This is a genomic window from Amycolatopsis thailandensis (genome assembly GCF_002234405.1).
GTDB lineage: Bacteria > Actinomycetota > Actinomycetes > Mycobacteriales > Pseudonocardiaceae > Amycolatopsis > Amycolatopsis thailandensis.
On sequence record NZ_NMQT01000014.1, the window covers coordinates 1 to 57,671 of the forward strand.

Annotated in this window: 43 protein-coding genes (1 of these 43 running past the window's edge); 19 read left to right on the plus strand and 24 right to left on the minus strand. The window is 69.0% G+C overall.

Annotated elements, in window-relative coordinates; genetic code table 11:
* The first annotated feature begins 200 nt into the window (after positions 1–200).
* On the plus strand, positions 201–1,073 hold the full coding sequence (locus CFP71_RS03465; protein WP_093932367.1) for an NAD(P)-dependent oxidoreductase: 873 nt from the start codon (positions 201–203) through the stop codon (positions 1,071–1,073).
* An 80-nt stretch (positions 1,074–1,153) separates the two neighbouring features.
* Here the strand turns inward: CFP71_RS03465 and CFP71_RS03470 are convergent, their stop codons facing one another.
* From CFP71_RS03470 to CFP71_RS03510, 9 genes are all read right to left on the minus strand, one after another.
* Complete coding sequence (locus CFP71_RS03470) at positions 1,154–2,116, minus strand: LLM class flavin-dependent oxidoreductase (protein ID WP_093932368.1); 963 nt, start codon at positions 2,114–2,116, stop codon at positions 1,154–1,156.
* A 16-nt stretch (positions 2,117–2,132) separates the two neighbouring features.
* Entirely contained in the window at positions 2,133–4,046 is a 1,914-nt protein-coding gene (locus CFP71_RS03475) for an elongation factor G (protein WP_093932369.1), read from the minus strand.
* A gap of 202 nt (positions 4,047–4,248) precedes the next feature.
* The gene (locus CFP71_RS03480; RefSeq protein WP_093932370.1) at positions 4,249–5,691 is read right to left on the minus strand and encodes a glycoside hydrolase family 3 protein; all 1,443 of its coding nucleotides are present in this window, start codon (positions 5,689–5,691) and stop codon (positions 4,249–4,251) included.
* 3 nt (positions 5,692–5,694) lie between these two features.
* Positions 5,695–6,525, minus strand: a complete 831-nt coding sequence (locus tag CFP71_RS03485) for a carbohydrate ABC transporter permease (RefSeq protein ID WP_093932371.1) — start codon at positions 6,523–6,525, stop codon at positions 5,695–5,697.
* Positions 6,522–7,508 carry a carbohydrate ABC transporter permease gene (locus CFP71_RS03490; protein ID WP_093932372.1) on the minus strand — a complete coding sequence of 329 codons (987 nt, stop codon included), beginning with the start codon at positions 7,506–7,508 and terminating at the stop codon, positions 6,522–6,524. Before CFP71_RS03490 ends, CFP71_RS03485 begins: the two co-directional genes overlap by 4 nt.
* Entirely contained in the window at positions 7,505–8,797 is a 1,293-nt protein-coding gene (locus CFP71_RS03495) for an extracellular solute-binding protein (RefSeq protein ID WP_093932373.1), read from the minus strand. The genes CFP71_RS03490 and CFP71_RS03495 overlap by 4 nt, the downstream gene beginning before the upstream one ends.
* Before the next feature lie 288 nt (positions 8,798–9,085).
* The gene (locus CFP71_RS03500) at positions 9,086–9,508 is read right to left on the minus strand and encodes a DoxX family protein (protein ID WP_093932374.1); all 423 of its coding nucleotides are present in this window, start codon (positions 9,506–9,508) and stop codon (positions 9,086–9,088) included.
* A gap of 114 nt (positions 9,509–9,622) precedes the next feature.
* Positions 9,623–11,677 carry a hypothetical protein gene (locus CFP71_RS03505; RefSeq protein WP_093932375.1) on the minus strand — a complete coding sequence of 685 codons (2,055 nt, stop codon included), beginning with the start codon at positions 11,675–11,677 and terminating at the stop codon, positions 9,623–9,625.
* Positions 11,678–11,755: 78 nt separating this feature from the next.
* Complete coding sequence (locus tag CFP71_RS03510) at positions 11,756–12,553, minus strand: thioesterase family protein (protein ID WP_093932376.1); 798 nt, start codon at positions 12,551–12,553, stop codon at positions 11,756–11,758.
* A 58-nt stretch (positions 12,554–12,611) separates the two neighbouring features.
* On the opposite strand from CFP71_RS03510, the gene CFP71_RS03515 reads away from it, so the two are divergent.
* Both CFP71_RS03515 and CFP71_RS03520 read left to right on the plus strand, forming a co-directional pair.
* On the plus strand, positions 12,612–13,307 hold the full coding sequence (locus CFP71_RS03515; RefSeq protein ID WP_093932377.1) for a TetR/AcrR family transcriptional regulator: 696 nt from the start codon (positions 12,612–12,614) through the stop codon (positions 13,305–13,307).
* Between the two features lie 9 nt (positions 13,308–13,316).
* Positions 13,317–14,522 (plus strand): PP2C family protein-serine/threonine phosphatase, encoded by a 1,206-nt coding sequence (locus CFP71_RS03520; protein WP_093932378.1) that lies wholly within the window; start codon positions 13,317–13,319, stop codon positions 14,520–14,522.
* A gap of 1 nt (position 14,523) precedes the next feature.
* On the opposite strand, the gene CFP71_RS03525 is transcribed toward CFP71_RS03520, so the two are convergent.
* A complete protein-coding gene (locus CFP71_RS03525) occupies positions 14,524–14,886 on the minus strand; it encodes a YdeI/OmpD-associated family protein (RefSeq protein ID WP_093932379.1) in 363 nt (120 codons plus the stop codon).
* Positions 14,887–14,976: 90 nt separating this feature from the next.
* On the opposite strand from CFP71_RS03525, the gene CFP71_RS03530 reads away from it, so the two are divergent.
* Positions 14,977–15,336 carry an arsenate reductase family protein gene (locus CFP71_RS03530; protein WP_093932380.1) on the plus strand — a complete coding sequence of 120 codons (360 nt, stop codon included), beginning with the start codon at positions 14,977–14,979 and terminating at the stop codon, positions 15,334–15,336.
* A 352-nt stretch (positions 15,337–15,688) separates the two neighbouring features.
* Here the strand turns inward: CFP71_RS03530 and CFP71_RS03535 are convergent, their stop codons facing one another.
* Complete coding sequence (locus tag CFP71_RS03535; protein WP_093932381.1) at positions 15,689–18,739, minus strand: AfsR/SARP family transcriptional regulator; 3,051 nt, start codon at positions 18,737–18,739, stop codon at positions 15,689–15,691.
* Between the two features lie 86 nt (positions 18,740–18,825).
* The gene (gene pdxR, locus CFP71_RS03540) at positions 18,826–20,187 is read right to left on the minus strand and encodes a MocR-like pyridoxine biosynthesis transcription factor PdxR (RefSeq protein ID WP_093932382.1); all 1,362 of its coding nucleotides are present in this window, start codon (positions 20,185–20,187) and stop codon (positions 18,826–18,828) included.
* Between the two features lie 47 nt (positions 20,188–20,234).
* Here pdxR and CFP71_RS03545 point away from each other — a divergent pair, with 47 nt between their 5' ends.
* Positions 20,235–21,239, plus strand: coding sequence for an aldo/keto reductase (locus CFP71_RS03545; protein WP_093932419.1), 1,005 nt, complete (start codon positions 20,235–20,237; stop codon positions 21,237–21,239).
* A 118-nt stretch (positions 21,240–21,357) separates the two neighbouring features.
* On the opposite strand, the gene CFP71_RS03550 is transcribed toward CFP71_RS03545, so the two are convergent.
* Positions 21,358–22,515, minus strand: a complete 1,158-nt coding sequence (locus CFP71_RS03550; protein WP_093932383.1) for an epoxide hydrolase family protein — start codon at positions 22,513–22,515, stop codon at positions 21,358–21,360.
* A 61-nt stretch (positions 22,516–22,576) separates the two neighbouring features.
* Between CFP71_RS03550 and CFP71_RS03555 the strand changes: the two genes are divergently transcribed.
* Entirely contained in the window at positions 22,577–23,536 is a 960-nt protein-coding gene (locus CFP71_RS03555; protein WP_093932384.1) for a helix-turn-helix transcriptional regulator, read from the plus strand.
* Positions 23,537–23,722: 186 nt separating this feature from the next.
* Here the strand turns inward: CFP71_RS03555 and CFP71_RS03560 are convergent, their stop codons facing one another.
* Positions 23,723–25,381, minus strand: a complete 1,659-nt coding sequence (locus CFP71_RS03560; protein ID WP_093932385.1) for a sulfatase-like hydrolase/transferase — start codon at positions 25,379–25,381, stop codon at positions 23,723–23,725.
* 84 nt (positions 25,382–25,465) lie between these two features.
* On the opposite strand from CFP71_RS03560, the gene CFP71_RS03565 reads away from it, so the two are divergent.
* From CFP71_RS03565 to htpG, 3 genes are read left to right on the plus strand one after another with little or no spacing between them, the layout of a single operon-like run.
* The gene (locus CFP71_RS03565) at positions 25,466–26,083 is read left to right on the plus strand and encodes a hypothetical protein (RefSeq protein ID WP_093932386.1); all 618 of its coding nucleotides are present in this window, start codon (positions 25,466–25,468) and stop codon (positions 26,081–26,083) included.
* Between the two features lie 49 nt (positions 26,084–26,132).
* A complete protein-coding gene (locus CFP71_RS03570; protein WP_093932387.1) occupies positions 26,133–27,719 on the plus strand; it encodes an alkaline phosphatase D family protein in 1,587 nt (528 codons plus the stop codon).
* 29 nt (positions 27,720–27,748) lie between these two features.
* Positions 27,749–29,614, plus strand: a complete 1,866-nt coding sequence (gene htpG, locus CFP71_RS03575) for a molecular chaperone HtpG (RefSeq protein ID WP_093932388.1) — start codon at positions 27,749–27,751, stop codon at positions 29,612–29,614.
* Positions 29,615–29,702: 88 nt separating this feature from the next.
* Here the strand turns inward: htpG and CFP71_RS03580 are convergent, their stop codons facing one another.
* The 8 genes from CFP71_RS03580 to CFP71_RS03615 form a co-directional block, all read right to left on the minus strand.
* On the minus strand, positions 29,703–31,781 hold the full coding sequence (locus CFP71_RS03580; RefSeq protein WP_167405984.1) for an iron ABC transporter permease: 2,079 nt from the start codon (positions 31,779–31,781) through the stop codon (positions 29,703–29,705).
* Positions 31,781–32,758 carry an ABC transporter substrate-binding protein gene (locus tag CFP71_RS03585; protein ID WP_093932390.1) on the minus strand — a complete coding sequence of 326 codons (978 nt, stop codon included), beginning with the start codon at positions 32,756–32,758 and terminating at the stop codon, positions 31,781–31,783. Before CFP71_RS03585 ends, CFP71_RS03580 begins: the two co-directional genes overlap by 1 nt.
* An 18-nt stretch (positions 32,759–32,776) precedes the next feature.
* Positions 32,777–33,592 carry an ABC transporter ATP-binding protein gene (locus tag CFP71_RS03590; RefSeq protein ID WP_093932391.1) on the minus strand — a complete coding sequence of 272 codons (816 nt, stop codon included), beginning with the start codon at positions 33,590–33,592 and terminating at the stop codon, positions 32,777–32,779.
* A 72-nt stretch (positions 33,593–33,664) separates the two neighbouring features.
* Positions 33,665–34,534 carry a metal ABC transporter permease gene (locus CFP71_RS03595; RefSeq protein WP_208635874.1) on the minus strand — a complete coding sequence of 290 codons (870 nt, stop codon included), beginning with the start codon at positions 34,532–34,534 and terminating at the stop codon, positions 33,665–33,667.
* The gene (locus tag CFP71_RS03600) at positions 34,531–35,274 is read right to left on the minus strand and encodes a metal ABC transporter ATP-binding protein (RefSeq protein WP_093932392.1); all 744 of its coding nucleotides are present in this window, start codon (positions 35,272–35,274) and stop codon (positions 34,531–34,533) included. The genes CFP71_RS03595 and CFP71_RS03600 overlap by 4 nt, the downstream gene beginning before the upstream one ends.
* Positions 35,271–36,185 carry a metal ABC transporter substrate-binding protein gene (locus CFP71_RS03605; RefSeq protein WP_093932393.1) on the minus strand — a complete coding sequence of 305 codons (915 nt, stop codon included), beginning with the start codon at positions 36,183–36,185 and terminating at the stop codon, positions 35,271–35,273. Before CFP71_RS03605 ends, CFP71_RS03600 begins: the two co-directional genes overlap by 4 nt.
* A 48-nt stretch (positions 36,186–36,233) precedes the next feature.
* Positions 36,234–38,333, minus strand: a complete 2,100-nt coding sequence (locus CFP71_RS03610; RefSeq protein ID WP_093932394.1) for a (Fe-S)-binding protein — start codon at positions 38,331–38,333, stop codon at positions 36,234–36,236.
* A gap of 23 nt (positions 38,334–38,356) precedes the next feature.
* Entirely contained in the window at positions 38,357–38,794 is a 438-nt protein-coding gene (locus CFP71_RS03615; protein WP_093932395.1) for a hypothetical protein, read from the minus strand.
* Positions 38,795–39,459: 665 nt separating this feature from the next.
* Here CFP71_RS03615 and CFP71_RS03625 point away from each other — a divergent pair.
* The 4 genes from CFP71_RS03625 (at position 39,460) to CFP71_RS03640 (ending at position 48,479) form a co-directional block, all read left to right on the plus strand.
* A complete protein-coding gene (locus CFP71_RS03625) occupies positions 39,460–40,065 on the plus strand; it encodes a hypothetical protein (RefSeq protein WP_244199545.1) in 606 nt (201 codons plus the stop codon).
* A gap of 18 nt (positions 40,066–40,083) precedes the next feature.
* A complete protein-coding gene (locus CFP71_RS03630; protein WP_093932398.1) occupies positions 40,084–42,093 on the plus strand; it encodes a flotillin family protein in 2,010 nt (669 codons plus the stop codon).
* Positions 42,090–46,973: a DNA repair ATPase gene (locus CFP71_RS03635; protein WP_093932399.1), complete on the plus strand. Its 4,884-nt coding sequence runs from the start codon at positions 42,090–42,092 to the stop codon at positions 46,971–46,973. The genes CFP71_RS03630 and CFP71_RS03635 overlap by 4 nt, the downstream gene beginning before the upstream one ends.
* A 255-nt stretch (positions 46,974–47,228) precedes the next feature.
* Complete coding sequence (locus CFP71_RS03640; RefSeq protein WP_093932400.1) at positions 47,229–48,479, plus strand: HNH endonuclease signature motif containing protein; 1,251 nt, start codon at positions 47,229–47,231, stop codon at positions 48,477–48,479.
* Positions 48,480–49,311: 832 nt separating this feature from the next.
* On the opposite strand, the gene CFP71_RS03645 is transcribed toward CFP71_RS03640, so the two are convergent.
* The gene (locus CFP71_RS03645; protein WP_093932401.1) at positions 49,312–50,250 is read right to left on the minus strand and encodes a GbsR/MarR family transcriptional regulator; all 939 of its coding nucleotides are present in this window, start codon (positions 50,248–50,250) and stop codon (positions 49,312–49,314) included.
* A 183-nt stretch (positions 50,251–50,433) separates the two neighbouring features.
* Between CFP71_RS03645 and CFP71_RS03650 the strand changes: the two genes are divergently transcribed.
* Positions 50,434–51,636 (plus strand): cytochrome P450, encoded by a 1,203-nt coding sequence (locus tag CFP71_RS03650; protein WP_093932402.1) that lies wholly within the window; start codon positions 50,434–50,436, stop codon positions 51,634–51,636.
* 5 nt (positions 51,637–51,641) lie between these two features.
* Entirely contained in the window at positions 51,642–51,821 is a 180-nt protein-coding gene (locus CFP71_RS03655) for a ferredoxin (protein WP_093932421.1), read from the plus strand.
* A 49-nt stretch (positions 51,822–51,870) separates the two neighbouring features.
* Here the strand turns inward: CFP71_RS03655 and CFP71_RS03660 are convergent, their stop codons facing one another.
* The gene (locus CFP71_RS03660) at positions 51,871–52,422 is read right to left on the minus strand and encodes a snapalysin family zinc-dependent metalloprotease (RefSeq protein ID WP_093932403.1); all 552 of its coding nucleotides are present in this window, start codon (positions 52,420–52,422) and stop codon (positions 51,871–51,873) included.
* A gap of 193 nt (positions 52,423–52,615) precedes the next feature.
* On the opposite strand from CFP71_RS03660, the gene CFP71_RS03665 reads away from it, so the two are divergent.
* The 4 genes in view from CFP71_RS03665 to CFP71_RS03680 are tightly spaced (at most 50 nt apart) and all read left to right on the plus strand, a layout consistent with a single transcriptional unit that may run on beyond the window.
* Positions 52,616–55,246 (plus strand): P-loop NTPase fold protein, encoded by a 2,631-nt coding sequence (locus CFP71_RS03665; RefSeq protein ID WP_093932404.1) that lies wholly within the window; start codon positions 52,616–52,618, stop codon positions 55,244–55,246.
* Positions 55,247–55,281: 35 nt separating this feature from the next.
* Entirely contained in the window at positions 55,282–57,033 is a 1,752-nt protein-coding gene (locus CFP71_RS03670; protein ID WP_093932405.1) for a substrate-binding and VWA domain-containing protein, read from the plus strand.
* A gap of 1 nt (position 57,034) precedes the next feature.
* Positions 57,035–57,544 carry a hypothetical protein gene (locus tag CFP71_RS03675; RefSeq protein ID WP_093932406.1) on the plus strand — a complete coding sequence of 170 codons (510 nt, stop codon included), beginning with the start codon at positions 57,035–57,037 and terminating at the stop codon, positions 57,542–57,544.
* A 50-nt stretch (positions 57,545–57,594) separates the two neighbouring features.
* On the plus strand, positions 57,595–57,671 hold the beginning of the coding sequence (locus CFP71_RS03680) for a hypothetical protein (protein WP_093932407.1). The gene runs 289 nt beyond the window's last position; only the first 77 of its 366 coding nucleotides appear in the window; the start codon lies at positions 57,595–57,597; its stop codon lies beyond the right edge, outside the window.

A 57,671-nucleotide genomic window follows, 5' to 3' on the forward strand; every position in this document is an offset into this window, starting at 1 on the left:
CCCGGCGGGATCGCGCCGGTGCACGCGAACGTGGAGCGGGACTGCGGGGTCTACGTGGAGGCGAACGTGTGGATGGAACACCCGTTCTGAGCGGGATCGCGCAGAGCCACTGACCCGGCCGCCGGGGCATTCCTCGCGATTTCCGGCGGGATCGTCGCAAGGTAGGCACTGCCGCCCGGCCGTGCCGCACAGTGGACGCCATGGACATCTCGCGAGTCGGCTTCGCCGGGCTGGGCAGTATGGGTGAGCCGATGGCACTGAACCTGGCGCGTGCCGGGATCCCGTTGCTCGTGTGGAATCGCACCCCGGGTAAAGCGGACGGGGTGGCCGAGGCTGCCGAAGACGTGGCCGGCCTCTTCGCACGGTGCGAAGTCGTGATCCTGATGCTCAAGGACGCGGCCGCCGTCGACGCCGTCCTCGGCCGCGGCGGTCCCGCGTTCGCCGGGCGGGTGGAAGGCCGCACGATCGTCCACATGGGAACGACGGCGCCGGATCATTCCCGCGCGCTGGAGACCGAGCTCCTCGCGGCCGGGGCCAAGTACGTGGAGGCGCCGGTCTCCGGTTCGCGGGTCCCCGCGGAGGCGGGGGAACTGGTCGCCATGCTCGCCGGTGACCCCGGCACGATCGACGAGGTCCGGGAGCTGTTCGAGCCGCTGTGCCGGGAAACCGTGGACTGCGGGCCGGTGCCCAACGGGCTCCTGATGAAGCTCGCGGTCAACGTGCACCTGACCGGGGTCGTGACGAGCCTGGCCGAGACCGTGCACTTCGCCCGCGGTCACGGGCTCGACCTCGGCCTGCTCGCCGGGGTGCTCGGTGCGGGGCAGCTGGCCAGCCCGATCTTGCGGGTCAAGGCTCCGAAGCTGGCCGAGGAGGATTTCGCGCCGCAGGCGTCGATCGCGAACGTCCTGGCCAACGTCGAGCTGATCGCGGCCGCGGCGGACGAATCCGGACTCACCTTGCCGCTGCTCCGGGCGGCCCACGCCCTCTACGCCGAGACCGAGCAGCTCGGTCTCGGCGCGGAGGACATGGTCGCCGTCGTCAAAGCCCTCGAAGCCCGCGCGGAACTCGCGTGATCAGAGCCGTGACTCGCGTGTCTGAACCCGTGACTCGCGTGATTGGAGCCGTGACTCGCGCCCCGCCACTCACGAGGCCGCTAGCGCAGGGCGGCGGCGATCCGGCCGGCGGCCGCGAAAGACTCTTCCTCCGGCTCCCCGAGCAAGGGGAGCAGGATGACGGATTCGGTCCCGGCCGCGTACAGCGCGCGGATCTGCTCGACGCAGCGGTCGAGCGGGCCGCTGACGCTCAGCCTGTCGATCCAGTCCGGTCGCAGGCGCCGTGCCAGCTCGGCCCGGTCGTCACCCGCGGCGGCGACCTCGGCCAGCAGTTCGGCGCCGAAGTCCAGTGGCTCCAGCGCCGGGCCCGAGTTCGGTCCGATCGCGGACGCGACGTCGGACCGGGCGCGCTCGCGGGCCCGCTCGGGATCGTCGTCGAGGGCCAGCCAGTTGTAGGTGGCGATCGAGTGGGCCTCGACGCCGATGAGGTCCCGTGTCGCGCGGACGTACTCGGGCGTCGCCGGTTCCGCCAGCAGCGTCCCGTCGGCCACCCGGCCCGCCGCCGCGAGGGACTTCGGACCGCGGACCCCGGCGATGAGCTTCGGGGGTACCGCGGGCGGGAACTCCAGCTCGACCTCGTCGAGCCGGACGTGCTTGCCCTCGAAGGAAACCCGCTCACCCGCCAGCAGCCGCCGGATGACCGTCAGTGTCTCCTCGAACGCGGCCAGCGCCGAGCGCGGCCACGCGTCGATCTGCCGCATCCAGCTCGGCACGCCGTGCCCGAATCCGACGATCAGGCGCCCCGGGTGCAGTTCCGCCAGCGCCGCGATCTCCATCGCCGCGATGGCCGGGTTCCTGGCCACGGCGGGCATGATGCCGATGCCGAGAGTGATCTTTTCGGTCGCCGCCAGCACCGTCGCCGCCGTGGCGATCCCGCCCGCGTAGAAGCAGTCCTCGACGATCCAGACCTCGTCGAGGCCTTCCTGTTCCGCGCGGCGGGCCAGACCGGTCAGCCGCGCGGCCGGCAGTTCGCGCGGGATCCTGACCCCGAGTCGTGAAACCATGAAGTTCTCCGTTCCTTCAAACGCGCCGAAGCACGCGTAACAGGTATTCCTTGCGATCCAACGGGTTGTGATCGGTCCTCGATCGCGACGGCACCGGGCCCCGGACGGGCCGGTAGCCGTGGAAGACCGTCTCCATCGCTCCTTCCCCTCGCGTCGCCGACGGCAGGAGCCGGTGCACCTCATGGGTTTTCGCCGCAGGGATCTCGCCTTCGAGCTCCGCCGTCCCGTCTTTCGTGAACGTCGTGCGCGGGACGGCGCGAGCTTGCGCCAGCAGCGCGGTGACCGGGCCGAGCGTGTCGGCCGGAGCCTGCAGGGTGAACCGGTGCAGCGGTTCGTGCACGGTCGTCCCGGCCTCGCGCAACGCGGCCATCAGCACCAGCGGCGTCAGGTCGCGGAAGTCGCCCGCGGTGCTGGACATGCTCTTGTCGAAGGTGCCGTGGGCATGGCTTTGCCTGGCGTAGTAACCGGAATGCGTCATCGTCACCACGCAGTCGAGCACCTCCCAGCCGTGGACGCCCTCGCGCAGCGTCTCCTTCACCGTGTCCTCGACGGCTTTGACGAAGGAGTACGGCATCGAGCCGAGTTCGACCTCCAGCCGGAACGAGATCCCGCTCCCCGCCTCGCCCGGCTCGACACGCAGTCCCACGGTCGCCAGGAAGGGATTGGGTTCCTTGTCGATGAGTTCGGCGGCGGACCCGGTTCCGGCGACATGCTCGACGCAGATCGTGGTCGTCTCGCTGAACGTGACGTCGACGCCGTACTCGTCCGCGAGCGTCGCCTGAATGACCTCCTTCTGCACCTCGCCGTACAGCGAAAGCGAAGTCTCCCGCCGGACCTCGTCGTGCCGCAGACCGATCAGCGGGTCCTGTTCGGTGAGCCAGGTGAGCGCCTGGTGCAGTGGCCCGCGATCGGCCGGGCGTACGGGGGTGACGACGGTTTCCAGCGTCGGCGGCGAGAACAGCGCCCGCGGCGCGTGGTCGGGCCGGATCCCGAGCACGTCACCGATCCGGACGTCGAGCCCCGACAGCTTCGCGATCCGCCCGGCTCCGGCCGATCCCGACGGCACGGCCGAGCCGTTGTCGAAGACGCTGATCGCGGTGATCTTGCCTTCGCCGTCGCCGAGCGGGACCTTGTCGCGGACGGCGACGCTGCCGGAGAACAGTCGTACGTAGGCGATCTTCTCACCGCCCGGTGCGCGTTCGACCTTGAACACGGTGCCGGAAAGCGGTCCGCCGACGTCGTTTTCCTTGGCGGGCAACAGGTTCTCGATACCCTCGCGGAGGGCGTCGATACCGGCGCCGGTGATCGCCGAGCCGAAGTAGACCGGATGGACGAGCCCCTCGGCCACTTTGGCGGCGAGCTCGGTGTGGAGGCGCAACGGCGTGAACCCGCCGGGGTCGGTGAGGTATCCGGTCAGGAAGTCCTCGTCGAGTGCCGACAGCACGTCGATCACCCGATCGGGTTCCATCGTGACGGCCGACGGCGTGAGTTTCTCGGCTATTTCCCGAAATACGCGGCCCGGGTCGGCGCCTCGACGGTCCAGTTTGTTCACGAACAGCAGGGTCGGGATTTCCAGCCGTCGCAGCGTCCGCATCAGCACACGGGTCTGTGCCTGGACGCCTTCGACCGCCGACAGCACCAGGACGGCGCCGTCGAGCACGCCGAGCGCGCGCTCGACCTCGGCGATGAAATCGGGGTGGCCGGGGGTGTCGATCAGGTTCACGGTGACGTCGCCGACGGCGAACGACACCACGGCCGCCTTGATGGTGATCCCGCGGGCGCGTTCCAGCGCCAGCGAGTCGGTCTGCGTGCTGCCGTCGTCGACGCTGCCCAGCTCGCCGATGATCCCGGCGGTGTGCAACAGCCGCTCGGTCAGGCTCGTCTTCCCGGCGTCAACATGCGCCAGAATCCCCAGATTGAGGGTCTTCACGAGGTGTCTTGTCCTTGAGGTAGACGGAAATTACCCATGGGAAGGACGCAGACACCGGCAAGACGATCATCTCCTAGGTCCAGTCGACTACAGCACTCTCGCGTCGGTGCCGCAACCGAATTACCCTTGAACGCAATTCGTCCTCTGGATGCGGTAGTTGCGTGTGCAAGAACCGCATCCAGAGGACGAAATGCGAAAGGGATCAGGCCAGGTATTCAGCCGCGGCGCGGAGGCTGACGTAGGACCCGCTGAACGTGTCGATCCGCGGGCCTTCGGTGGCGGGGCCGGGGGCGCCGGTCTCGACCCGGATGTAGTCCGCGCCCGACTCCCGCAGCCAGCTCAGGAACTCGCGGACCTCGGGGTGCCGGTGCGCCTCACGCGTCACGACGACGAGGTCGCGCGCGCCCTGGGCGGCTTCGATCGCGGTCGCGATCCCGTCCGCGCCGACCTTGACCGCGCGGGTGCCGGGCACGAGCCCGGTCAGATGCGAGCCGAGCCCCCACGGCATCGGACCGGCCGCGATGATCGGCTCGGTCTCGATGTCGATCACCAGCGGCGGGCCGTCCAGCTTCGGCGTGCCCTGGATCCGCAGGGCCTTGCGCGCCGCTTCCAGACCGAGCCGGTGATCCACCGGCGAGATCGTCGCCGGCACCGGCGGAGTGCCCAGCGCGGCGACCCGTTCGGACGCCTCCACCAGCCGCTCCAGCGGCAGTTCGCCGGACTCGACCGCGGCGGCGATGACCGCCGCGATCCGGTTCAGCTCGTCCTCTTCGAACGACACGCCGCCCAGGCACAGCGCGTCGGCGCCGGCGATCAGCGCCCGCACCGAGGCCCGGCCGACGCCCTCGGTCTTGCCGAGTTCGCCCGCGACGGCGCCCATGTCGAGCGCGTCGGTGATCACCGCGCCGGTGAAGCCGAGTTCACCGCGCAGGACGTCGGTGAGCGCCTTCGGGTTGAGCGTGGCGGGCAGGTCGCCCCACGCGGGCACTACGAGGTGCCCGGTCATCACCGCGCGGACGCCCGCCGCGATCGCCGCCTTGAACGGGACGAGTTCGATCTCGTGCAGCTCCGCCTCGGTCCGGGGCAGCACCGGCAGCGCGTGGTGCGAATCGTCGGTCGCCGCCCCGTGCCCGGGGAAGTGCTTGGCCGACGCGGCCACGCCGTACTTCTGCATCCCGGTGATGTACGCCGCGACATGCGGCGACGCCTTCACCGGATCCGACCCGAACGCCCGGACCCCGATGGAGGGATCCTCCGCCGCCAGGGTCAGGTCCGCGCACGGGGCGAAGTTGATCGTCACCCCGCAGGCGGCCAGCCGTTCGCCGAGTGCCGCGGCGACCGAGGCCGTCAGCTCGACGTCGTCCGCCGCGCCGAGTGCGAGTGGCCCCGGGATGAACGATCCGGTGGCGACGTCGAGCCGGGTGACGTCACCGCCCTCTTCGTCGATGCCGATGAGCACGCCGGGCCGTTCCGCCCGCAGCTGCGCGCTGAGCGCGGCCACCTGCTCGTCGTCGACCACGTTGCGGCCGAACAGGATCACGCCGCCGAGGCCGTCGTCCACCTTGCGGCGCAGCCAATCCGGAGCGGTGGTGCCGTCGAAGCCCGATACGAGAACGGATGCGGCGAGCTTTTCCGGTGAAGACAAGGATTACCCCTTCACTGCGCCTGCGGTCAGGTTGGACACGAGCTTGCGCTGAACGATGATGAAGAACACCAGCGCGGGCACGGCGTAGATGACCGACGCCGCCATGATCCCGCCCCAGTCCACGGAGAACGCCGTGCGGAACGAGGAAAGCCACACCGGCAGCGTCTGCCTGTTCTGGTCGCGCATGAACACGAACGCGAACAGGAACTCGTTCCACGCGGTGATGAAGCTGAACACCGAGGTGGTCACCAGGCCCGGCGCGAGCAGCGGAAGCGTCACCCGGCGGAAGGCACCCGCCCGGCTGCAGCCGTCGATCATCGCGGCCTCTTCGAGGTCGTACGGGATGCCGTTGACGAAGCCGTAGAGCATCCAGCACGTGAAGGGCAGCGTCGCCGCGAAGTACACCAGCAGCAGCGAAGGCAGCTGGTTGAGCAGCCCGGCGTCGCGCATGAGCAGGTACATCGGGATCAGCAGCGCCTCGAACGGCGCGAGCTGGGCGACCAGCACCAGCATCAGGAAGCCCTTGCGCCCGCGGAACCGCATCCGGGACAGGGGGACCGCCGCCAGCACACCCGCGACGAGCGAGCACAGCACCGCGCCGAGCGTGACGATCAGGCTGTTCATGAGGTACGTGGTGAATCCGGGCTTCGTCAGCGCGGTGACGAAGTTGTCGAGCGTCGCCGCGGACGGGATCAGGTCGTAGTCCGGGGACAGGACCTGGCCCGGCGTCTTCAGCGAGGACGTGACCATCCAGTACGTCGGGAAGACGAACAGGAGAGCCACGATCACGCCGAACGCGCCGAGGCCGATCCGCTGGGTCAGGGACTTCTTCATGACAGGTCGGCCTCCTTCGAGCGCACCAGCAGCTGGACGTACCGGGCGGTGAGCAGGATCAGCACGAGCATCATCAGCAGGGCGGCGGTCGCCGCCAGGCCGAAGTGGTTGCCCGCGAGGCCCTTGAGGTACATGTAGACCGGCAGCGTCGTGCTGGTGCCGTCCGGCCCGCCCTGGCGGATCGCCCACACCTGGGCGAACAACTTGAAGTCCCACAGCACCGACAGGAACGTCACCATGGTCAGGATCGGCCGGATCGCCGGCCAGCTGACCGCCCAGAACGCCTGCCAGGCGTTCGCGCCGTCGATGCCCGCGGCCTCGTACTGCTCCTTCGGAACGCCGAGGAGCCCGGCGTAGAGCGTGAACGCCACGAACGGCACGGCCTGCCAGACGACCAGCAGGCCGATCACGGTCAGCGTGCTCGGGCCGGTGGCGAACCACGAGTGTCCGATGAAGCTCTCGAAACCGAGCTTCGCGAGCGTCTTGTTCAGGATCCCGTACTGCTGGTCGAAGATCCACTGGAAGACCGTGGTCGTCGCGAGCACCGGGGTCGCCCACGCGAGGATCAGCGCGACCTGCAGGACCACCCGGACCACCGGGTTCAGGTGCCGCATCAGGAGCGCCATGAACAGCGCGAGCAGCAGGGTGGTGATCACGACCGCGGCCGTGAACACCAGCGTGCGGACCGTGATCTCCCAGAATTCGGAGTCGGACAGGATCTCGGAGAAGTTCTGGAACCCGACCCACACCATCTCCCCGGAGACCAGCTCACGCAGGTCGAGCTTCCGGAGACTGATCCCGATCAGCTGCATCGTCGGCCAGCCCAGCAGGACCAGGATCGCGACCAGCGCGGGAAGGATCAACAGGTACGGCGCCGTCCGCTCGCCGATGCGGAGGCGCCGATTGGACTTCGGGGGTTTGATGCGCGGCGATGCCGGCGGGGTGGCCCCCGCCGGCATCGTCACATCTTTGGTCGTGGTCATCCGCCGATGAGCTTGTCGAGCGCTGCGTTGGCGTCGGCGGTCGCCTGGTCGAGCGTCTTCGTTCCGGTCAGGTAAGCGGTCAGCATGTCCTTGATCGGGTTCTGACCGGACTCGACGTCACCCCACTTGGGGCTGGTCGGGACGGCACGGCCGTTCTTGGAAGCCTCGGCCATGACCTTGGTGAGCGGGTTCGCGTCGAGCGCGGACACGTCGGTCGAGGTACCGGGGACGTAACCGGCCTTGGCCAGCTCGGTCTGGTACTTCGGGGTGGAGAACAGCTTGACGTAGTCCTTGGCCGCGGCCGCGTTCTTGCTGTTGGCCGGGATGACCAGGTTCGAGCCGCCGAGGAAGACCGGGGCCGACTTGTCGGCGGACTTGCCCGGGATCGGGAACGCGCCCGACTTCTCCTTGATCGACGGGTCGGTCTTCGCGGCGGTGTCGGCCTCACCCGGGACGCCGATCATCATCGCGACCTTGCCCGCGCCGTAGATGCCGGCCTGCTGCGGGGTGGCCTCGTCGGCGTCCTTCGGGGCCTTGGTGCCCGAGGCGTCGGTGAGCTGCTTGTAGAACTCGAGCCCGGCCTTCGCCTGCGCGGAGTCGAGGGTCGCCTTGAAGGACTTCCCGTTGGCCTGCGCGATGTCGCCGCCCTCGTCCCAGATGAACGACAGCAGCTCGTACCAGTTCTGGCCCGGCTGGTAGAGGGCCTGGAACTCGGGGTCGCTGCCGAACTTGGCCTTGAGCTTGGTGATCGCGTCGAGCCACTCCGCGCGCGTCTTCGGCGTCGCGGTGATGCCGGCCTGCTCGAACATGTCCTTGCGGTAGATGACCTCACGGTTGGCCGCGTAGAACGGGACGCCGTAGGTCTTGCCGTCGTACTCGCCCGAAGCCTTGAGGCCCTGGAGCCACTGCGCGCCGTTGAAGTCACCCACGCTCGAGGTGAGGTCGGCGAGCACGCCCTGGTTCGCGAACGCGGGGGTCTGGGTGTTGCCCAGCTCGATCACGTCCGGCGGGTTGTCGCTGGCCAGCGCGGTGGTCAGCTTCTGCTGGATGCCGTTCCACTGCTGGATCTCGTACTTGACCTTGACGCCGGGGTGTGCGTCTTCGAATTCCTTGTGGAGCGAGTTCGTCAGCGATTCCGGGGCGGTCCCGGTCATGAGCCAGACCGTGAGCGAGCCGTTCGACGCCGGAGCGCTCGAATTCGTGCTGTCGCCACTACCGGAACCGGCGCAGCCCGCCGTCGCGAGGGTGATGGCGGCGGCGCCCGCAGCCATCTTGAGCCAGCGCTTCACTCGTGCCGTCCTTTCGATGCCCGGCCACTGTGCCGGGCTCCCACAAAATGGTGTAGACCAATGTCGGCAGCGTGGTACGTACCACTCCGACTGTCAAGCGGGTGGCCGGTTCGTTGTAAACGAGCCGCAATCTTTCACCTTGTGTGAGCGCATGATCACGCTGATGATCGGATTTCGAGCGTGTCGACAAGGGCTCGCGAGGCGCGCTGACATGCGGTTTTTCGTTGACTGTCCCGGTGGTCGGTGCATTCGGCCGGTCGCCGTTGCTCCGTTCAGTGGAACACCGCCCTAGCGGTAGTCCTCGTCGTCCTTGGGAGGCTCGATGCCGAAGAGCGCGCGGGTCTGATCCTGGAGGAACCACGCCAGCGTCGCGGTGATGATCAGCAGGACCAGTGGGAGGACCGGGCCGCCGTCGGTGAGGATGAACAGCTCGGTGACGCTCGCGCCCACCATGATGCCCGCCAGCAGCAGCGCCGACGGCCCGCCGAAGCGGGGGACGAGCAGCCCGATCGCGCCGCCGACCTCCAGGACACCGGTGACGTACCGCAGCCACTGTCCGAGGCCGATCTCGGCGAAGGTCTGTTCCGTGTGGCCACCCGCGAACAGCAGGTAGCCGCTGTAGAGGAACTCGGCGGCGAGCACGGCACGCACGATCCACAGCGCGATCGAGCCGAGGGGCAGGCTTCGGATACCGCTGGATCCTCCGGACATGCCGGGATTGTTCTCGAGGTGACGGCCGGGTGGCAAGGGGGCTGAAGGACGCCTTTCCCGCATGTCACGCGGGGAAAGCGCCCTTCGCCGCGTCACATGTGGGGAAAGTCCCCTTCAGCCCCCTTCGCCGAGGAGTATCTGTTCGAGCAAGAGGTCGACGTCCCGGGCGGACTCGGCCTCGCCTATCCGGTGGAACGTTTCGGCGGCGCGGAGCGCGCGGCGGGCGGCTTCCCGGACACGGCCCGCCGCGCTGAGCACGTGGGCGGCGACGTGGTCCAGCTGCGCGTTGAGATGCTCCCTGGCGGGCGCTGTTTCGGTTTCGACGGCGTGCACGGCGGATTCCGCGGCGTCGAGCGCGGTCAGCGCCGCGTCGAGGTCGCCGGACCGCAAGCGCGAAAGCGTCGCGGCGTTGCGGCAGGTGGCGGCCACGTAGCCGCCGCCGATCGCCACGGCCGCGTCGGCCGCCTGCGCGTAGAAGTCGGCGGCGTTCGCGCCGTAGCCGAGCAGGTCCAGTTGTTCGGCGGCGGCCATGCTCACCGAGATGTAGGAGTGCCCGGTGTCGCCCGACTCCGCGAGGATTTCGGCGAGGACGGCGTATTCGTTGAAGGCACGCGAAGACTCGCCGAGCGCGCGGTAGGTGTCGGCGTACATCCACCGGCAGCGGTGACCCCAGTCCGGCAAGCCGCCGAGCAGGTCGATGGTGTGGGGCGCGACGTCGAGCACTTCGTCGTAGCGGCCGGCGCCGTGCAGCGCGGTGACGAGGACGTACCAGTGTTCCGCGTTGTCCTTGCCTTTCGACGCGGCGACCCCGAGGGAGGCGTAGGCGTCGTCGACGGCTTCGGCGAACCGTCCGGTGCCGATCAGGGAGAGCGCCCGAAGCTGGCGGAGATGCCCGCGCAACCGTTCCGGGCCGCCCACGGGCAGCGTCGTCAGCAGGTGCTCCACGAAGACGTCCAGTTCGTCGAGCGATCCTGTGCGCTCATAAGCGATCCGGACCTGTTCGACGGCTTCGACGGCTTTCTCGCCGACGTTCCCGACGATGAAGGCGTCCGTCGCGGCCTGCGCGAGTTCCAGCGTGGTCGCCGGATCCTCGCCGTCGCCGTTCCGCAGCGACGCCTCCAGGCACAGAAGAGTGCCGTGCAGCAAGGGATCGCCAGCCGCGCGAGCGCGTTCCGCCCCACGCCGCAGCGCCTCGTACGCCTCGGGAGTGCGGCCCTGGCCGGAAAGAACGTGCGCCAGCCAGTATTCGCCCCAGCAGGCGGCTCGATCGTCGGTCCCGGCGCGCAACCGCGCCGCGGCCACCGTCGTCAGCGCCACGCCGGTCTCGGCCTGATCGTCGAAAACGAGCCACAAACCGAGCCAGCATTGGTTGAGAAGAAACCGGATCTCGTCGCCCTGGCGCCGGAAGCCGGCGGCCGCGCGCCGCAGCCGCTCCTCGGTGTCGCCGCCTTGGAAGAAGATCGCGCGCAGTTCGGCCAACCGCGGGGCGATGTCGTCCGACACGATGTCGATCGCGGCGAGGCACGCCCGCGCCTCCTCGGGCTCGCACCGGTGATTGTGGATTTCGGCGCGGGTGACGAGTTCCTCCGCCGACAGGCCCGGCGGGGGCAGGATCGGGACTCGGGGCATCGCGGAAGGCAGGAGCGGGACGAATTCCGCGACCGGTTTCGCGGCCATCTTCCGCTCGGCGTGCGCGGTGAAACAGCCGGTCGGATCACCCTCGTCGAGTTCCTCGGCTTCGACGAACGCCGCCGCCCGCATCCGCCGGTGCAGCAGGTCGAGGGTGAGGCCGTCGTAGGGACCGTTGAGAACGAACTGGATCTCGCCGTATCCGGTTTCCGTCAACCGCCGGGTGAGCAGCGCCGCCGAGGCGAAGAACTCCAGCCTGCCGACGGCTTCCGCGTGGTCACCGACACCGTCCAAAAGCGACAGAAGATCGAGACCGGTGTGCTCGTTGCCGGTGAGCGCGCAGAACTCCAGGCGCAGGGCGTGGTCGCCGTACTCCAGCGGGGCCCCGGAGGAGGCCCTGGTCACCCATCGATAGGTCGACGCGGCCTCGGCGTGCTTGCCCGCGGCCGCCAGTGGCACCAGGGTCCGGCAGAGCCTGCTGATCTCGGCCCCGTCCCCGTCGGAGCCCTCCGCGTCCGCGCGGCGTGGTTCCACTTCCATGGTCCTGCCCCCAGAACGATGACGTCGACGCCGGATCTTAACTCCCGGAGTTCTGTCATGGCCCCGCTTTCGGGGGGATCAGGGCACGCGGACGGCGGCGATCTGGGTGGCTTGCCCGATCAACCTGTTCTTTTCGTCCCAAAGCTCGGCGACCTCGTCCATCCGGTCGCCGCCGATCTCGCCCGCGCGCATCCGCACCCGCACCGGACCCGGCGCCGGGATGCCGCGCAGGTACGCGGTGAACTGGATGGTCGGCGCCCAGCCCGCGATGCCGAGGTCGTAGGAGATCGGCGGCACCGGGTCGAGCGCCACGAGCAGGCTCGCCGGGTCCCAATCGGTGCCGTCGGCGAGCCGCAGCCAGGACGAGATGACGCCTTTCCGGGACGGCTGTCCCACCGCGAAGCCCGCCGCGGCCGGGTCGATGCGCTGCTCGACGACGTCCATCAGGCCGATCCGGAAGCCGCCACCGCCGTCGGCGGGCACGGGCAGGCAGTCCTGCTCCGGCGGGATCTCGACGGGGTCCACTCCGGACCACCAGGCGTCGTCGTCCGTCAGGACGCCCTGGGTGATCAGGGCTTCGGTGCAGGGCGCGCCGTTCTGGCTCAGCCGCGCGCGCAGCTGGGTGAGGCCGCGGCCTTCGCGCAGCACCTCGACCTCGACGACCGCGGGACCGGGCTCCGGCGCCACCGAGAACGAACCGCTGATCGCGGTCAGGTGCGGATGCGTGGAGACCTCGGCGGCGGCCTTGGCGAGCACGGCGAGCAGATAGCCGCCGTGCAGCTTCGGCCCGATCGTCCACTGTGGATCGAGCTCGGTGTCGAACACCGGGCCGTCGCCCCGGCGGACCAGGGCGGTCGCGGTCTGGAAGTGCGCCATACCTCAAGCTGACATCGTCAAGTTGACGGTGTCAAGTCAATGCTGGCAGCATCACGGCATGGGCGCGAAGCGGACGAAAGCGCGGCCGGGAGAGGGAGAGAAGCTCCGGGGCGAGATCCTGCGCGCCGCCGACGACCTGCTCGGCGAGGCGGGGACCGACGAGGCGCTGACCTTGCGCGCCGTCGCACGGCGGACAGGTGTTTCCACGCCGTCGGTCTACGCGCACTTCTCGAGCCGTGACGCCTTGCTGGAAGCGGTCTGCCTGCGGGTCTGGGACGAACTCGCGCGCCGGATGCGCGAACACGCCGCCGAGGTCTCCGATCCCATGCGCGCGCTCAGCCGGTGTGCCCGGGTGTACGCCCGGTTCGCCCTGGACCACCCGGTGCAGTACCGGGTCCTGCTGATGCGCCCGTCCGGCGGCTCGTCGCCCGGCGCGGTCGCCTGTTTCCGGCATCTCGCCGACGCGACCGCCGGGTGCGTGCGGGCCGGGATCCTGCGCGGCGAACCGGAAAGCCTCGCGATGGGACTCTGGTCGGCGATGCACGGCTGCGTGAGCCTGCTGATCGCCCAGCCGGGGTTCGACTGGCCGGAAGAACCGGAAGCGCTGATCGACACCGTCATCCGGATGGCGGGGCTCGGGACGGCGCTCGCCTGCCGGGTCCCGCGCGAGGCGATTCCGCCGAGCGCCGAACTCGCGGCCGATCTCGACAGGCTGGCGACGACCTGGACGATGGGAGCCGAGGGGCCTCGTTAGGCTTTGCGCATGCCCGAGACCCCGACGGCCGAGGACCGGCTCCAGGTGCTCGAAGCTCTCACCGACACCGCCCTGGGGCACCTCGACCAGGACAAGGTGATGGCGACGATCCTCGCGCGCGTGCGTGAGTTGCTCGGAGTCGACACCGCCACGGTGCTCCGCCACGACCAGGAGGCCCGCCAGTTGCAGGCGATCGCCGCCTCCGGGATCGAGGAAGAGGTCTACCAGGACGTCCGGGTGGCCGTCGGGGCCGGTTTCGCGGGGCGGGTGGCCGCCCAGCGGCGTCCGGTGATCATCGACCACGTGGACGAGACCACCGTGGTCAACTCGCTCCTCTGGGAACGGGGGCTGCGCACGCTGCTCGGTGTGCCGATGCTCGCGGGGGACGAGCTGGTCGGCGTGCTGCACGTCGGCTCGCTGACGTCGCGCGAATTCTCCGGGAGCGACATCGAACTGCTGAAGCTGGTGGCCGCACGGCTCGCGCTGGCCGTGCAGATCGACCTTTCCACCACCGACCGCGCGGCAGCGGCGGCGTTGCAGCGGAGCCTGCTGCCGGGGCGGTTGCCGGTCATCGCCGGGATGGAGTTCTCCGCGCGCTACGTGCCGGGTACCGAGCCCGGGGTCGGCGGCGACTGGTACGACCTGTTCCCTCTTCCGGGCGACCGTCTCGGCATGGTGATGGGCGACGTCGCCGGACACGGCCTCAACGCCGCCGTGATCATGGGACGGCTGCGCAGCGCGCTTCGCGCCTACGCGCTCGAAACGGACGACCCCGCGGAAGTACTGTCCAAACTGGACCGGAAGGTCCAGCATTTCGAGCCGGGAGCGCTGGCCACCGTCATGTACGGGCTGGTGCCGGCCTCGCGGGGCAGGGTCGCGATCTCCCTGGCCGGGCATCTGCCGCCGGTGCTCGCGGCGCCGGGTCTGCCGTCGGCGTTCGTCGACGTCCCGGTGGATCCGCCCATCGGGGTGACCGGGCCGCAACGGCGAACGACGGACGTCGAACTGCCGCCCGGCGGTGTGCTCGCCTTCTACACCGACGGTCTCGTGGAACGCCGGGATCACCTGATCGACGTCGGTCTGCAGCGGCTCACCGACGTGGTCACCCCCGATCAGCCCGGCGTGGTGTGCGCGCGGGTGATGGCCGCGCTCGTCGGTGCGACCCCGGCGCAGGACGACATCGCCCTCCTCGTGGCGCGGCGGGACCCGGCCTGAGTCACCCGATCGGGTTCCAGCGACCGTTCTCCTTGGCCAGGTCGATCGCCGCCTGACCGCGTTCGGTCATCAGTCCCTCGGCGATCAGGCGGGCGGCCCGCTCGCGATTGAGCCCGCTCCACGTACTCCGCGGGCGGCGCGGGGTGAACCGCAGCCGGGAGCTGGTGGCGTCGTTCTTGCGATGCAGCCCGTCGATCCAGCCGAAGCACAGAGCCTGTTCCATCGCCTCGTGGATGCGGACGCTGGGGATCCCGCTGTTCTTGTGCCGGATGACCAGCCAGACCTCCTTTTCGGAGTCGGCGTGCTCGGCCAGCCACGCGCGCCACTCGGCGGGGGTGGCGGCGGCGAAGGTGGGCTCGTCCATGACCGGGTTCCTTCCGTCGTAACGTCTGTGACCATCATCGGAAGCAAAGTGCTCATCGAGTGAGCACTTTTCGAAGGGAGGTGGTCCCGGATGGAGATCTGGGTGAACCCGGCGTGCGCCAAGTGCCGGTCCGCGGTGTCGATGCTCGACGAGGCAGGGGCCGAGTACACCGTGCGGAAGTACCTCGAGGACCCGCCGACCGCGAAGGAACTGAAGGCCGTCCTCAAGCGGCTCGGACTCGAACCGTGGGACATCACCCGCACCGCCGAGCCGATCGCGAAGGAACTCGAACTGAAGACCTGGGGGCGCACGCCCGCCGACCGCGACCGGTGGATCGAGGCCCTGGCCACGCATCCGAAGCTGATCCAGCGGCCGATCATCACCGCCGACGATGGCACGACCGTGGTCGGGCGCACCCCGGAGGCCGTGCAGGCGGTACTGCCCGGCTGACCGTCTCAGGTGTGGTGAGGCCGGTTGTTCGGGGAGCTGACGCACGGGGACGTTTGGCGACGATTGAGCGTCCGATTCATGCCCATATGGGCTTTTCGGTGGGGGTCGTGAGTGATAAAGAGGGTTAGAACGCTCCTTATCACTCACGACCCCTTCGCAAAGTTACGCAAATTGCCCAAAACGGGCATTCCGGCTGGTAATAGTGTCCCTTGTGGATGGTCGAGGTCGCGATCGGCTCACGCGGACAGTTCAGGTCGAGCCGCGAAAGCCGATCGCGCCATATTCGCCTTGCCTCTCAGTAACCCGAACCGCCACTCACGACCACCCCGCTGCCGCAATGGCCGGGTGAGCCTCACGTGAGCAGCAGCACCAGCGCCCGCGCCCGCGCCTCGGGCAGCCGCCGTCCCCGTTTCGAAGCGAGCCGCACCGCCTGATCGGCCAGTCCCCTCGCCGCTTCCGGCTCGCCCAGGTCCAGCCGGGCGTGGGCGATCTCGGTGAGGGCGTCCGCCTCCAGCAGGAGCTGACCGTTCTCGCGAAGCGTGGCCAACGCCTTTTCGGCGTACTCCAACGCTTTCGCGGGATCGCCGAGACTCCGGTGCGCGAACGCGAGGCCGATCCGGGCGGAGCCCTGTCCGTAGCCGAGGCCGATCTCCGTGAACACCCGCAACGCCTCGTGCAGACCCGCGATCGCCGCCGTGTGCTCACCCCGCCGGTTCCGGACCGTCGCGATGATCTCGGCGGCCGCCGCCTCGCCGCGCCGGTCGCCGATCTGCACGGAGCGGGCGTGGCATTCGCTCGCCAGTGCCATCGCGACGTCGAGACGGCCCGCGTCGCAGTGGGTTTCGGCGAGGCAGTTCAGGGTCGCGGTCTCGCCGAAGCCGAGCCCGGCCTCGCGGGTGTAGGCGAGCACCTGCTCGTGGTCCGCGATGGCCTCGTCGAACCGGCCCAGCGCCCACAGCGCGATCCCGCGTCCGTTGAGGGCGTGGAAGGCGGCTTCGCGCTGACCGGTTTCCCTGGCCAGCCGCAGTGACCGGTCGTGCCAGCCGACCGCCGTCCTCGGCCTGCCGGAGAAGGTGTGGATGACGCCGATGCAGTTCAGCGCCAGCGTTTCCGCCCCGGTGTTGCCCGCCCGGCGGCTGACCGCCAGCGCCTGGCCGTGGAAGTGCAGCGCCTGCCTGGCCTTGCCCTGCTGACTGGACGCGCGGCCGAGGTTGCGCAACGCGTCGGTCTCCGCGTCGAGGTCCTCCAGTTCCCGTGCGGCCGCGAGCGCCTCCTGGAAGTGCTCGATCGCCGGGCCGTAATCGCTGAGGTTGTGCGACATCTGCCCGAGAACGTCGAGCAGGGACAGCCGTGCCCGCACGTTGCCCGTCTCGGTCGCCGACCGCAGCGCGGCCGTGCAGGTCGCGACAGCCTCACGGGCGTGTCCGCTCGCCTGGAGATAGCCGCGCAGGACGTCGATCAGCCGCCAAGCGGCGGGCTGGAACGCCGGATCGGTGGTGGCGCGGGCGATCGTGTCGACCAGGTTGTCCCGTTCGGTGTCCAGCCAGCGCAACGCGGTGTGTTCGTCGAAGACCGGCGAGGCGGCGCCGGCGTACAGCACGCGGGTGGCCGCGGCCGCTGTCTCCACATAGGACTCGATCAGCCGGGACAACGCCGTCAGCGCGGCTTCCTGCAGGTCTTCGGCGTGTCCGCGTTCGGCGGCGTACTCCCGGATGAGGTCGTGGAACTGGTAGCGGCCGGGCGCGGTCCGTTGCAGCAGGTTCGCCGCGGCCAGCCGGTCGAGCGCGCGGCCGGTCGCCACTCGCGAAGCCCCGGCGACAGCGGCCGCCGCGGGCGCGCCGAAGTCCGGACCCGGTGCGCGGCCGAGCATCCGGAACAACAGGCGGTCCGGTTCGGACAGGCGCAGATAGGACTGATCGAAGGCGACCCGCACGGCCGACGACGAGTCGCCGTCGATGGCCAGCTCTTCCAGCCGACCCGAACGGGTCAGCTCGGCGGTGTACTCGGCGATGCCGCGGCCGGTGTCGGCGGCGAGGTTCGCTCCGGCGATCCGCAGCGCCAGCGGCAGATGCGCGCAGGCCGCGGCGAGGGCGCCGACCGCTTCGGGTTCGGCGGCCGTGCGCGCGGGCCCGAGCAGTTCGGCGAGCACGGCACGGGATTCGTCCTCGGCGAGCACACCGAGCGGCAGGTGCACGGCACCCGGATTGACCGCGAGCCCGCGCAGGTCGTTGCGGCTGGTGATCAGCACGGCGCAGCCGGGCCGCCCGGGCAGCAGCGGCCGGACCTGGTCGACGTGCACCGCGTTGTCCAGCAGCAGCAACATCTTCTTGTCCGCCAGCACGCTGCGGAACAGGGCCGCCTGGTCGGCGGGTTCGGCCGGGATCCGGTCCCGGTGCACGCCGAGCGCCCCGAGGAACCGGGTCAGCGCGGCCGACGGGTCGAGCGGCGGACCGGCGGCGTACCCCTGAAGGTTCACGTACAGCTGGCCGTCCGGGAAGTACGGCCGGAACCGGTGGGCGACGTGCACCGCGAACGCTGTCTTCCCGACTCCCGGCGGCCCGGAGATCACGACGTTGCGCCCGGTCGCGGTCAGCCGCAGGCCGGCGAGTTCGGCGATCGGATCCGCGCGGCCGACGAACCGGTGGACGTCGGGCGGCAGCTGGCTGATCGTCTCCCTCGGGGGATCGGCGCCCTCGTCGAGGATCGCGGCGTGGACGCGCCGCAACCGCGGACCGGGCTCGATCCCCAGCTCGTCGGCGAACATCCGGCGCATCGAGCGGTAGGTCTCCAGCGCGTCGGCGCGGCGCCCGGATCGGTCGAGCGCGGTGATGAGCTGCGCCCAGAACGTCTCCTGCCACGGATGTTCCTTGGTGAGCGTGATCAGCTCGGAGACCAGTTCGCGGTGCCCGCCCGCGTCGAGCCCGGCCTCGATCCAGTGCTCCAGCGTGCGGAGGCGGTCTTCGTCGAGCTGCGCGGCTTCGTCACGCCGCAGGGATTCCGACGGGACGTCGCAGAGGGCCGGGCCACGCCAGCACTCCAGCGCCTCGGCCAGCAGCGCGAGTTCCTCGGCGGAATCACCCGCTTTGCCCGCTTCCCGGCCCGCGTCGGCCAGCCGCCGGTAGCGGAGGAGGTCCAGCTGCTCAGGCTCCAGGCGGATCAGGTAACCGTCCGGGCGGGTTTCGATCAGCCCGTCGCCGAGCATCCGGCGCAGCCGCAGCGCGTAGACCTGCGTGCTCTTGCGGGCGGTGGACGGCTGGTCCTCGCCCCAGAGCCGGTCCGCGAGCCGGTCCAGCGAGACCGTCGTGTTGGCCCGCACCAGCAGCGCCGCGAGCAGCACCCGCAGTTTGGGCCCGGCGACCGTCACCGGCTTCCCGTCGCAGGTCACCTCGAGCGGGCCGAGCACACCGAAACCGAAGCGGGGAATACGCGCTCACCTCCCAGTGCGTCAGATTACTGCTGTTGCCCGGTTGAAACCGGCACCTGTCACGATCACCCCCGCGAGGCCTCCCCGATGGCCTCGATCAGCAGGCGGGCGGCGGTGCCGACGGATCCGTCGGCGAGGTTGCCGTAGCCGAGGACGATCCCGGGTGTCCTGGGGGTCGCGCGGTAGTCGTCGAGATCGGCCACGCGCAATCCTTTGACCGCCGCCCGCCGCACCACCTCGGCCGCCCGGACACCGGGCAGGTCGAGCACGAGGTGCAGACCGGCCGCGATCCCGGACACCGGCAGCGGGCCGAGCGCGCAGACCAGCGCGTCGCGCCGCGCCCGGTAGCGGCGCCGGGCCGCCCGCAGATGTCGGTCGTAGGAGCCGTGTTCGAGGAAGGCCGCGAACGCCAGCTGCTCCAGCGCGGGCGGCGTCGGCGAGGGGTCGACCAGTTCGGTCCACTGTGGAGGCAGGGCGTACCAGCCGAGGCCGAGCGCGGGGCTGAGCGTCTTGCTGACCGACCCGAGCAGCACGACCCGCGCCGGATCCATCCCCTGCACGGTCCCGACCGGGCGCCGGTCGTAGCGGAACTCGGCGTCGTAGTCGTCCTCGACGATCACGCCGTCGACGTCGCGCGCCCAGCTCAGCAGCCCGGCGCGACGGGCGGGGGAGAGGACGGTGCCGGTGGGGAACTGGTGGGCCGGGGTCACGAGGACGGCACGGGCGCCCGCCGGGATCTCGTCGACGCGCAGGCCGTCTTCGTCGACCGGGACACCGACGACTTCGAGCCCGGCACGGGTCGCGACGCGGCGCAGCGTCAGCCAGCCGGGTTCCTCGGCCGCGATACGGGTGATCCCGGCGGCGCGCAGCGCGCGGCACACGCGGCCGAATCCGTCGGTGACGCCCGACGAGATCCGCACGTCTTCGACGACGGCTCCCCGGCAGCGGCGGAGGTGGTCGGCCAGCACCGCGCGCAGCCGCGGATGGCCGCCGGGAACGGGGTAGCCGAACTCGCCGTGCGGCGCGTTCGCGAGGACTTCGCGGACCGCCTCCGCCCAGCGTTGCCGGGGGAAGTGGCGCAGATCGGGCAGGCCGGGCGCGAGGTCGATCTCCGGTGGGGTGGCTTTGCGCGGGAGGGCTTTCGCCGGTCCGGTGCTCGACGTCGACCAGCGCACGACGGTCGCCGAGCCGGTGCGCGCGGCGAGGTAGCCCTCCGCGATCAGCTGCTCGTACGCCTGCGTGATCACCCAGCGGGAGAAGCCCAGATCCGCCGCGAGGGTGCGGCTGGGCGGCAGCGCGGCGCCGGAGCCGAGCGTGCCTTCGCGGATCACCGTGCGCAGAGCCCTGGTGAGCCGCTCGTGCCGCGGACCCGGTCCGGAGAGGTCCAGGAGCACGTCCCAAGCCAGATTGGTCTGGGATTTCGTCATGCGAATGGACTGTAGTACCGGACCGATCCGGCCGTATGGTCCAGACCATGGAAAAGGTGGAGCTCGGCCGGACCGGCCGGAAAGTCAGCCAGGTCTCGCTCGGGTGCATGACGATGGGCACCGCCACCGACGTGCGGACCTCGGCGCGGATCCTGGACGCGTACCTCGACGACGGCGGCGACTTCCTCGACACCGCGAACTGCTACTCGTGGTGGGTGCCCGGCGCGGCGGGCGGGGAGAGCGAGGAGCTGCTCGGGAAACTGCTGAAAGGCAGGCGGGACAAGGTCTTCCTCGCGACGAAGGGATCGGCCGCGGTCGCCGACGCCGAAAGCGCGCGCAAGGGCTACCACGAGGACGGCACCGCGGACTGGGACTACATCGGACGGCATTTCGAGGGCGCCGGCGGCGACGTGATCCGGCGCGGCGTCGACGAAAGCCTGCGGCGGCTCGGGACCGACCACATCGACCTCTACTACATCCATGTCGACGACCGGGCGACTCCGCTGGAGGAGACGCTGTCCGCGCTCGACGAGAGCGTCCGGGCGGGGAAGATCCGGCACATCGGCTGGAGCAACGTCCGCTCGTGGCGACTGGAACAGGTCCGCTCGCTCGCGGAACGGAACGGGTGGGCGTCGCCGGTGGCCGTCCAGGTGCAACACTCGTACCTGCGGCCGGTGGCCGATTCGGCGTCGCTGGCCACCGGGGACATGCTCGACTTCCTGCGGGGCAACGAAGACATCGCGCTCGCCGCCTACTCGTCGATCCTGCGCGGGATCTACGACGACTCCGCGCGGCGGCTCGCGCATCCGGTCTGGCAGACCTACGCCGGGGCGGACGGCGAGGCACGGATGGCCGCCGTCGACGCCGTGGCGCGGGAGGCGGGGGCGACCGGGAACCAGGTCGCGCTGGCGTGGCTGCTGCGGCAGACGTCGCCACGGGTGCTGCCGCTGATCGGGCCGCGGACGTGGGAGCACTACGAGGCGATCCGGCCCGCCTTCACGCTGGAGCTGGACGCGTCGCAACTGGCGGTGCTGGACGGCGCGGGGGCCTGACCCCCCGTCGCGTTTAGTCCTCTGAATGCTGTCGTGGAGCCGCCGCAGCGTGCAATGAAGGGGCCTTTCATAGCAAATTTTGCTATGAAAGGCCCCTTCATTGCAGTGCCGGGGGTGGTCAGGACAGCTTGCGGAAGAAGTCCCGGAGATCACCCAGCAGCAGGTCCGGCGCGTCCTGCGTCGCCCAGTGGCTGCCGCGGTCGAACTCCTGCCACGACACGATATTCGCGTGGTCCCGCTCGGCGAACCGGCGCAGCGGACGGAAGTCGTAGGCGAAGCTCGCCAGCCCGGTCGGCGCGGTCGTCGGCTCGGCCGGGTGCTCGGTGTGCTTGTCCTCGTAGTAGAACCGCGCCGCCGACGCCGCCGTGTTCGTCAGCCAGTACAGCGTGGCGTTGGTGAGGACGTGGTCGTCGCTCGTGCCCGACAGCAGTTGCGCGCTCCACGCCAGCTGCCCGGTCGGCGAGTCGGCCAGGGCGTGCGCGAGGTTCTGCGGCGCGCTTTCCTGGAGCTTCGCGTAGCCGGACATGTCGTCGTTGAAGGTCTGGAGGAACTGCATGTACTCCAGCTCCTTCTCGGTCATGCCCTCGAACTCGGCCGGGTCGCCGCTCGGGAACGAGAACAGCTGCGTGACGTGCACGCCGATGACGTGCTCGGCGTCGGCACGCCCCATCTCGGGGGCGACGAACGAGCCGGCGTCGTTCCCGTGCGTGCCGTAGCGCTCGTAGCCCAGCCGACGCATCAGCTCCGCCCACGCGCGGGCCGTGCGGTACCGGTTCCAGCCCTTCTCCCGGGTGGCGCCCGAGAAACCGAAGCCGGGCAGCGACGGGATCACGACGTGGAACGCGTCGGCCGCGTCGCCGCCGTGCGCTTTCGGGTCGGTCAGCCGGTCGATCAGGTCCAGGTACTCGAAGACCGAGTTCGGCCAGCCGTGCGTGAGGATCAGCGGCGTCGCGTCCGGCTCCGGCGAGCGGACGTGCAGGAAGTGGACGTTCTGCCCGTCGATCTCGGTGGTGAACTGCGGGTACTGGTTGAGCTTCGCCTCCCACGCCCGCCAGTCGTAGCCATCGCGCCAGTAGGCGACCAGACGCTGCACGTAGTCGAGGGGCACGCCGTACTCCCAGCCCGGCGTGACCGGTCCACGCTGTACCCCGTCGGTCACCTGGTCGGCGGGCAGTTCGTTCGCCCAGCGGACCTTGGCCAGGCGGTCGGCCAGATCGTCCAATTCGGACTGCGGGATGTCGGCGCGGAAGGGTCTGATCTCTGTGTTCTCGTTCATGAGACCAAGGTAAGCTCCCATTAGGAACATCTCGTTCCTAATGGGAGGGCACGCTCGAAAAATGTTGGAAACTTCGGCAAGGCTGCTCCGTTTGCTCTCCCTCTTGCAGACTCCCCGTGACTGGACCGGCACTGAACTGGCAGAACGCCTCGAAGTGAGCTCCCGGACGGTCCGCAACGACGTCGAGCGCCTGCGCGCGCTCGGGTACCCGGTGAACGCGACCCGCGGTTCCGTCGGCGGCTACCGTCTCGGCGCGGGCGCAGACCTGCCGCCGCTGCTGCTGGACGACGAGGAGGCCGTCGCCGTCGCGATAGGACTCCGCACGGCGGCAGGCGGCACCATCGCGGGAGTCGAGGAGACGTCGCTGCGCGCGCTCGCGAAACTGGAGCAGGTGCTCCCGTCGAGGCTGAGACGTCGCGTGAACGCCTTGCAGGCGTACACGATCCCCGTGCCGAGGGACGATCCCGGCCCGCGCGTAGACGCGAAGACGCTCACCGTGCTGACGGCCTGCTGCCGGGATCACGAGGTGCTGCGGTTCGGCTACCGGAGCCATGACGGCTCCGAGAGCGTCCGCAAGGTCGAGCCGTACCGCCTGGTGAACTGGGGACGCCGCTGGTATCTGGTCGCGTGGGACCTCGACCGCGGCGACTGGCGCACGTACCGCGTCGACAGGCTGAACCCGCGCGTCCCGATCGGCCCCCGCTTCACCCCGCGTGAGCTGCCCGAGGACGTCACGGACCGGGTGCGGCGCGGGGTCTCGGCCGCGGCTTGGCGATACCGGGCCGACGTCGTCGTGCACGCGTCCGCCGAGGAGGTGTCCGCGCGGATCAACCCGGCCGTCGGCACGGTGGAGGCCGTCGACGCGAGCACCTGCGTGCTGCACACCGGCGCCGACAGCATCGAGACGCTGGCCGTCCACCTTGGACTGCTCGGTCACCCCTTCCGGGTCACCGAACCTCCGCAATTGGTCGACCACCTGCGCGAGCTGGCCGGCCGGTATCGCGACGCGACCCGCGTTTAGTCCTCTGGACGCGGCGTGTGGTCGCACCGTCCCGCTGGGCGGCGTTGTGAACGCCACTTTCACAACACTGAAGGTTGCGAAAGTGGCTTTCACAACACCTCGCGCAGGGCCGCGCACTCGTCTGCGGCGGCGGGAAACTCCCGGAGGGCGCGGGCGACCCGCGTTTAGTCCTCTGAACGCGGGGGATCAGTGGGCGAAGGTGGTCAGGAACCGGTCCCGGAACGTGTCCATTCGCGACACCGGCGCGTTCCGGTCCGGGTGCAGGCCGTCCTGCCAGTCCCATCCGGCGACCTTGTCGAGCACGGCCTTGTCCCGCGTGACGACGCTGATCGGCACGTCGCGATCCGCGCCCGCGCCGGCGACGATCGGGTTCGGCTGGTGGTCGCCCAGGAACACGAGCACGAGGTCGTCGTCCCCGTACGTCTCCACGTACGAGATGAGCGAGTTCAGCGAATACGCGATCGAGTCGCCGTACGCGCCGCGCACCTTGGCGGGGTCGGTGAACACCTCGTCGGGCGTTTTCCCTTGCGAGGGCATGGGGTTGTAGACCGAACCGTCGCCGACGGCCGTCCAGTCGACCAGGCGGGGGAGCGGCGTCCACGGCCAGTGACTGGTGACGAGGTCGATCTCCGCCATCAGCGGCGGATGTTCCCGCGCGCGCTCGGCGCGCTGGAAGGCCGAAAGCGTGAACTGGTCCGGCATCGTGGCGTAGGAGAACGGCGGGCCGTGATACCCGATGGTCCGTGAGTCGTAGTAGCGGTCGTAGCCGTAGACCTTGCCCTCCGGCCAGTCCTCCGTATGCGCGGGCACGACGCCGACGGTCTGCCAGCCCGCGCGTTTGAAGGCGCCGCCGAGGGTGAACCGGTCGGTCTTCACGAAGTCGTCGTAGCGGTGCTGACTGTCGACCCAGACCCCGGACTGGAACGTGGAGTGCGCCAGCCAGCTTCCGGCGCTCGTCGTCGGCGAGGTCAGGAACGCGCTGCGCGAGCCGTACCCGGCGCTCTTCAGCCGCGCGGTCCCGGCGTCGAGGACCGCGCCGACCTTGGGCGCGATGTCGGAGTCCTGCACGGCCACCCGCCCGTAGCTCTCGATGAAGGTGAACAGGACGTCCTTGCCGCGCAACGCGTTCAGCAGACCGGACGACGGCGTGTCGCGGAAGGAGTCGGCGGCGACTTCCGCGGCGAAGGCCTCGCGATCGCGGATACCGGCCCGCACCTGGCGGAGGTCTTCGTAGGCGAAAGCGGCCGCGCTGCGCGACGCGAACGGCTGACCCGGGGCGAGCTGCGCGCCGGACACCGCGCACCCGATCCAGACCACGCCGAGCACAGCGGTCACCCTGGTCGACGCGGTGCGCCTGCCCACCACCACCCGGCTCAGCCGCAGCGTCGCCAGCCCCATCAGCACGATCACGACGACGGCCAGCAGCGTCAGCCCGAGGAACGACGCGATCGCCCCCGCCCGGCCGATCGACGTGCCGAGGAGGTCGACGCCGTTGCCGAGGACGCCCCAGTCGAAGACCGGGTCGAACCGCCGGTTCAGCGCGAGCCCGAAGCCGATGTCGATGGCCTTGACGACGGTCAGGAGCCCGAGGACCGCGCCCGCGGACACCGCGACGATCCGCCGGGCGCCGTCGCGCAGCACGAGGACGAGACCCACCCCGAGCAGCGCCTCCACCGGCAGCCGTACGAACGCCTCGGATCCGAGCCCGTCGAGGTCCTTCGGCGCGAGCAGGGCGAACAACACGAGGACGGCGGACAGCGTGGTCACCGCGCTGGACGCGATTTCGCGGGCGGCCGTCCGGTCGCCCGGCAGGCCCACCAGGGCGGGGCGTGGGAAAACCGACAACGCACGTTCCTTCCGCCGGGACAGCCTTCACCGGGTTACACGGAGTGCGGGTCCCGGCGGTTCAAAGGTCGGTAGTCTGCGCCGGTGAGTGATGAGATCTGGGCGGCCCTCGGTGCGACGACCCTCGACGAGGTGCGGCGACGCGCCGCGATCATCGACGCGGTCACCGAGATCGAGCCGGTCGAGGTGGACGGCGCGGAGCGGTTCGCCTGGAACGACGGTGGCGGGCAGTCGGCCGTCTGGTACTTCACGCCGGACAAGCACGCGCTGCTGCTGACCTTCGACCACGAGTCGGCGTTGAACCTGTTCGCCGAGGGGACCTACGCGGAGCAGGTGGCGCTCTACGGGGGCGTCCCCGAGCACCTCGTCCGGCTGGTTCGCGACCGCCCGGAGAACTACGAGTCCCTCAACATCGTCGACGAGGACACGGGGGCCACGATCCTCTACGCCGGTGGCGTGTTCTGGTTCGACGGCGAGCGGTGGGCGCAGGCCGAAGGTTTCCTGGAGCACTGCCGCCGGGAAGGCTTCGACGCGTTCGGCGAGTCGGGGTTCACCTACTGCCTCGGCGACTACCGGTTCGGCGAGGAGTTCACCCCCGAGGCGATCGTCGAAGCCCGCGCCGAGGACGGCTACTACGAGGACGACGCCGAACGGCGGAAGAACCTGGCCGAGATCAAGGAGATCTTCGCCAGGCTTGGCTGATTTCCGGCTCAGCGAACGAACTTCGCCCGGCTGTGGCACCGTTTCAGGAATGAGTCTGCGCCTGGGTCCCCTGTTGAGACACGTCGACGCGACATCGGCGACGGTGTGGGTCGAGACGGACACCGCGAGTGAGGTCGAAGTCCTCGGAACGAGCGCCCGGACGTTCGAGATCCGGGGCCATCACTACGCGTTGCTGGTGCTGACCGGCCTCGAACCCGGCTCGTCCTTCGAATACGAAGTGCGTGTGGACGGCGAAAAGGTGTGGCCGCTGGAGGACTCCGCGTTCCCGCCGAGCCGCATCCGGACGCTGCCGGAGCAGGAGTCGCGGGTCCGGCTCGTGTTCGGCTCGTGCCGCAAGCCCCACGACGGCGACTCCTTCGGTCCGGACGCGCTGGCCGCGTACGCCCGCCGGATGGCCGCGGGCGAGGAAACCGAATGGCCGCAGGCGCTGCTGATGCTCGGCGATCAGGTCTACGCCGACGAGACCACCGACGAGACCCAGGAGTGGCTGGCCCGCCGTCGCGACACGTCGGAGCCGCCGGGGACCGAGGTCAAGGATTTCGAGGAGTACACCCACCTCTACTTCGAGGCCTGGGGCGAACCGGCGATCCGCTGGCTGTTGTCCACCGTGCCGACGTCGATGATCTTCGACGACCATGACGTCCGCGACGACTGGAACACCTCCTACACCTGGCAGCAGCAGATGCGTGCCCAGCCGTGGTGGAAGGAACGTCTGCGCGGCGCGATCATGACCTACTGGGTCTATCAGCACCTCGGGAATCTCGGCCCCGCCGAACTCGCCGAGGACGAAACCTTCCAGAAGGCCATCACCTCCGGCGGGGACAACGCCGACCTGCTCACCGCGTACGCCGACGAGGCCGACAACGAACGCGACGGCACCAAGGGCGCGCGCTGGAGTTATCGCCGTGACTTCGGCGGTGTCCGGCTGCTGGTCATCGACAGCCGGGCGGGCCGGATCCTCGCGGGCGGCACCCGGTCGATGGTCGACGACGACGAGTTCGACTGGATCGAGGAGAACGCCGCCGCGCCGTGCGATCACCTGCTCATCGGCTCCTCGCTGCCGTGGCTGCTGCCCCCGGTCATCTCGCACCTGCAGTCGCTCAACGAGCGCGCCTGCAACCGCCCCGGGTGGCGCGGCAGGCTCGCGGAGAAGATCCGCCAGGCGGGCGACCTCGAACACTGGGCGGCGTTCCGGGCGTCGTTCGAGCGGCTGTCCGCGATGATCGCCCGCGAGGGGCGGCGCGACGAACCGCCCGCCACCATCGCGGTGCTCTCGGGCGACGTCCACCACGCCTACATCGCCGAGGCGCACTACCCCGAACCGGTGACCTCGACGGTCTACCAGCTCACCTGCTCGCCGGTGCACAACGCCATGCCACGCCCGCTCCGGCTCGCCTTCGCCGCCACCTGGTCGTCCTCGGTGGCGTCGCTCGCCCGCCGCTGGGCGACACGCGGCGGTGTCGGACCCGATCCGCTCGCCTGGTCCAAGCTGTCCGGCCCGCATTTCGGCAACGTCATCTCCACGGTCGAGGCCGAGGGCCGATCCGCCGTCACCACGATCGAACAGGCCACCGAAGACGGGCTCGTCGAGGTGGCCAGGCAGAGGCTGGCTTGAGCGGCTCCCGCGCTCGGTAATATCGGCGCGTGACCACCTCTGCCGAAACACTCGAGTTCCAGTCGGAGGCACGTCAGCTCCTCCAGCTGATGATCCACTCGATCTACTCGAACAAGGACACCTTCCTGCGGGAACTGGTGTCCAACGCCTCCGACGCACTGGACAAACTCCGCCTCGAAGCGTTCCGCGACAAGGAACTCCAGGTGGATACCGACGATCTCCACATCGAGATCGACACCGACCCCGAAAAGCGCACCCTCACCGTGCGGGACAACGGAATCGGGATGAGCCGGGACGACGTCGTCGCGTTGATCGGCACGATCGCGAAATCCGGCACCGCCGAATTCCTGAAGAAGCTGAAGGAAACGAAGGATTCCGCGGCCTCGCAGGATCTGATCGGCCAATTCGGCATCGGTTTCTACGCCAGCTTCATGGTGGCCGACAAGGTCACGCTGCTGACGCGCCGCGCGGGATCGGACGAGGGCGTCCGGTGGGAGTCCGAAGGCGAAGGCACGTACACCATCGAGACGGTCCCGGACCTGCCGCAGGGCACGTCGGTCGTCCTGCACCTCAAGCCCGAGGACGCCGAAGACCAGCTCTTCGACTACACCTCGGCCACCAAGATCAAGCAGATCGTCAAGAAGTACTCGGACTTCATCACCTGGCCGATCCGGATGACCGAGGGCGAAGAGACCGCCACGGTCAACTCGATGAAGGCGCTGTGGGCCCGTTCCTCCAGCGACGTCACCGAAGACGAGTACAACGAGTTCTACAAGCACGTCGCGCACGACTGGAACGACCCGCTGGAGACGATCCGGCTCCAGGCCGAGGGCACCTTCGAGTACCAGGCGCTGCTGTTCCTGCCGGGGCACGCGCCGCTCGACCTGTTCATGCGGGAGCGCAAGCGCGGTGTCCAGCTGTACGTGAAGCGCGTCTTCATCATGGACGACTGCGAAGCGCTGATGCCGGAGTACCTGCGCTTCGTGAAGGGTGTCGTCGACGCGCAGGACCTCTCGCTCAACGTCTCGCGCGAGATCCTCCAGCAGGACAGGCAGATCCAGCTGATCCGCCGTCGCCTGGTGAAGAAGGTCCTCTCGACCGTCAAGACCCTGATGGCCGACGAGAACCCGTACAAGTATGAGACGTTCTGGAAGGAGTTCGGCCGGGCCGTCAAGGAAGGCCTGCTGGACGACCACGAGAACCGCACCGCGATCCTCGACATCTGCTCGTTCGCTTCGACGAACGATCCGGAGAAGCTGACTTCGCTGCGCGAGTACGTCGAGCGGATGAAGGACGGCCAGGAGCACATCTACTACCTGACCGGCGAGTCGCGGCAGAGCATCGAGAACTCCCCGCATCTGGAAGCCTTCCAGGCCAAGGGCTACGAGGTGCTCGTGCTCACCGACCCGATCGACGAGATGTGGGTCGACGCCGTCTCCGGGTACGAGGAGAAGCAGTTCCAGTCGGTCGCGAAGGGCGAGGTCGAACTCGACGACGACACCACCGACGAGCAGAAGGAAGAGTTCTCCGGCCTGCTGACCTGGCTGACGACGACGCTGTCGGAGCAGGTCAAGGAGGTCCGGCTCTCGTCGCGGCTGACGACGTCGCCCGCCTGCATCGTCGGCGACACGAACGACGTCACCCCGACGCTGGAGAAGATGTACCGCGCGATGGGCCAGGAAATGCCGCAGATCAAGCGGATCCTGGAACTCAACCCGGGCCACCCGCTGGTCGCCGGGCTGCGGTCCTCGTTCGCCGACAAGGGTGAGTCCGAGGGGCTCGCGGAGACCGCGGAGCTGCTCTACGGCATGGCTCTGCTGGCCGAGGGCGGGGAACTGGGCGACCCCGCCCGCTTCACCAAACTGCTCGCCACGCACCTCCAGAAGGCCCTGTAGCGGGGAGCTGAAGGGGACATTCCCCGCATAAGACGCCACGAAGGGGCCCTTCACCGCATCGCATGCGGTGAAGGGCCCCTTCAGCCCTCTACGGCCGGGTCCGCCAGAGCACCAGCACGAAGTAGGGCGTCCCGACCATGGCGATGACCAGGCCGGCCGGGATCTGGGCCGGCGCGATGACCGTCCGCCCCAGGGTGTCCGCGACGCTCACCAGCACCGCCCCGAGCGCCGCGGCCACCGGGACGACCCGGCCGTGCCGCCCGCCGACCAGCGATCGCGCCAGATGCGGCGCGACCAGGCCGACGAACGCGACGACACCGATCGCGGACACCGCGGTGGCCGCCAGGATCCCGGAAGCCCCGAGCACCAGCAGCCTCGACCGTTCGATGCGCATCCCGAGCACCCGCGGCGTGTCCTCGTCGAGGGCGTGCAGGTCGAGCTCGCGGTGCTTGACCCACAGCAACGGCGTCAGCGCGACGAGCGCCAGCGCCACCGGCGCGACCTGCTCCAGCGTGCGGCCGTAGGTCGACCCCGAAAGCCAGGTCAGCGCCTTGGCCGAGTTCCACGGGTCGGAGACCACGATCAGCAGCGTGATCAGCGCCATCCCGGCCGACCAGACCGCGATGCCGATGATCACCAGCCGGTCCGAATCCAGCCCCGATCGCCACGCGAGCCCGTAGACCAGCACGAACACGATGGCCGCGCCGAGACCGGCGGCACCGGCGATCGCCCACGCGCCGACCGCGGGGACGATGGTGATCAGCGTGATCGCGCCGAGCCCGGCACCCGCGGTGATGCCGAGCAGACCCGGTTCGGCGAGCGGGTTGCGGCTGACCGACTGGATCCCGCAGCCGGACACCGCCAGCGCGGCACCGGCGAGCAACGCGGCCAGCACCCGCGGAAGTCGTTGGTCCAGCACGAAAGTGAGCGCGGTCCCGGTGTTGCCGGTCACCCAGTTCGCGAGGTCGCCGAGCAGCACCACGCGGTCGCCCAGCATCAGCCCGACGACCGGGACCACGACGAGCAGCACGACCAGCACGGCGGAGATCGTCACGAGCCGTCGCGTCGATCCGGCGACCCCGACGCGTCCCGCCGGAGCCGGACGGCGCGAGCCACTGGCCCGGCCGCGCCGCGCCAGCCACACCATCACGACGGCGCCGATGATCGTGGTCACCACCCCGGTCGGCACGCGCACGGCGGCGGCCGATCCCATGATCGCCCGCAGGACGACGTCGGCACCGAGCACCGTCACCACGCCGACCAGCCCGGACACCGGCAGCAGCGCGCGGTGCTTGGCGATCGGCAGCAGCAGTTTCGTGATCACCGGCGCGCTGAGCCCGACGAACCCGACCGGCCCGGCGACGGTCACCGCGGCCGCGGTCAGCGCGACGGTCAGCACGATCGCGCCGACCCGCGTCCGGCGGACCCGGAGGCCGAGCACGGTCGCGTTGTCGTCGCCGAGGGCGAGGATGTCGAGTTTGCGGCCCATCGCGATGAGCGCCACCACGGCGATCACCACGATCGGCGTCATCTGGCCGGTCGCGCGCAGGTCGGACACCGTCAGCGAACCGCTGCCCCAGGCGAACAGCCCGGACGTCTCCTGCTCGAACATGAGCAGCATCAGGATGGTGACCGATTGCAGCGCCAGCAGCACCGCCGAGCCGACGAGCACCAGCCGCGGACTCGCGGATCCGCCGCCCGCCAGGCCCAGCACGATGACGGCCGCCGCGAGCCCGCCCACGAACGCCGCGCCGCCGACCGGGACGAGCGGCAGCGAAAGCCCGAACGCGGAGATGGCGACCACGGCGAAATGCGCGCCCGCGTTGACCGCGAGCGTGTCGGGCGAGGCGAGCGGGTTCCGCGCCACGGACTGCATCCCCGCGCCCGCGACGCCGAGCGAGATCCCGAGCAGCAACGCGGCGAGCAGCCGGGGGACGCGCGAACCCTCCAGTACGGCAAGGGTTTGCGCGTCCCCGTGCCCGAAGATCGCCTTCACCACGTCCAGCGGCCCGGACGTCGAAGTGCCCTGGGCCAGGTGGATGCCGGCCAGGACGGCGATCAGCACCACCAGTCCCGCCGACACCACCGCGGTGCGGACCGTCTGCGGCGACCGCACTGTTTCGACGAGTCCTCGGCGGTGAGAAGTACCTCGGACCTTGGTGGTCATCAGGCGGTGACGGCCTTCACGATCTGGTCGGCGGTCATGATGACCGACTTCGGGCCGCCGAAGGTCCACGTGCCGGACTCCAGCTTGTGGATCTTCTTGGACACCACGAACGGCAGCCGCTGGTAGACGGCGTTCTGCGCGAGCCCGGTGGTGAAGACGTCCTCTTCGGACGCGCTGTAGAACAGCACGGTCTTCGGGTCGGTGATCGCGGTCAGGCCCTCGACGTCGGTCTGGCCGAGACCCCACTGCGGGTCGACCTTGCCGGTCCAGACGTTCTTGAGGCCGACGGCCTCGGCGGTGTCGGAGACCAGGGAGCCCTTGCCGAACGGGCGGATGCTGACGGTGCTGCCTTCGAGGTAGCCGTCGGCCATCAGGAACGGGGTGCCCGCGGCGCCCTTGCCCTCGACGGCCTTCTTGCCCTCGGCGAGTTTGGCGTCCATTTCGGACAGTTGCTTGTCCGCCTCGGCCTCCTTGCCGACCGTCTTGGCGATCAGCTTGAAGTCCTCGCGCAGCCGGTCGAAGTTCCGGGCCGCGTCACTGGACTTGGTGACCACGACCGGCACGTACTTCTCGATCTGCGGCACCAGGGTCGAGTCGCGCTCGTCGGCGATGATGACGACGTCGGGGTTCAGCCCGACGATCGCGTCGACGCTGGGCTCGTTGCGCTTGCCGACGTCCTTGACCTCCGCGGTCAGCGGAACCGCCTTGTCCCAGACGTTGTAGCCCGCGACGTCCGCGGCGCCGACCGGCATGACACCGAGCGAGGCGACCATCTCGGCCTCGCCCCACTCCAGCGCGACGACGCGCTTGGCGGGGGCCTTGAGGTTGACGGCCTTGCCGCGCGCGTCGGTCACCGTGACCGGTCCGCTCGCGGCGGCGGATTCGCCCGGCGCGGCCGCCGTGTTCTCGGTGGTGCCGCAGGCGGACAGCAGCAGGGCCGTCGCCGCGACGACGGCGGCGGTGCTCAGCAAACGCATGGGTTCTTCCTGGTTTTCTCAGGCGGGCCTGGGCGAATGCCGCCCGAGTGGCCTGCAGTGGATCGCGCCCGTCACCGGGTCGTTCGCGACGTGGACGGTGACGCCGTAGGCCTGGGAGAGGTGCTCGGTGGTGAGCACCCGCCCGATGTCACCCGTGGCCACGATGGTTCCCTCGCACAGCAGCACGACCTCGTCGGCGATGATCGCCGCGTGGTCGAGGTCGTGCAGCACCACGCCGACCGCGACGCCTTCGTTGGCCAGATCGCGGACGACGTCGAGGATCTCGACCTGATAGCGCAGGTCGAGATGGTTGGTGGGCTCGTCGAGCAGCAGCACGGAGGTCTGCTGGGCGAGACAGGACGCGAGCCAGACACGCTGGAGTTCGCCGCCGGACAGCTCGTCGACGCCGCGTTCGGCCATCGGCGTCACGCCGGTCAGCTCCATCGCGCGGCGGATCGCGGCGGCGCCGTCGACGTCGACCCCGCGCCAGCCCGAGCGGTACGGGTACCGGCCGTAGGAGACGACGTCGCGCACGGAGACCCCGCTCGGTGTCGGCCGGTGCTGGGTCAGCAGCGTGACCTGACGGGCGAACTCCTTGCCGGACAACGCGTTCCCGCCCCAGACGGCGCGTTCGCCGAGCTGGACACTGCCTTCGCGGGGCTTGTGCAACCGGGCCAGCGAACGCAGGAGCGTCGACTTGCCGGAGCCGTTCGGCCCGACCAGTGCGGTCACCGTGCCGGCGCGCAGCGACAGGGACACGCCGTCCACCACGGCCCGCTCTTGGTGCGCGAGCACCAGGTCATGGCCGGTGAGCAGCGCGTCTTCCGTAGACATGAGGGGAGCCTAACCTAAGGATCGGCCCATCCCCATGTCGCGAGAGACACAGAGCGCGGGGTGATTGTCCGGTTACCCGGCCCGCGCGACTTCCCGCCGTCGCTTGGCCAGCCGCTTCCCGACGATCCCGTGGCGCGGCCCGAACAGGTACACCAGCGTGAACCCGGCGCCCTGGACCAGCACGATCATCCCGCCGGACGCGGTGTCGAGGTGGTAGCTCAGGTACAGCCCGGCCACCGCCGCGAGCACCGAGAACGACGGCGCGATCACGAGCATCCGGCCGAACCTGTCGGTCAGCAGGTACGCCGTCGCGCCGGGGATGATCAGCATCGCCACCACCAGGATCACGCCGACCACCTGCAAGGCCACCACCGCGGTCAGCGCCAGCAGCCCGAGCAGCGCGGCGCCGAGCACGCGCGGGTTCAGCCCGATGGCGTGCGCGTGCGTGGGGTCGAAGGCGTACAAGGTGAAGTCGCGGCGTTTGAGCACCAGCAGGGTGAGCGTGATCGCGCCCAGGACGCCGATCTGGATCAGGTCCGAGGTGTCGACGCCGAGCAGGTTGCCGAAGATGATGTGGTTGAGGTCGGTCTGACTCGGCGTCACCGAGATCAGCACGAGGCCGAGCGCGAACAGCGTGGTGAACACGATGCCGATCGCGGCGTCCTCCTTGACGCGGCTGGTGTCACGGACGACGCCGATCAGCGCGACGGCGAGGAAACCGAACACGACGGCGCCCAGCGCGAACGGCGCGCCGAGGACGTACGCGAGCACGACGCCGGGCAGTACCGCGTGCGAGACCGCGTCGCCCATCAGCGACCAGCCGATCAGCACCAGCCAGCACGAGAGCACCGCGCAGACCGCGGACGCGATGACCGTGGAAGCCAGCGCCCGCACCATGAAGTCGTAGCTCAGCGGTTCGAGGAACAGGTCGTAGAGACTCACGCGGGTTCCTCTTCCCGTTGCAGGACATCGAGTCCGAAGGCCAGCGCGAGGTTCTCGGGCCGGAGCACCTCGCCGGGGGAGCCGTGCGCGAGCACCTTGCGCATCAGCAGGATCGCTTCGTCGGCGAGACCGGGCAGCGCGTGCAGATCGTGGGTGGAGATCAGGACCGCGGCGCCGTCGGCCGCGAGTTCCTTGAGCAGCCGGGTGATCGTGGCCTCGGACCGCTTGTCGACGCCCGCGAACGGCTCGTCCAGCAGGAGAATACGGGCGCCCTGGGCGATGCCGCGCGCGACGAACGCGCGTTTGCGCTGCCCGCCGGACAACTGGCCGATCTGCCGTCCGGCGAGTTCGGTCAGCTCGACCCGCTCCAGCGCCTGCTCGACGGCCTCGTGGTCGGCTCGCCGCGGCCTCCTGGTGAAGCCGAGACGTCCGTAGCGGCCCGTCATCACGACGTCCCGTACCGACAGCGGGAACGACCAGTCGACGTCCTCGCTCTGGGGCACGTAACCGATCGCGCCGGTCTTGCGGGCCAGCGCGGGTGTGCCGCCGTCGACCGAGACCGTGCCGGTGTCCGGGCGGACCATGCCCATGATCGTCTTGAACAGCGTCGACTTGCCGGAGCCGTTCATCCCGACCAGTCCGCAGACGTGCCCGTGTTCGAGCGTGACGTCGACACCGTCGAGGGCGAGGACGTCGCCGTAGTGGACGGTGACACCTTCGACGCGGATCGCGGCGGTCACGGCTTCGCCCCGGTGAGGGCGGCCACGATCGTCTTCGCGTCGTGGCGGATGAGGTCGAGATACGTCGGCACCGGACCTTCGGGGCCGGACAGGGAATCGACGTAGAGGACGCCGCCGAAAGCGGCACCGGTCGCGGAGACGACCTGGCGCATCGGCGCGTCGGAGACGGTCGACTCGCAGAACACCGCGGGGACCTTGTTCTCCTTGACGAACCCGATCGCGCGGGTGATCTGCTGGGGCGTGGCCTGCTGTTCGGCGTTGACCGCCCAGATGTACCGCTCGGTGAGGCCGGCGTCGCGCGCGAGGTAGGAGAAGGCACCCTCGCAGGTGACCAGCGCGCGCTCGTTCTTCGGCAGTCCGCTCAGCGCGCCGGTCATCTCGTCCTGGACCGCTTGCAGTTTCGCCTTGTACGCGTCGCCATTGGCCTTGAACACGGCAGCATCACCGGAGGAGACCTCGCTGAACGCCTTCACCATGTTGTCGACGTAGATCCCGACGTTCTTCGGCGACATCCACGCGTGCGGATTCGGCTTGCCCTGATAGGAGTCCTCGCCGATGGCGATGGGCTGGACACCTTCGCTGACCACCTTGTGCGGCGCGTCGCTCTCCTTGACGAACCGGGCGAACCACGCCTCCAGGTTCAGCCCGTTGTCGAGGATCAGGTCGGCCTTCGCCGCCTTCTTGATGTCGTCCGGGGTGGGCTCGTAGCCATGGATTTCGGCGCCGGGCTTGGTGATCGACTCGACCCTGAGCTTGTCACCGGCGACGTTCGCCGCGACGTCCGCCAAGACCGTGAACGTGGTCAGCACCACGGGCCTCTTGTCGTCCGCGCCGCCTGCCGGGCCTCCGCACGCGGAAAGGACGAGCGCCGACGCGGCCAGCCCGCAGACGGCCTTGAACAGATTCGCCATCCCCTGAGTCTAGAGTTCGGTACGCCGAACTTCCAACTCCCGTGTGCCTTAAATCTCGGTAGCAGTCCGATCTCGCTCTTTCACGGACTCCAGCAGGAGCTGGGAGACGTCGCGCACGGTGACGCCTCCGCCACGCTGCTCGCTCTGTCGCTGCACGAGGCCGTCGTTCAGCATCACGCGGCAGAACGGGCAGCCGGTGACGATGGTTTCGGCGTCCGTGCCGAGGGCCTCGTCGACGCGTTCGAGGTTGATGCGCTTGCCGATCTGCTCCTCCATCCACATCCGCGCGCCACCGGCGCCACAGCACAGTGAGCGGTCGGCGTGGCGGGGCATCTCGCTCAGGGTGGCGCCGGTCGCGCCGACGAGTTCGCGCGGCGGTTCGTAGACCTTGTTGTGGCGGCCGAGGTAGCACGGATCGTGGTAGGTCACCGGGCCCGCGTCGACCGGTTTGACCGGCGTCAGCTTCTTGGCCCGGACGAGCCGGTTCAGCAGTTGCGTGTGGTGCAGGACCTCGTAGTTCCCGTCCAGCTGCGGGTACTCGCGGCCGAGTGTGTTCAGGCAGTGCGGGCAGGTGGTGACGATCTTGCGCGTGCCCGGTTCGCGGCCTTCGAACACCGCGTTCAGCGTCTCGACGGTCTGCTGCGCGAGCATCTGGAAGAGGAACTCGTTGCCGGACCGGCGGGCCGGGTCGCCGGTGCAGGACTCGTCGGTGCCGAGGATCGTGTACTTGACCCCGGCGAGATGCAGGAGCTCCGCGGTGGCGCGGACGGTCTTGCGGGCGTTGTCGTCGAAAGCGCCCGCGCAGCCGACCCAGTAGACGTACTCGACGTCTTCGGCGAGTTCGCCGTCGAAGATCGGCACCTCGAAGTCGAGGTCCTTCGTCCAGGCGAGCCGGTCGGAGTTGTTCTGACCCCAAGGGTTCCCCTTGGTCTCCAGGTTCTTGAACAGCACCCCGAGTTCGCTGGGGAACGCGGACTCGATCATCACCTGGTAGCGGCGCATGTCGACGATGTGGTCGACGTGCTCGATGTCCACCGGGCACTGCTCGACGCACGCGCCGCAGGACGTGCACGACCAGAGGACGTCGGGATCGATCACGCCGTTGTCCTCTTTGGTGCCGACGAGCGGGCGTTCCTCGGGCGCCTCCTTGCCGTCCAGGATGTACGGCGCGCTTTCGAAGAGGTGGTCACGCAGATCCATGATCATGAGCTTGGGGGACAAGGGTTTCCCGGTGTTCCACGCCGGGCACTGCGACTGGCAGCGGCCGCATTCGGTGCACGTGGCGAAGTCGAGCATGCCCTTCCAGGTGAAGTCCTCGATCTTGCCGCGGCCGAAGGTGTCGTCCTCGCCCGGATCCTCGAAGTCGATCGGCTTGCCGCCGGACTCCATCAGCAGCAGCGGGCCGAGCGCGTCCGGGAGCCGTTTGGCGGTGACGTTGACCGGCGCCAGGAAGATGTGGAGGTGCTTGGAGTAGAGCACGATCGACAGAAACGCCAGCATCACACCGATGTGCAGCAGCAGGCCGACGGTCTCCAGCGGTTCGGTGACCGCGAGGCCCAGCGGTTCCAGGAGTTCTCCGACGCCGAGGGAAACCCACGCACCCGATTCGTATGGGAAGACGCCGACCGCCGCCGAAGCGCCGCGGAAGAGGAACATCGTCCAGATCACGTTGAAGATCATGAACAGGATCAGCCAGGCGCCACCGGTGTGCGACCCGAAGAAGCGCGACGCGCGGTCCTTTCGTTCGGGTGCCTGGCGGATCCGGATGACCGCGAAGACCCCGAGCGAGACGAGCACCGCGACCGCGATGAAGTCCTGCAGGAAGCCCAAAACCGCCCAGTGCCCGATGAGCGGGATGTGGAAATCGTGGTCGAACAGGGCGCCGTACGCCTCGACGTAGACCGACCCGAGGATCACGAAACCCCAGAACGTGAACAGATGCGCGAGCCCGGGGACGGACCACTTGAGCAGCTTGCGCTGTCCGAAGACCTCGGCCAGATGCGTTTTCGCGCGGACGGCCATGACGTCGGAGCGTTTCTCGTCCGGCTGACCGGAGCGGATCAGTCTGGCGAGCCAGGCGGCGCGGCGGGCGGCGAAGGCGAGGCCGGCGACGGTGATGAGGAGACCGAGGATGAGACGAACGAGCACGAGTCCTCCGGGGGAGAATCGGCTCAGTGAGAGCCGGTGTAGTACCGGCACGCCTTGCAGGCGTACCGCATTTTGGCCACTCGCCACCGTTTTCGGTAGGCCTCGAGATGGCCCGGCCGTGGCGGATGCACGCCGAGCCGGTGGTGACGACGGATCCGTCGTCCCGCTTCGAAGAGTTCGGTCGCCAGGCCGAGATAGGCGCGCCTGAGCGCGATGCCCGGTTCCTTGGCGAGGTTGTCCCGGCAGAATCGGTGCAGGAGCGCGAGATCCGGCAGTCCGGGCGTTGTCGGGCCAGGGAGGTGCTCGACAACGCCGAGCCCGGGATGTCCGGGGGGAACGGAGAATCGGGCGGGTAGTCCACAATGGTCGCAGGTGAGCGTGCAGCTCAGGCATCGGGTGACATGGCGGATCCGCCGTTCGCGCTGATCCTCGTCGATCGTCTCGCGAACGTGCCAACCCAAGGGAGCCTCCAAGACCGTGGTGTGTCCTGTGTCACTCTCAATACTGGAGAGTAGGGCTCGCTCGTGTGCTGCGACAGGTCCAACCGGATGGCATCCGGACGGCCGGTCGGCGTAACGCCGCGCGCCCGGCCGCGCACCGATCCCGCGTGCTCAGACCCGGAACTCGCGTGATCGAAGCCGTCACTCGCGTGCTTGGAGGCGGAACTCGCGTGCTTGAGGGCGGATCTCATGAGTTCCGGCTCCAAGCACGCGAGTCACGGCTCCAAGCACGCGAGTTCCGCCTCCGATCACGCGAGTTCCGCCTTCCGTGCGGTCGCTCGCGATCACTGTGCCGCGCCGGTGGTTTCGCGTGACTGGACGGACGACACGCGTGATCCGACGGACGGCACGCGTGATCCGATGGACGGCACGCGCGCGGTCGGGGTTCTGCCGCGAGTCGTCCGTCTGGACACGGGTGTCGTCCATCCAGTCACGGGTGTCGTCCGTCCAGTCACGCGTGGACGCCGAATCGGTACCGGCATCCTTGCCGACGCCTTCGGGTACTTCGGCATTCAGCGGGCTGAACGCGGTGAGTGACCGCGCACGCTTCCGCACACCGTGACCCACTCGTAGCCGAAAACGGCCCGCCCGGCGTCACGCGCTGGTTATAGTCCTGACCCGGGGTAATGGGGGAGGGAACGACGGCGATGGGCGGGTTCGTCACCGCGGCTCTGGGGTTCCCGGCCGTGCTCTTCAGCTTCCTGCTGATCGTGGTGATCGGCTACTGGCTGCTGGCACTGTTCGGCGGGATCGACACCGACGGCTTCGACGCCGGCGACGGGCTCTTGGCGGGCTTCGGCGGGGTCCCGCTGTCCATTTCGCTCTCTCTGCTGATCGCATTCACCTGGTTCGCCAGCCTGGCAGGAACGGTTCTACTCGATGACTTGGAGCTTTCGACACCATCGAGGATCGGGTTCGGGGTCGGCGTGCTCGCCGTCGCGCTCGTCCTCGGAACACTCGGGACGAGGGTGATCGTGGTGCCACTGCGCCGGGTATTCGGTCCCGCGAAGGAGCCGAGCAGGCGGGACTTCGTCGGTCGCGCCGCCGTCATCCGCACCTCGTCGGTGACACACGACTTCGGGCAGGCCGAGGTCGCCGCCGCCGACGGGTCGACGGCCATTGTGGACGTTCGGCAGGCGGGCCGAGGCAACCTGACGGCGGGCAGCCGCGTAGTTCTCTATGACTACGACTCCGAAGGCGAGTTCTTCTGGGTCGAGTCCTTGGACATCTGAAGCAGAAAAGGAACACGTATGGGTGCCATCAGCGTGGGGGCCGGCGTTCTGATCGCCGTGATAGTTGTCATCCTCCTGGTCTTGCTCTTCACGATCACCAGGTTGTTCAAAAAGGTGCCGCAGGGGAAGGCACTGATCATCTCGAAGGTCCGTCGCGTCGACGTGACGTTCACCGGCGCGATCGTCCTGCCGGTACTGCACAAGGCCGAGATCATGGACACCTCGGTCAAGGCGATGGAGATCACCCGCACCGGCCGTGAAGGCCTGATCTGCCGGGACAACATCCGCGCCGACATCCGGATCTCGTTCTTCGTCCGGGTCAACAAGACCGTCGAGGACGTCATCAAGGTCGCGCAGGCGATCGGCACCGAACGCGCGAGCCACGAGGCGACGCTGCAGGAACTGTTCAACGCCAAGTTCTCCGAGGCGCTGAAGACCGTCGGCAAGCAGCTGGACTTCGTGGATCTCTACACCAAACGCCACGAATTCCGCGACCAGATCATCCGCGTCATCGGCACCGACCTCAACGGGTACAGCCTGGAGGACGCGGCCATCGACTACCTCGAGCAGACGCCGATGGCGCAGCTCGACTCCGCGAACATCCTCGACGCGCAGGGTATCCGCAAGATCACCGAGCTGACCGCGATCGAGCACGTGCGCACCAACGAGTTCCGCCGCGGTGAGGAAAAAGAGATCACCCGCCAGAACGTGGACGCCCGCGAGGCGATCCTCGAACTGGAGCGGCGGCAGGCCGACGCCGAGATCAAGCAGCGCCGCGAGGTCGAGACCATGCGGGCGCGCGAAGAGGCCGAGATCGCCAAGGTCCAGGCGGAGGAGCGGCTCAAGTCGCAAGCGGCCGATCTGCGCACCGACGAGCAGCTCGGTGTCCAGCACCAGAACCAGCAGCGTGAGATCGAGGTCGCGGGCAAGAACCGCGAGCGCGTGATCGCCATCGAGAGCGAGCGCATCGAGAAGGACCGTCTGCTGGAGGTCATCGGCCGCGAACGCGAGACCGAACTGTCCCGCATCGCCAAGGACAAGGAAGTCGAGACCGAGAAGCGGTCCATCGCCGAGGTGATCCGCGAGCGGATCGCGGTCGAGAAGACCGTGGCGGAGCAGGAAGAGAACATCAAGAAACTCCGCGTCGTCGAGGAGGCGGAACGCCAGCGCTCGGCCATCATCATCCGGGCCGAGGCGGAGGCGCAGGAAAACCTCGTCAAGGACATCAAGGCCGCGGAAGCCGCCGAGGCCGCGTCGAAGCACAAGGCCCGCGAGGAACTGACGCTGGCCGAGGCGCGTCAGCAGGCCGCCGAGCTGGAGACCCGCGCGAAGATCCGTCTCGCGGAGGGCATCCAGGCCGAGGAGGCCGCTGTCGGCCTCGCCGCGGCGCAGGTCAAGGAACGCGACGCCGACGCGCTGGAGAAGGTCGGCCGCGCCGAGGCGATCGTCGAACGCGAGAAGGCGATCGTGCTCGCCGACGCGATGCGAGACAAGCTCAAGGGCGAGGCCGAAGGTCTCACCGAGAAGGCCGCCGCGATGGCCGCGCTCGACAGCGCCAGCCGCGAGCACGAGGAGTACCGCCTGCGCCTGGAGGCCGAGAAGGAGATCCGGCTCGCCGCGCTCAACGTGCAGCGCGAGGTCGCCGAGGCACAGGCCACGGTGCTGGGCATCGGGCTGGAGAAGGCCGACATCGACATCGTCGGCGGCGAGACGATGTTCTTCGAGAAGGTCATCGGCTCGATCGGGCTCGGCAAGAGCGTGGACGGCTTCGTCGAGCACTCGGACGTCGTCCAGACGCTGGGGAAGTCGTGGCTCGACGGTTCGGGCAGCTTCACCGACGACATCGGCAAGCTGCTCGGTTCGGTGAGCACTGAGGACGTGAAGAACCTGACGCTGTCGGCCTTCCTGGCCAAGCAGTTGCAGGCGGGCGGCCCGGACAGCGGCAAGGTGCAGGAGCTGCTGGCCATGGCGCAGCGGCTCGGCCTCGCCGACAAGTCCGTCGCCGCCCTCGCCCCCGCGAAGCAGTGACGGCGACCGAACCGGCGGCGGGAACGGAGCAGCTGGACGCGGGCACCTACGAGGTGCTCCGCGCCCGGCTCGCCGCACAGGCCGCCGAACTGGCGAAACGCGCGGACGAACTCAACACCGCGCGGCTCGGGGTCTTCGGCAGCGCGCAGCTCGCGCTGATCGGCACGGAACGGATCCGCACCGCGAACAACTGCGTGCCTCGCGACGTCGTGTCGGTCGGCGGGCGGATGTTGTTCGGCTACAACGTCTTCATCGGTCTCAAGCCCGAGACGACGGTCGACGACGTCTTCTCGCTCCACGGCTTCAGCCATGACGACGAGGCTTTCCGCTTCGACGACGTGCCGGCCGAAGAGCTGCCGGGTTTGCTGCGCGACGAGCAGTTCGTCCGCGATTTCGCCGAGCTGTACCGGTACTACCGGCAGGCGAAGCTGCTTCAACTGCGCCGGGTCGAGGGCAAACTGCTCGCGGTATTCCAGATCGGGCCGCGGACCGAGGACATCCGCGTGCTGCGCTGGGGCATCGCCGCCGACGGCAAGCCGTCCTATGTAGACAGCCGGGGCGAACGCGACCACGTCTTCCCGCCGTCGCACGACTTCGAATGGATCGAGACCAGCCGCGAGCAGCACGTTCTCGGCAGGCATCCGCACATCTCGATCGAGGACGAGGTGTTCGTCGAGACCGTCGGCGGCAACCTGACGATCAAGGTCGAGAACAACACCGAGACCGGCGAGGGCGTCTACTCCGAGCCGGTCGACGAGCCGCTGCAGAGCCTGGCCGACGCCGAAGTGTCCTACGCCAGGATCGGCCCGCTCATCCTGCTGCGAATGCTGCCGTACAAGGAGACCGAGCACCGATACCTGGTGTTCAACACCCGCACCCGGGACGTGGTGCGCCTCGACGGGATCGGGCAGGCGTGCCAGCGGCTGCCCGAGGACCACGGCATCATCTTCCCCGGCGGGTACTACCTCGACACGGGCATCAGCAAGACGTTCGACACCACGGTGGACGAGCTCGAATTCGAGCGGGTGATCCGCTCGCCCAACGGGGAGGATGTGCTCTACGTCTTCCACGCGCGGGCCGAGGGCCGCTCGCTTCTCCTGCCGTACAACGTGATCCGCAAAGAGGTCTCGAACCCGATCCCGTGTCACGGGTACTCGCTGTTCGACGACGGCACGATGGTGCTGTTCCGCGCGCTGTCCGACGAGCCGAGCCGGGTGCACCCGATGCAGGTGTGGCGGACGCCGTTCCAATCGGACACGTACGCCGCGTCGCAGCCGGCCGGGACCGGACCGCTGGAGCGGGTCGGCAACGCCGATCTGGTCCGCGGGATCTCCGACTGTCTTTCCATCGGCCGGATGGTCGGCGAGATGGCGCCGTCGGCGGCGGTCTTCGAGGCGTTGATCGCCGCGTGCGCGCGGGTTTTCGATCACTACCACTGGCTCGGCGAGGCCGAACTCGGTGATCTGCGGTCGCCGCTTTCGGACGTCCGGGTCACCGCGGAGCAGGTGCTCGACGAGTTCGAGACGGTCACCTCGCTCACCGCGCAGGCGGCCGAAGCCGTCGAAGAGGCGGCCGCCGAAACCGCGTCGCTCGTGCGGAAGGTGCGCGGCGAGGCATTGAACGCGGCCGACGCGTGGGTGCGCAGGCTCGCCGAAATGCACCGCGCGCGAGGACATCTCGTCACCGTGCGGGAACTGCGGTACGCCGACACCGACCGCGTCGACAAGGTGATCGCCGACCTGGACACGGAGTTCGGCGAGGCCGCGCAACGGGCCGTCCGGTTCCTCCAGGGCGAGGACGCGTTCACCGGCTATCACGCCGAGGTCGACAGGCTGATCGAGGCCGCGGGCGCGATCTCCACCGTCGCGGAGGCGGTTCCGGTCGCCGAGCAGCTGGACGAGCAGTCCGGCGGGCTCGAACTGCTCACCGACGTCGTCGGCGGGCTGGAGATCGCGGACGCCGTGGTGCGGACGAAGATCCTCGAACGCGTCGGCGAGGTCATCGGCGCGGTCAACCGGGCTCGGGCCACCCTCGACGCGCGGCGCAAGGAACTGCTGGAGACCGAGGGCCGGGCGGAGTTCGCGGCCGAGTTCGCGCTGCTCGCGCAGGCCATCACCGGCGGGCTCGCGGTCGCGGACGCCCCGGACCGCTGCGACGAGCAGCTGGGCAGATTGCTGCTACAGCTGGAAAACCTCGAATCGCGGTTCGGCGAGTTCGACGATTTCCTGGTTTCACTGGGGGAGAAGCGCACCGACGTCTACGAGGCGTTCTCCTCGCGCAAGCAGGCGTTGCTCGACGAGCGGGCGCGCCGCGCGGACAGGCTGGTCGATTCGGCCGGACGGATCCTGACGAGTGTCACCCGCCGGGTCGGCACCCTCGGGTCGGTCGACGAGATCAACACCTACTTCGCGTCCGATCCGATGGTCGCGAAGCTGCGCAGCGTCGTCGCCGAACTGCGAGACCTCGGTGACCAGGTCCGTGCGGAAGAGCTCGAAGGCCGGGTCAAGGCCGCTCGCCAGGAAGCCGGGCGCGCGCTGCGCGACAGGCTCGACCTCTACGGAGAGGGCGGCGAGACGATCCGCTTGGGCCGCAATACTTTCGCGGTCAACACGCAGGACATCGACCTCACGCTGGTGCCGCACGACGGCGGGATGAAGTTCGCGATCACCGGGACCGACTACCGCTCGCCCGTGCGGGACGAGTCGTTCGAGGCGACGCGGCCGTACTGGGATCAGCTGCTGGTCTCGGAGTCGCCCGAGGTCTATCGCGCCGAGTACCTGGCGACGTCGATCCTGGACGAGCAGCCGGATCTGCAAGAGACCGATCTGCTGGACGTCGTTCGGCGCGTCGCGGGAGACCGCTACGACGAGGGTTACGCGCGCGGCGTGCACGACCACGACGCCGCCGCGATCCTGGCCGCGCTGGTGCGCTTGCGTTCCGCCGCCGGATTGCTGCGGTACCCGCCCGCCGCGCGGGCCGCCGCTCAGCTGTTCTGGGCTTTCGGTGTCGAAGAGGCGGCGAAGTCCGCGTGGACGACGCGCGCCGCGTCGCTCGCGCGAGTGCGGGAGGCGTTCGGCCATACGACGGCGATCGACTCGCTGGCGGGTGAGTTCGCCGAGGCGATGGCCGCGTTCGCCACGTCGTCCGGGCTGACGCTGGACCTCGAATTCGCCGGTGAGTACCTGTTCGAGGAACTCGCCGACGCCTCGCCGGGCTTCGTCACCAGCGGTGGCGCGCGCATGTTGCTCGACAAGTTCCGGCTCGACCGCCGCAGCTTCGCCGAAGACCTTCGTGCCCTCGAAGACCTCGCGGACCGTCACCAGCTCGCCGAAGCCTGGCTTTCGTCCTTTGTGGACTCCGCTGGGATTCCGGGTGACGAGCTGGCGGAGGCCGTCGCGATGGAACTCGCCGATCTGCCGCGCTATGAGTCGTCGGCGGAACTCGCGGCCACTGTGGACGGTCTGCTCGGCGCGCACCCCCGTATCGTCAACCGGTCCCTGACCCTGCGACTCGACGAGACGCTGGCGAGGACGCGGCGGTTCCGGCGCGACCGGGTGCCGGGTTTCCGGGCGTATCAACGGCAGCGCAACGAACTGGTGGCCGCGGAGCGGGACAGGCTGAGGCTGGCCGAGTACAAGCCGAAGGTGATGAGCGCCTTCGTGCGCAACAGGCTGCTCGACGAGGTCTATCTGCCGTTGATCGGCGACAACCTCGCCAAGCAGCTCGGCGCGACCGGCGACGCGCGGCGCACCGACCAGTCCGGTCTGCTGCTGTTGATCTCACCGCCCGGGTACGGCAAGACGACACTCATGGAGTACGTCGCGAGCCGTCTGGGGCTGGTGTTCGTCAAGGTGAACGGACCGGCGCTCGGGCACGAGGTCACGTCGGTGGATCCGGCGGACGCGCCCAACGCGACAGCGCGGCAGGAGGTCGAGAAGATCTCGTTCGCGCTGGAACAGGGCAACAACGTGCTGCTGTATCTGGACGACATCCAGCACACGTCGCCGGAACTGCTGCAGAAGTTCATTTCGCTGTGCGACGCGCAGCGGCGGATGGAAGGTGTCTGGGAGGGCCGGACACGGACGTACGACCTGCGCGGCAAGCGGTTCGCGGTCTGCATGGCCGGTAACCCGTACACCGAGCAGGGCAAGCGGTTCCGGATCCCGGACATGCTCGCCAACCGCGCGGACGTGTGGAACCTCGGCGATGTGCTGTCGGGTAAGGAAGAACTGTTCGCGCTGAGCTACATCGAGAACTCGCTCACCTCGAACACCGTGCTGGCCCCGTTGGTCTCGCGAGAACGGTCCGATGTGGACGTTCTCGTGCGGCTCGCCCGCGGCGACGGTTCGGTGCGGGCGGATCAGCTGAAGCACGCGTACTCGGCGACCGAACTGGAGCAGATCCTCGCCGTGCTGCGGAAACTGATCCAGGTGCAGCGGATCGTCCTGAAGAACAACCAGGCGTACATCGCCTCGGCCGCGCAGGCGGACGCGTCCCGGGTCGAACCGCCGTTCCAGCTGCAGGGTTCGTACCGGAACATGAACAAGCTCGCCGGCCGGATCGTTCCCGCGATGAACGACGCCGAACTCGAGGCGCTGATCGACGACCACTACGTCGGCGAAGCGCAGACGCTCACCTCGGGCGCGGAAGCGAACCTGCTGAAGCTGGCCGAACTGCGCGGGCGCCTGAGCACCTCGGAGGCGCAGCGGTGGGCGGACGTGAAGGCGGCATACCTGCGGGCGCAGGCGCTCGGTGGGGACGACGAGGACCCGATGAGCCGGGCGGTCGGCGCCATGGGCCTGCTGGCGGATCGGGTCGGTGCGGTCGAGGCGGCTATCGAGCGGGCTTCGGAGCGGATGGTCGTTCGGGATGTGATGTAAGGCGGCTGCGGGCGTTGCGGGGCGTTGCCGGAAATCGGCAATGCCCTGCGGTGCCTCTTGTTGCCGGAAATCGGCGACGCGTGGTGTTGAGCGAGTACCCGGGACCGGTGTCCTTGCCGAAACGGCAACGTCTTGCGATGTCTCACCTCGCCGGGAAGCGGCAACGTGCAGCGCCAACCGAACACCCAGAACCCGCAATGCCTTGTGGTGCCTGAATGATCGAGAACTGTCGGTGGCTGGTCGTATGGTGATCGGATGGACACACACGAAGCCACACCGGTGGCATTACTCGAAAAACTCACTGAACCCGGAAGTCTGGAGCTCGTCAACGCAGCCGTCTTCTCTTTGGACGACGCCGATTGTGTTGCTGTCGCGAAAGCGGCGTCGGCGGGGATCGCGCAGTTGGAGGCGGTCCGGTTCCGGGCGATCGCACAACTGAACCGGCACCGAGAGGGGGCGCGGAGCGTAACCCAGGAGGTCGCTTTCGAGTTGTCCCTTGTGGACAATCATGCGGGGGCGATGGTCGCCGCCGCTGACGCGTTGACCACTCGCCTGCCCCGCACGCTGAACCTGATAGACGAGGGGAAGCTGGCCGGGTTCAGCGCGATGAAGGTCGCTGCGGCCACCGCGTGGCTCTCGGACGAGAACGCGCTCGCCGCGGACGCACTGCTGGAGGACCGGTTACCGGGCAGGAATTCTGATCAGATCCGGAAAGCGGCGAGCCACGCGGCCGACACCGTCGACCGCGACGGCGCCGACGCACGCACCGCCCGTCATCGCGAAGGCCGCCGTCTCACCCTGAGGCACGGGGAGACCGGGGTCGCGTCGATCGAGGTCGAGGATGGCCCGGTCGAAAAGGTCACCGCCGCCTACCAGCGCATCGACCGCGAAGCCAGAGCCCTCAGAACCGGTGGCGAGACCCGCACCCTGGATCAGCTGCGCGCCGACGTCGCGCTCGACCTCCTGCTCGGCGGCACCGGCGGCACCGGCGAACGCGCTGAGGTGTTCCTGTACATGGACCTGGACACCTACCTCGGCCTCAACAACGACCCCGCCGAACTCGCCGGACACGGCCACATACCGGCCGCGTTGGCTCGGCACATCGCCACCGGCCCGAACACCGTGCTCCGCCGGATCATCACCGACCCGCTTTCCGGACAGGTCCTCGACCTCGGCCGCGACCGCTACCGGCCCACCGCCGGTCTCGACGAGTTCGTCCGGGTCCGGGACCGTGAATGCCGAAGACCCGGTTGTCACCGCGTCGCCCAGGCCTGCGACCTCGACCACGCGGTGCCCTGGCAACACGGCGGCCACACCGACGCCGACGACCTCATCGCCTTCTGCCGCCGAGACCACCGCCTCAAAGACGAACCCGGCTGGACCTACCATCTGACCCCCGGCGGCACCCTTACCGTCACCACTCCGACCGGGCAAAGCTACGACAGCGCGCCGCCCCCACTCCACGAGCCTCGCCCACTCACCGCCGAGGAGCCACCACCGTTCTGAGCACCGTTGCCGGAAAACGGCGACGCGCTCCCAACTACCTGCCTCGACTCGAAACCCTCCTTCGCGCCCAACGACGGGGGCCGCGGCCCGTCGGGTCCTGTCGCCGAAATCCGGCAACGATCGCCACTTGTGGATAGCATGCGCCGGAGCTGCTCCGCCTCATTTGCCGAGATTCGGCGCCATGCTCACGCGGGTCTGCGTCGGCTCGAACCCCTCGGCTTGAGACAGTCTCCTTCGCGCCCAACGACGAGGGCCGCGACCCGTCGGGTTCTGTTGCCGGAATCTGGCGACGATCGCGAGTTGTGGATCGTATGTGCTGGAGCCATTCCGTCCTATTCGCCGAAGTTCGGCGACGGGCTCGCGCGGGTCTGCGTCGGTTCGAACCTCTCGGCTTGAGGCAGTCTCCTTCGCGCCCAACGGCGATGGCCGCGGCCCGTCGGGTTCTGTTGCCGAAATCCGGCGACGATCGCGACTTGTGGATAGCATGCGCCGGAGCTGCTCCGCCTCATTTGCCGAGATTCGGCGACGCACTCACGCGAATCTGCCTCGACTCGAACCTCTCGGCTTGAGAGGGCTATCGCCGCGCCTCGGCGACGATGGCTGCCGTGCCTGGTCACCGCGCACCCCACCGGCAAGCCGCCACCGCTTTGAGCCCGTTGCCGAGAAACGGCGACGCGTTCTTGTGAGCTGGTGACTCGGTTCCTTAGGTCTGCAGTGGCCGCCATCGTCGCGCCCCAGCGGCACAACCCCGCCCGGCACCGAGCCCCATTGCCGAGAAACGGCGACCGCCCGCACCAACCGGCAGGCCATTGCCGAAAAGTGGCCACCGCGCTCAAGCCTCCAAAGACTCCAAAGCCGCCAACTGCGCCCCAGTCAGCCGTTCCACCAACGGAACCGCCCGATACTCCCCAACAAGCGAACCACCGCGAACCACCGTCACCGGACCGGCGATGTGCGGATGCTCGTCCACCACCCGCAATGCCCCCGTCACCCGCTCCTCCGGCCACCCCAACGTGGACGCGAGCGCCGAAACGGAAAGCGCGCGTCTCGCGTGCAGCAGAGCGGCGAGCACGGTCAGCGCGTCGCTGGCGTAAACGGCGACGCGGTCGTCCAGCATGACTTCGTTGATGCGCGCGTGAAAGCGGGAGAGATCGTCCATGCGGGCACCCGCCGGGGTCGAAGGACCGAGGACTTCGGCACCTTGGCGGGAGATCTTGACCCATTCCTGGTTCGCCCGGATGCTCTCGGCCCACACGCGCTGCGGCATCTCCTCGTCGAGGACGTACTGCTCCCGCCGCCCGTCCCGTTCCCGGCGGAGCATCGCCTGCGCTTCGAGGTAGGCGACGGCGTTCGAGACCGAGGCGGGGCTGACCTGGAGCCGCCGGGCGAGCTCGGCCGCGCTGAGTACGCCGTCGTCGCTGACGGCCAGGCAAGAGAGCACCCGCGAGGTCATCCGCGGCAGTCCGGTCGCGACCATCATTTCGGCGAAGTCGGTTTCGAAGGCGCGCACCGCCTCCGGGTCCCGCCCGTAGCCGTTCTCTACGACGGGGGTGGCCCGCGGCCGCGGCTTGCGGCGTCGCGCCCGTTCCCCGGTCACCCGGCTCGCTTCTTCGGCGCGGTAGCCGGAATGGCCGCTGTTGCGTGCGACCTCGCGGCTGATCGTCGACGTCGGGCGCCCGAGCCGCCGGGCGATTTCGGCGTAGCCGAGACCGTCCTTGAGCAAGGTCGCGATCAGCCGGCGGTCCTCCTGGGTCAGCCTGCCGCCCGGCATGGGCACCTCCTGTGCGTTCAGTCGCAGATCATTGCAACGTTTCGTTGCGTTCACCGGCAAGATCGTTGCAACGATTCCGGGAAATCTACCAGCTATTACAACCAAAAGGCCAGGTTCAAGCTTTGAAGGATCTATAAATGCAACGTAGCCTTTGAATATCGCTAAAAACTGGGAGGAACAGCTATGACGACTTCAGGACCCCATCTCGCGGAGTTGCCGCTCGAACGGCCGCGCGGCTGCCCGTTCGACCCGCCCGCCGAACTCGGCCCGCTGCGCGACGAGCACCCGCTCGTCCGGATGACGTTCCCGGGCGGCCATGAAGGCTGGCTCGCGACGGGGCACGCGATCGTCCGGGAGGTCGCCGCGGATTCGCGCTTCAGCGCACGGCAGGAACTGTTGCACTCACCGCTGCCGGGTCCGGCGGCGATGGTGGTGCCGCCGCCCGCGCCGCCGGGGCTGTTCATCAAGATGGACGATCCGGAACACGGCCGCTACCGCAAGCTGCTCACCGGCAAGTTCACCGTCCGCCGGATGCGGCTGCTCGCCGAACGGGTCGAGCAGGTGACCGCCGAATTCCTCGACGCGATGGAGAAGCAGGGAACGACGGCCGATCTGGTGACGGCCTTCGCCCAGCCCATTCCGGCGCTGATGATCTGCGAGCTGCTCGGCGTCCCCTACGAGGACCACGAGTTCTTCCGCCGCAACGTCCTGCCGCTGAACATGCCGGACGCCTCGCTCGAAGAACAGAACGCCGCCATGAACGCGCTGGGCGAGTACCTCTACAAACTCGTCGTGGCCAAGCGGGCCGAGCCGACCGACGACATCCTCGGCGACCTCGCCGCCACCGAACTCACCGAGGAGGAACTCACCGGCATCGCGTTCCTGTTGCTGGGGGCCGGTTTGGACACCACGGCCAACATGCTGGGGCTGGGCACCTTCGCGCTCCTGCAGCACCCGGAGCAGCTGGCCCTCCTGCGCGAAGATCCCGAAAGGATCGACGGCGCGATCGAGGAACTGCTGCGCTACCTGGCGATCACGCACACCGGTGCGCGCACCGCGCTCGAAGACGTCGAAATCGGCGGGCGGCTCGTCAAAGCGGGGGAGGTGGTCGCGATCTCGGTGCTGGCCGCCAACCGCGACCCGCTGAAGTTCCCCGAGCCCGACCGGCTCGACATCGGGCGGAAGACCGCCGGGCACCTGTCCTTCGGGCACGGGGTGCACCAGTGCCTCGGCCAGCAGCTCGCGCGGGTCCAGATGAAGGTCGCCTTCACCGGTCTGCTGGCCAGGTTCCCGGCGCTGCGCCTGGCCGTTCCGGCCGAGGAGGTCCCGATGCGGTCCGATTCCGACATCTACGGGGTGTACTCGCTCCCGGTGGCGTGGGACTGATCGCGATGCGACTCGAAGTCGACCGGGAACGCTGTGTGGGCGCCGGAATGTGTGTGCTGACCGCGCCCGAGGTGTTCGGACAGGACGAAGAAGACGGCCGGGTCCGGTTGCTCGACCCGGAACCGGACGGGATCGGCGAAGCCGTGCAGTTGTGCCCGGCGGCGGCGATCACGGCGAAGGACTAGGACGCCGTCCAGGCCAGGGGGTGCCGGGCGGGCACCCCCTGGCACGGGATCAGCCGATCTCCGCGAGGACCTTGCCCGCGTCGGCGCTCTGCGCGGCGGTGCCGGCGTAGAGCTGCTGGACCCGGGCCTTCTCCTGGGCGTTCGGGTTCACGTTGGCGCAGCTGACGCCACCGGTCGAACCGGACATCAGCGACGAGCACGGCCCGGGCTTCACGTCCGGCAGGCCGAGGCTGTGGCCCAGTTCGTGCGAGGCGATCCGGGTCTTGTTGTAGCCCTGCTGGACGGCCTGCCTGCCGTACCAGACGGTGACCGTGCCGTTCGGGCGGACCGGGCCGAGGGTGGCGCGCGGCCAGCCGTTGTCGGCGACGATCCGGATGTTGACCCGCTGCCCCGGCGTCGCCTTCACGAGACGGACGTTGGTGACGTTGGTGTTCCAGACGTTGACGCCGGCGGCCACGTCTGCCTTGAACTCCGCGGCCTGGCTGTCGTCGTAGGTCAGGGTGGTCGCCAACATCTCGGCGGCACCGGCGGAGGGTGCCGAGAGCACCGAGATGGAGAGCGCGGCGCCGGTGAGCACCGCGGCGAAGGTACGTCGAAGCACGTTGAACTCCTCGCGTTTAAGGCGTGCTGGAATTTCGGAGCAGTGTCGACACTTTTGTTCTGGCGGGAGGAATCTGTGCGTGATCCTCCGTTGCCTCCGCGTGATGTTAGGACCTGTCAAGGTTGTCGGGGTACCCGCCGATAGTCGCCTGTCGTTAACCATGATCTTGACGCGACCGGGAGACTGTGCCGTTATGACGACGGCGCGTTTCACCGGACACGAAGACCCGATCCTCGCGGTCGCGGTGAACGGAAACCGGCTGGTCACCGGGGGTGCGGACAGGACCGTCCGGGTCTGGGACCTGGAGACCGGCGTACAACGGTTCGTGCTGAGCGGCCACGATCGGCCGGTGCTCGCGGTGGGTATCTCGGGTGGGCACGTGGTCGGTTGCGATGGGGCGACGGTGCGGCGCTGGCGGCTCGCCGGGCACGAGGCAGCACCACCAGAGGTCCAGACCACCAAGCGGACCGTCGCGGTCGCGGTGGCGAACGAGTTCGCCGTGTCCGGCGCGGGAAGCGTGGTCGAGGTCCGGCGGCTCGACGGGGTGACCGTGCGGGGCCTCCGCACCGGCGGTCCGGAGGTCGAATCGGTCGCGGTGACCCCGGACGGCCGGGTCGTCGTCGCCGGCGACGACACCGGTGGCGTCCGGCTGTGGGACCGGGAAGTCGTTTCCCACTATCGGTTCGGGGGCGCGGGCGCGGTCCACGTGGTCGCGGTTTCGGCCGACGGCCAACGTGTGCTGTCCGGTGAGGGCGAGACCGTCCGCCTGTGGGGGCGCCGGGGCGATCCGACGCTCGTCTTCCCCGGCCACACCGGAGTGGTGCGGACACTGGCCTTCAGCCCGGACGGCAGACTGGTGTTCTCCGGCGGTTCCGGCGGCGAGGTCTGCGTCCGCGCCGTCGACGACCCGGCCGCGTACACGCTCCTCAAGGGACACCGCGGAAACGTCCGCGCGATCGCCTGCACGGCGGGCAACGAGAAGATCGTCACGGTCGGGGACGACCGCACGATCCGGGTGTGGGACCGCTTCGGCAACCAGATCGACGGCACCGGTTTCGTCGAGCCCAAACCCGGGCGCGCGCGGCCGCGGATCACGCCCGACGTCGAAAGCCCGGTCGACCTGATCGGCTTCCAGGACGACGTACGCACCCTCGCCGCGGTCATCGCCGACCGCGAGACCAGCCCGCCGTTGTGCGTCGCGCTGCTGGGCCCCTGGGGTTCCGGCAAGTCCAGTTTCGTGCGGCAGGTGACCGACCGGGTCGCCGAGCTGGCCCGGCGCTCCCGGGGTGACGCCGCCACCGGCGTGTTCGCCGGTGAGATCCGGCAGATCCGGTTCAACGCCTGGCAGTACCACGACGACCACCTGTGGGTCGGGCTGGTGGACCACCTGTTCCGGAACCTGGGCTCGCCCCGGACCCACGCGGACGCCGGCGAGGTCCGTGACGAACGGGAGGAACTGCGGACCCGGCTGGCGGGCCTCGAAGCCGTCAAAGCGGCCTCCCCGCGCACCTGGCGCTGGCGGCTCCTGGTGTCCGGCGTGGACCGGGCCGAACGCCGACGGCGTCGCCTCGCCGTCGCGGGCTACGCCGTCTCCGGCGTGCTCGGTCTCGTCGCGGCGATCGTCGGCTGGACGTTGTGGCACAACGCGATCCTCGCCGCGGCGGGTGCCGTCGTCGCGCTCGGCGCCGTGCTGACCCCGGCGCTCACCACGGCCAGGGCCGCCCTCGCGCCGATGAAGTCCACATTGGACAAACTGCGGAGCGACGTCGGCAAGCGAGCCGAGAGATTCGAGTCTGAGGTCCGGGAGACCGAGGAACGGCTCCGGCGGCTGGACGCGGCCGCCCGGCTCGGCGATCTGATCGAAGAAGCGAAGAGCGGCCGATACGGGGACTACCAAGGGGTTTTCGCTCGAGTCCGGGAGGATCTCGCGGACCTCAGCGCCGATCTGGTGGACGCGCGGAAGGAATGGCTGCTGGCGGGTGCCAAGGGCGAGCCGCCACTGGAACGGATCGTGCTCTACATCGATGATCTCGACCGCTGCCCGCCGTCGAAGGTGATCGAGGTGCTCGCCGCGGTGCACCTGCTGCTGGCCCTGCCCGCGTTCGTCGTGGTGGTGGCTGTCGATCCGAGATGGTTGCGGCGATGCCTGGACCAGCACCACGAAGAACTGTTCGGCACCGGGGAAGCCGGGCAGGCCGAGTATCTCGACAAGATCTTCCAGATCGTGTTCGCCCTGCGCCCCCTGGGAGCCGCGGCGGACGAACTGATCGACGCCCTGATGCCGATCGAAGGACGGGAACCGGCGACCTCCGGGCGCGGGGCGGAACCCGAAGACGAGCTCGTCTTCGAAAGCGGCGAAGGCGACGGTCCGGAGGAATTCCTCGTCGAGGACAAAACCCCGCCCACGTTCTACAACATGCGACCGGACCGGTTGCGGCTCACCGAGGTCGAACGCGATTTCGTCCATGTGCTCCGGAAAAGGCTCAACACGCCGCGCGAGATCCGGAAACTGGTCAACCTGTACCGGCTCGTGCGCATCGGCATTCCCGACGCGGAACTGGCGCGGTTCGTCGGCGGCCCGTATCGGGCGGTGCTCGTCCTGCTGACCCTCCTGGTCGCCGACCCGGGAGCCGCGCGCTCCACCTTCATCGCGCTTTCCGGCGGTGAATCGCCTGCCGAAGCCTTTCCACCTGAATGGCGGCTAGACGTCGAATCCTTCGATGATCTACAGGTCTATCGGAATTGGGTGGGTACCCTCGCCCGCTTCAGTTTCGAAACCTACGATCTGGTGACCGAGGATACGGAACCGGGAACCACGTTGTAGCTACACTTGCGCGCTACGACGTCGAGGGGGCGCGCATGCGGAGATCAGGCTGGCTTTCGCTCGTCTTCGGCGCGTTCGTCGGGACGCTCGTGATCGTCCTGCTCGCGACCACGGTCACCGCGCCCTCGAACGCGGCCAGGACCGACTGCGTCCGGCTGGTCACCAGTTCCTCCACGGAGAAGGGCGACCTGATCGCCGAACTTGCCGAGCGGTACAACAACACCGGCCGCACGTTCGACGGCGGCCGGTGCGCGAAGGTCGAGGCGTTCAAGAAGACCTCGGGCGCCGCGCTCGACCTCATCGCCGACGGCTGGAACGACATCGACGAGAACCAGCCCGAACCCCAGGTCTGGCTGCCGAGTTCGTCGCTCTGGCTCGACCTGCTGCGCCAGCGCGGCAAAGGCGACCTGGTCGAGGACGGCCAGAAGATCTCGCTCGCGACGAGCCCGATGGTGATCGCGATGCCGGAGCCGATGGCCAAGGAACTCGGCTGGCCCGCGAAGGGCATCGGCTGGCGGGACGTGCTCGAGGTGAACCGGAAGGGCGGCTGGGGCGGCGTCGACCCGAAGAACGCGCAGTGGGGCAACTTCACGCTGGGCAAGGACAATCCGCGCCGATCGACCTCGGGGCTCGCCGCGACGATCTCGACCTATTTCGCGGCGACGGGCGGTGACTACGGCAAACTCGACGCCGCGGACGCCGTGCAGTTCGTCCGCGGCATCGAGGCGTCGGTCGCCTACTACAGCGACGACTCGGTGGCGTTCCTTAAGACTCTGTACGAAGAGGACCAGAAGAAGCCCACGCCCTACATCAGCGCGATGGCGATGCAGGAGCAGATGGTCTACCTCTACAACCACGGCGCGCCGACCGGTGACCCGAAACGGTTGCAGGCCGACCCCGCCCCGCTGAACCGGCCGCTGGTGGCCGTGCACCCGAGCGAGGGGACGGTCCTGATCGACCATCCTTTCCTCACCACGGCCAAGGCGTCGCCGGAGCAGCGGGTGGCGGCCAAGGACTTCGCCGAGTTCCTCCGGGAACCGGCGCAACAGGACCGCTTCCGCGATCTCGGCTTCCGCGACGCGGAAGGGCGCGGGAACGAGAAGCTGGCTCAGGGCGTGCATGCCGCGGGAGCCGAACCCCGGCCCATCGCGCTCCCCAGTGGCCGGCAGATCCAGAAGATGCTGGACGGCTGGGAATACACGCAACGGCGCGGCCGGATCCTGCTGGTGCTGGATCTTTCCGGATCGATGAACGAGCCGTTCGACAAGAACCGCAAGGACAAGCCGTACTCCGAGCGCCGGATCGACCTGCTGAAACCCGCGATCAAGAAACAACTCGAGTACCTGCATCCCGAAGACGAGGTCGGGCTGTGGACGTTCTCGGACGGTTACGAGGAAAAGATGCCGATCGGCAAGGTCAAGAACGTCCGCGGCCCGATGCTCGGCATGATCGACAACCTGACCCCGAAAGGGGATACCGCGCTGTACCAGACGGTGATGGCCGCCAACGACAAGATGCGGCGCGAGTTCGATCCGAGCCTCATCAACGCCGTGGTCTTCCTGACCGACGGCCAGAACACCGAGGCCGGGACCAGGGAGCAGGTGTTGCAGAACGTCGACGCGGAACGGCTGGACAACTCCGTCCGGATCTTCACCATGGCGTACGGCGCGCAGGCGGACAGCCGCGTGCTCGACGAGATCGCGCTGAAGTCCAAGGCCCGTGGTTACCAGGCCGTCGACCCGCAGGGCATCGACAAGATGTTCGTCAACGTCTTCAGCAACTTCTGACATGGCCGAGCACGACAACCGCCCGTTCCACGTCGTCGCGGTGGTACTCGCCCTGATCGCCGGGCTGATCGGCCGCGCGGTGACCTACCCGCATCCGCAGGCGTGGCTCTTCGGCGCCGCCGCCGCGCTCGCCGTGCTGTTCCCGGCCGAAACCGCGTTCTTCGTGCTGAACGGCAGGCGGCCGAGACCGGCGCGGGAGAAGCGCGCGCCGGAACCCGCCGGCTACGACCACTACAGCCTGCTCGGACGGGCGCTGACAGCCATCGAAACGGTGCAGCCGGGCGAAACCGAGCTCGCGGCAGTGTTCCGGAACGCGGTGACGAGACTCGAAAGCCACCGGGGCCGGAACGCGCCCGAAGTCGTGGAACTGCAGGTCACGGTGAAGCAGACCACCGAAAAACTGGAGCGACACGCGCGGGACGAGAATCCGGATCAGGTGATGCTCGTCCAGCGGATGAGGGTGTACCGGGAAACGCTCGAAGACGCCATCGCGGCGGTCGAACCACGCTGAGTGTTCGGTGCCGAACAGACTACGGCCGTGCGTCATGCTGATCTGACAGTATGCCGTTGATCGGGCGCCGGGTTGTCGAGGGCGTGGAACATGTGGTCGTACCGGTGGAGCACCGGTTCAGCCTGGA

Coding starts and splice junctions, on each gene's coding strand:
- CFP71_RS03665 (WP_093932404.1), top strand. CDS start 52,616: ATGACGACGGCGCGTTTCACCGGACACGAAGACCCGATCCTCGCGGTC.
- CFP71_RS03630 (WP_093932398.1), top strand. CDS start 40,084: ATGGGTGCCATCAGCGTGGGGGCCGGCGTTCTGATCGCCGTGATAGTT.
- CFP71_RS03640 (WP_093932400.1), top strand. CDS start 47,229: ATGGACACACACGAAGCCACACCGGTGGCATTACTCGAAAAACTCACT.
- CFP71_RS03605 (WP_093932393.1), bottom strand. CDS start 36,185: ATGGCGAATCTGTTCAAGGCCGTCTGCGGGCTGGCCGCGTCGGCGCTC.
- CFP71_RS03550 (WP_093932383.1), bottom strand. CDS start 22,515: ATGAACGAGAACACAGAGATCAGACCCTTCCGCGCCGACATCCCGCAG.
- pdxR (WP_093932382.1), bottom strand. CDS start 20,187: ATGACGAAATCCCAGACCAATCTGGCTTGGGACGTGCTCCTGGACCTC.
- CFP71_RS03510 (WP_093932376.1), bottom strand. CDS start 12,553: ATGGCGCACTTCCAGACCGCGACCGCCCTGGTCCGCCGGGGCGACGGC.
- CFP71_RS03645 (WP_093932401.1), bottom strand. CDS start 50,250: ATGCCGGGCGGCAGGCTGACCCAGGAGGACCGCCGGCTGATCGCGACC.
- CFP71_RS03520 (WP_093932378.1), top strand. CDS start 13,317: ATGCCCGAGACCCCGACGGCCGAGGACCGGCTCCAGGTGCTCGAAGCT.
- CFP71_RS03545 (WP_093932419.1), top strand. CDS start 20,235: ATGGAAAAGGTGGAGCTCGGCCGGACCGGCCGGAAAGTCAGCCAGGTC.
- CFP71_RS03525 (WP_093932379.1), bottom strand. CDS start 14,886: ATGGACGAGCCCACCTTCGCCGCCGCCACCCCCGCCGAGTGGCGCGCG.
- CFP71_RS03650 (WP_093932402.1), top strand. CDS start 50,434: ATGACGACTTCAGGACCCCATCTCGCGGAGTTGCCGCTCGAACGGCCG.
- CFP71_RS03655 (WP_093932421.1), top strand. CDS start 51,642: ATGCGACTCGAAGTCGACCGGGAACGCTGTGTGGGCGCCGGAATGTGT.
- CFP71_RS03590 (WP_093932391.1), bottom strand. CDS start 33,592: ATGTCTACGGAAGACGCGCTGCTCACCGGCCATGACCTGGTGCTCGCG.
- CFP71_RS03465 (WP_093932367.1), top strand. CDS start 201: ATGGACATCTCGCGAGTCGGCTTCGCCGGGCTGGGCAGTATGGGTGAG.
- CFP71_RS03505 (WP_093932375.1), bottom strand. CDS start 11,677: ATGGAAGTGGAACCACGCCGCGCGGACGCGGAGGGCTCCGACGGGGAC.
- CFP71_RS03555 (WP_093932384.1), top strand. CDS start 22,577: ATGTTGGAAACTTCGGCAAGGCTGCTCCGTTTGCTCTCCCTCTTGCAG.
- CFP71_RS03470 (WP_093932368.1), bottom strand. CDS start 2,116: ATGGTTTCACGACTCGGGGTCAGGATCCCGCGCGAACTGCCGGCCGCG.
- CFP71_RS03490 (WP_093932372.1), bottom strand. CDS start 7,508: ATGACCACGACCAAAGATGTGACGATGCCGGCGGGGGCCACCCCGCCG.
- CFP71_RS03675 (WP_093932406.1), top strand. CDS start 57,035: ATGGCCGAGCACGACAACCGCCCGTTCCACGTCGTCGCGGTGGTACTC.
- CFP71_RS03625 (WP_244199545.1), top strand. CDS start 39,460: ATGGGGGAGGGAACGACGGCGATGGGCGGGTTCGTCACCGCGGCTCTG.
- CFP71_RS03500 (WP_093932374.1), bottom strand. CDS start 9,508: ATGTCCGGAGGATCCAGCGGTATCCGAAGCCTGCCCCTCGGCTCGATC.
- CFP71_RS03530 (WP_093932380.1), top strand. CDS start 14,977: ATGGAGATCTGGGTGAACCCGGCGTGCGCCAAGTGCCGGTCCGCGGTG.
- CFP71_RS03485 (WP_093932371.1), bottom strand. CDS start 6,525: ATGAAGAAGTCCCTGACCCAGCGGATCGGCCTCGGCGCGTTCGGCGTG.
- CFP71_RS03580 (WP_167405984.1), bottom strand. CDS start 31,781: ATGACCACCAAGGTCCGAGGTACTTCTCACCGCCGAGGACTCGTCGAA.
- CFP71_RS03515 (WP_093932377.1), top strand. CDS start 12,612: ATGGGCGCGAAGCGGACGAAAGCGCGGCCGGGAGAGGGAGAGAAGCTC.
- CFP71_RS03670 (WP_093932405.1), top strand. CDS start 55,282: ATGCGGAGATCAGGCTGGCTTTCGCTCGTCTTCGGCGCGTTCGTCGGG.
- CFP71_RS03585 (WP_093932390.1), bottom strand. CDS start 32,758: ATGCGTTTGCTGAGCACCGCCGCCGTCGTCGCGGCGACGGCCCTGCTG.
- CFP71_RS03570 (WP_093932387.1), top strand. CDS start 26,133: ATGAGTCTGCGCCTGGGTCCCCTGTTGAGACACGTCGACGCGACATCG.